We start from the raw sequence: 56,272 nt of genomic DNA, 5'->3' as shown, positions 1-56,272 counted from the left end.
CCAGCATAGGGCGTCGCCGCGCTGGGCCCGCTAGCTCGGCGCGGGCGCCAGGATGGTGTCGAGGCCCTGGTCGAACAGCTCGTCGTCACTCCATCGGGCATCGTCGAGATGGCCGGAGGCGGTCAGCGTCGGATAGGCGGCGGGATCCCCCGTGATGTGCCGCCGGGCCTCGGCCCGCGCGCGCGGATCGGCCGTCTGGCGCCAGGTGGCCTCGGTGAGCGCGGCACCGATGACGTAGTTGGCGAGCAGGCGGGTGGCCACCGCCAGTCGACGGTCCGAGAAACCGCCGCGCACCAGTGCCGACTGGAGGAACTCGGTGCGCGCGAGCACGTTGGGGCCGAGCATGGGACGCCCGATCAGGTTCGCCGCCCAGGGATGACGGAGGATGACCGCACGCCAGTCCCGGGCCAGCGCGCGCACGTCGTCGCGCCAGTCGCCCACGTCACGCGGGAGCCGTACGTCGCCGAAGATCTGGTCGACGGCCAGGTCGAGCACGTCGTCCTTGGTCTTCACGTGCCAGTACAGCGCGGTGGAGGTGACGTCGAGCTGCTGGGCGAGGCGACGCATCGTCAAGCCGTCGATGCCGTGCCCGTCGAGCAGGGTCACTGCGGCGTCGACGATACGTTGCCGGCTCAGCGGCGGCGTGCGGCGCGGGCGGACGGAGTCCGTCCGGAGCCACACCGAGCTGACGGCACCGGGCCGCCCGGCCGGCTCCTCGCGCGGCGCCCGACCAAATTGGTTGATGCTCACCCGACCACCCTAGTACGGTGCTCGGGTAACTTAACACCGATAAGTTACCCGACGTGCGTTAGGTCGCTCGGCCGCCCGCCACGGAGGAGGCCCGGACATGCCCCTGATGCGGATCCACCTCGACACCGACCCGACGACCGCCCGCCGGGTCCTGGCCCTACACCGAGCGGGGAAACACCACCACGAGTCCCGGAACGCCGCCCGGAACGAGGTATGGCGCCACGGCCGCACTCCGGCCGCCGAACCGGTCTTCGTCGGCGTCACCAACGGCAGGCCCCTCCGCCTGATCTACGACGTAGAGGTCCACTTCGACACGAGTCCCTGACACCAGGCAGCCGACCGCCGCTCATCCGGGTGGGCGTTGCCAAAGCGCTCAGCGCTGCCGCCAACCGGCCGGCTCGCGACCGCGCCAGGCGCGAAATGCATGATGAAACTTGGAGCCCCCGGCCGGGATCGAACCGGCGACATCTCGCTTACAAGGCGAGTGCTCTGGCCAGCTGAGCTACAGGGGCGTGTGGTGCCGAGGTCAGCATAGCGACTGACGTCCGGATTTCCCCCTCGGCAGGCGCCCCGACCACCGGAAACGTCGTTGTCCCCCTGCGTCGGACCAACATCGACGGTCGATTGATGTCTCCCCGTGCCCGACTGCCCGGAATGTCTATGCGGTCGGTCGCATCCGATGCGCCCCGCCTTGGCAGGTGGCGGAAACCCGTTTACCGTGCAGTGACACAGACGACACCTCGATCATCGAGAGGTTGCCTGTGGGTCGGCCGCTCCTCGGGCCGGCCGCTCCTTCCACTCGGATCGTCCGGCACGTTCCTGCCGGTGAAAGGAAGCACCCCACCATGGCTACGGTCACCTACTCCAAGGCGTCCCGGATCTACCCGGGCACGGAGCGTCCCGCCGTCAACCAGCTCGACCTGGAGATCGGCGACGGCGAGTTCCTCGTCCTGGTCGGTCCCTCCGGTTGCGGCAAGTCCACCAGCCTGCGCATGCTCGCCGGCCTGGAGGACGTCGACCAGGGCTCGATCCACATCGACGACCGGGACGTCACCCACCTGCCGCCGAAGGCCCGCGACATCGCGATGGTCTTCCAGAACTACGCCCTCTACCCGCACATGACGGTGTACGAGAACATGGCGTTCGCGCTCAAGCTGCGCAAGACCTCCAAGGCCGAGATCGACCGGCGGGTCAAGGAGGCGGCGGCGCTGCTCCAGCTGGAGGAGTTCCTGAGCCGCAAGCCGAAGGCCCTCTCCGGCGGTCAGCGCCAGCGGGTGGCCATGGGCCGGGCGATCGTCCGCGAGCCGCAGGTCTTCCTCATGGACGAGCCGCTGTCGAACCTCGACGCGAAGCTGCGTGTGCAGACCCGTACGCAGATCGCCTCGTTGCAGGCCAAGCTGGGCGTCACCACCGTCTACGTCACCCACGACCAGGTCGAGGCCATGACCATGGGTCACCGGGTGGCGGTCATGCTCGACGGCGTGCTCCAGCAGGTGGACACCCCGCGTGCGCTCTACGACACCCCGGCCAACGTCTTCGTCGCCGGCTTCATGGGCTCGCCCGCCATGAACATCAAGACCGTTCCGCTGAGCGAGCGGGGCGCCGCCTTCGCCGACCTGCACATCCCGCTCACCCGGGAGCAGGTCGAGGCGGCCCGCGCCGACGGCGGCGAGAACAAGGTGACCGTCGGCTTCCGTCCCGAGGACTGCGACCTGGTCAGCCCGACCGAGGGCGGCATGCCGGTCGTCGTCGAGCTGGTCGAGGACCTCGGCTCGGACGCCAACATCTACGGCCACGCCGCGCTCGAGGGCAACAACGAGCGCTTCGTGGTCCGTACCGACCGGCGCAGCATGCCGAACATGGGCGACACCGTGTTCGTCAAGCCGCGCGAGGGCCGCAGCCACGTCTTCAACGCGGGCACCGGCAACCGCATCTGACGTACGACGAGAAGGGGCGGCCCGCCATCGGCGGACCGCCCCTTCCGTGTCTGCGGAATCAGCCCTCGGCGGCCCGGCGGCGCGCCACCTCGGCCAGGGTGACGGCGGCGGCGACGCTGGCGTTGAGCGACTCGACGTCGGAGACCATCGGGATGCTGACCGTGAGGTCACAGGTCTCACCGACCAGGCGGGAGAGCCCCCGGCCCTCGGAGCCGACCACCACGACCAGCGGGCCGACGGCGGCCTCCAGGTCGTAGAGCTCGGTCTCGCCGTCGGCGTCCAGGCCCACCACCATGAAGCCGGCGTCCTGGCAGGCCTTCAGCGAGCGGGTCAGGTTCGTCACCTGGGCGACCGGCACCCGCGCCGCCGCGCCGGCGCTGGTCCGCCAGGCGGTCGCGGTGATCCCGGCGGCACGCCGCTCCGGTACGAAGACGCCCTGCGCGCCGAAGGCGGCGGCGGAGCGGATCACCGCGCCGAGGTTACGCGGGTCGGTCACCCCGTCCAGCGCCACCAACAGCGGGGCGGTCTGCTCCAGCGCCGCCGCGACGAGGTCCTCGAAGGGCTCGTACGCGAACGGCGGCACCTGGAGGCCGACGCCCTGGTGCAGCACGCCGCCGGTCATCCGGTCCAGTTCGGCCCGGCTGATCTCCAGGATCGCGATGCCCCGGTCGGCGGCCGTCCGGACGATCTCGTTGACCCGGTCGTCGGCGTCGATGCCCTGCGCGGTGTAGAGCGCGGTCGCCGGCACCTGGGCGCGCAGCGACTCCAGCACCGGGTTACGCCCGACCAGCAGCTCCGGCGTGTCCTTGGACGGGTTGGACTTGCGGCCCGGGGCGACCCGGGGGCCGCTGCGACCGGTGGGCTTGGCGCCCCGGCCGCCCGTGCCGCGCCCGCCGCCTGCCGGCACGCCCCGGCCGCCGCCCTTGCCCCAGGTGGTGTCCTTGCTGCCCGGCTGGCCGATCTTGGGGGCGCGCCCCTCCTCGGCCGCCGCCCGACGCTCCTTGTCCTGCTTCCAGGCGGTGCGCTGGGGCAGCTTCTCGGTGCCCGAGTAGGCCTTGTGCCAGGGCCGCTCGTCGGCGGGCAGGGTCTTGCCCCGCCCGGCGAGGGCGTCCCTGTTCTTGCCACCGGAGCCCTTCGGGGCTCCCGCCTTCGGCGTCAGTCGCCGGCCACGGCGCTGCGAGTTGCCGGCCATCAGTCCTGCTCTCCAATAGTCCAACGGGGGCCCTGGGGGGTGTCCTCGACCACCACGCCGGCCTGCTTGAGCTGGTCGCGTACGGCGTCGGCGGCAGCCCAGTCCTTGCGACCGCGGGCCTGTGCGCGCTGTTCCAGGGCCAGCGCGACCAGTGAGTCCACCACGCCGCGCAGGTCGTCCGCGCGACCGCCACCGGTCCACACCGGGTCGAGGGGGTCGACCCCGAGGATATCCAGCATGGCCCGGGCCGCGGCCAGCGCGGTGCGGACGGTCACATCGTCGCCGCCCGTCAGGGCGGTGTTGCCGTCGCGGACCACCTCGTGCAGGACGGCGAACGCGGCGGAGGTGTTCAGGTCGTCGTCCATCGCCGCCGCGAACGCGCCCGGCAACTCGCCGAGCTGGCCCGCGCCGACGCGCTCGACGGCCCGCTGCACGAACCCCTCGATCCGGCGGTACGCGACGGCGGCCTCGCGCAGCGCGTCCTCCGAGTAGTCGATCCGGGACCGGTAGTGGGCGGCGGCGTAGTAGTAGCGCAGCTCCACCGGGCGCACCCCGAGCGAGGCGACGTACGTCAGGTCGAGGGCGTTGCCGAGCGACTTGCCCATCTTGGCGCCGCCGATGCTGAGCAGCCCGTGGTGCACCCAGTAGCGGGCGAACGGCAGCCCGGCGGCCTGCGACTGGGCGATCTCGTTCTCGTGGTGCGGGAAGGTGAGGTCCAGCCCTCCGCCGTGGATGTCGAACTCGGCGCCGAGGTAGCGCCAGCACATCGCCGAGCACTCGATGTGCCAGCCCGGCCGGCCCCGCCCCCACGGCGACGGCCAGTAGGCGTCCGCCGGCTCGTCGGGCTTGGCGCCCTTCCACAGCGCGAAGTCGCGCGGGTCGCGCTTGCCCCGGTCGGGGGCGTCCCCGGCGGACTGCATCGCGTCCGGCGACTGCCCCGACAGGGAGCCGTACGCCGGCCAGGAGCAGACGTCGAAGTAGACGTCGCCGGAGCCGTCGGTGGCCGGGTAGGCGTGCCCGTCGGCGATCAGCTTGGCGATCAGCTCGTGCATCTCCGGGATGTGCCCGGTGGCCCGCGGCTCGTACGTCGGCGGCAGCACGTTGAGCGCCCGGTAGGACTCGGTCAGGATCAGCTCGTTGGCGTACGCGATCGACCAGAACGGCCGGCCCTGCTCCATCGCCTTGACCAGGATCTTGTCGTCGATGTCGGTCACGTTGCGGATGAAGGTGACCTCGTAGCCGGTGGCGAGCAGCCAGCGGCGCAGCACGTCGTAGTTGACGCCGGAGCGAAGGTGACCGATGTGCGGCGGGGCCTGGAGGGTGAGACCACACAGGTAGACCCCCACCTTGCCGGCTTCCCGCGGGACGAAGTCCCGCACCGATCGGGTGGCGGTGTCATACAGGCGTAGCGTCACCGTACAAGGGTAGCCGTCCCCGCATTTCTGGGTCGTCCGGAGCCGGGTCGTACGCTGCTCGTCGTGGAGACGACGGCGCGGGGCGGGGAGACGGCGCAGACGCTGGACCGGGGGTTGCGGCTGCTGCACCTGGTCGCCGACGCGCCGGGCGGGCTCACCGTCACCGAGGCGGCGAACCGGTTGGGCGTCGGCCGGGCGGCGGTGTACCGGCTGGTCGGCGCGCTCGCCGCGCACGGCATGCTGCGCCGCGACGGCGACAACCGGCTGCGCCTCGGCGCCGGGGTGCTGCACCTGGCCCGGCGCGCCCAACCGCTGCTCGCCGAGGGGGCGCTGCCCGCGCTGCGTCGCCTCGCGGAGCAGGCTGGCGCGACCGCCCATCTGACGGTGGTCGAGGGCGGCGAGGGGGTCGCGCTGGCCGTGGTCGAGCCGAGCTGGACGTCGTTCCACGTCGCGTACCGGACGGGGGCGCGGCACCCGCTGGAGCGCGGTGCGGCCGGGCGGGCCATCCTCGCCGGCAGGTCGGGCGCCGCCGGCCCGGTGAGCACCGCCGGCGAACTTCAGCACGGGGCGTACGGCGTGGCGGCCCCGGTGCTCGGCGTGCCCGGTCTGGAGGCGAGCGTCGGGGTGGTGGCGCTGGCCCCGCTCGACGCCGAGGTGGTCGGCGCGCAGGTCCTCGCCGCCGCCACCGCCATCGCCGCCGCCCTCTCCTGAGAGGACGCTCCTCTACCACATCCGAGGGCCGCCGTGCCGGTTGTCCACAGTCGGCACCGCTCGGGACGATCGCGGTTGTCCACAGGGGTGCCGCGCGGTACCGGACGGCGGGCACGCTGCCCACATGCCATCTCCACCGCACCGTCCCGGCGTCCTGGCCTGGCAGGTCTTCCGCGGCTCGGACGCGATCCGACAGGGGCTCGTCACCGAGCACCAACTGCGCAGTTCGGCCTGGCTACGCCTGCGCCACGACGTCTACGCCGACGCCCGGCTCGCCCGCGACCACGCCCTGGCCTGTCGGGCCGCCGCCCTGCGGCTGCCGCCCGAGGCGGTCGTCGCCGGCCCCTCGGCGGCCTACCTGCACGGCGTCGAGCACGCCGCGTCCTTCGCCGACGACGTGCACGTCCTCGTCCCGAGGACGATGCGCCTCGGCCCGCAGCGGGGCCTGCGCGTGCACTCCACCGGCCCGGCCACGTCACCGCCGTACGCGCCGCCGCCGTCGAGCGTCGCGGCCCGGCCACCCGGCCTCGTCGACACGAGCATCGCGGCCCGGGCACCCGGGCTCGTCGCCGTCGAGGGCCCGCCCGGCCGCGGCCCGGCCGACGACCGGAGCGTCGCGGTCCGGCCATCCGGGCTCGTCACCGCCGAGGGCCCGCCCGGTCGCGGCCCGGCCGACGACCGGAGCGTCGCGGCCCGGCCATCCGGGCTCGTCACCGCCGAGGGCCCGCCCGGCCGCGGCCCGGCCGACGACCGGAGCGTCGCGGCCCGCCCGTCCGGGGGCGGCCTGCGGGTGGCCGACCTGCGGACCGCCGGACCGCCGGTGGGCACGGATCCGGCGTCGGCGGCGTGGGAGACGGCGGTCTGGTTGGAGCCGCTGCGCGCGGTCGGCATCGTCGACGCGCTGCTCCGGCAGGGGCTGACGAGCCGCGAGGCCCTCGCCGAGGTCGCCGACCGCAACGCCGACCGGCCCGGCGGTCGGCGGGCCCGCTGGGTGTTCGAGCTGGCGGACCCCGGCGCCCGGTCGCCGGCCGAGTCCGAGTTGCGGGTACGGCTGACGCTGGCCGGGCTGCCGCGTCCCGCCGTCCGGCACCCGGTCCGGGTCGCCTCCGGGCTGGTCGTGCACGCCGACCTGACGTGGCCGGCGTACCGCGTCGCCGTCGTCCAGGAGGTACGGCACGCCGAGGCCGGTGGCGGGCACCTCGACCGGATCGCGCGGCTCGGCGGGGCCGGCTGGCTCGTGCTGCCGGTGACCGGCAGGCGGCTGCGCCACGACTTCCCGAACGTCCTGCGCGAGGTCCGTGCCGCGCTCGGCGCCCGGGGCTGGCGCCCGTGACCGGGGCTGGCGCAGCACCGTCCGGCGGTCGTCGCGCACCATCCGCTCGTACGGACGCGGGCGTCCTCCGCCGGACATGCCAGAGGCCCGGCCGAACGAGTCGACCGGGCCCCTGCCGTCCGCCGTTACGGGCGGGCGTTGGGCTTGAGCGGGGTCTTCACCGCCGCGTAGGCGTCCACGATGCCGTAGCCGTAGAAGCCGTTGAAGTTGAGCCCGCCGGCGCAGTAGGCGTCGAACTCGGCGTCGCGGCCCTCGTTGGCGTACGACACCAGGCGCGGCTGCGGGCAGGCGCGCTCGGCAGCCGTGCGGTAGAGGTGCTGCTCCACCAGCTTCGGCGCCATGCCGAAGCCGCCCTGGCGGTCCTTCTTGCCGTGCTTGCTGACGATCAGCGCGGCGACACCGGAGGCGTGCGGGGCCGCCATCGAGGTGCCCTGCAGGTAGGTGTAGTACCCGCACTCACCGTTGGCCTTGCACTCCTTGAAGACGCTCTCCTCGTAGCCGGCGACGATGTTGCCGTCCGCGTCGACGGAGCCCTCCTCCTGGAGCACCTTCTTGGGGTACGTCGAGAGGATCATGTTGGCGTCGGTGCGGTAGGTGTCCGTGCCGAAGCCGTCGCGGAACCAGCCGCCCGGCGCCGCCACGGCGGTCTGCTCGGTGCCGTAGTTCGAGAAGTCCGACTTCTTGCCCGACGGGCCGACCGACGACACGCTGATCACGTTCGGTCCCTCGGTGGGCATGTTCCAGCAGCCGTCGTTGTCGATCTCGCGCGGGTAGGGCGCGGTGTCACCGTAGTTCGGGCTCGACGAGTCGGTCCGCGGGTCGCCCAGGTCCTCGTGGTTGTTGCCCAGCGCGCCGACGAGGGTGACCCCCCGGCTGTGGGCGTAGGTCAGCGCCCGCTTCATGGCCTCGATGGTGGCCCGCTGCTCGGCCTGGGCCTCCGGGGAGTCGGCCGGGTTGGCGGTGCAGTTGAAGAGCCACGGGTCGACGTAGAAGGACATGTTGACCACGTCGAGACCGGTCCTCCCGGCATGCAGCAGGGAGTTGACCACCGGCTCCAGGAAGAAGTAGCCGGAGTCCTGGCCGCCCTTGAGCTCGACCAGGGAGATGTTCGGGGCGACGCCGGAGAGGCCGAAGCCGTTGGCGGCGGCGCCGATGGTGCCGGCCACGTGGGTGCCGTGCCCGCCGTCGTCGGTGCCGACCGGGTCGAGGCAGCTCGCCACCTCGCACTCGCCGTCGACGTCGACGATGTCGGGGGCGAAGTTGCGGGACAGCGCCCAGTTGAAGTTCGGCGCGATGTCCGGGTGACTGGCGTCCACACCGGTGTCCAGGACGCCGACGGTGACCCGGCGGTCGCCCGGCTCGATCTTGCGCGCCTGGTCGGCCCGGATCATCTCCAGGCCCCAGAGCTTGTCGTCCAGCGGGTCCATCTTCTTGCCACGCTTGGCACCACCGCCCTTGGCCGCCGCGGCGGCCAGCAGGTGCTCCTGCTCGACCCGGTCGAGCTTCGGCTTGCGGCCGATCGCCTTCTGTTCGGCGGCGCCGATCAGCGCCGACGCGGCGGTCGCCTTCGCGGCGAAGTCGGCCCGGTCACTGGTCACCCGGAACATGCCGACCTCGTCGGACCGGGAGACCACCGTGCCACCGGCCGACCGGATGGCGGCGATGGCCGCGTCTGCGGAGACACCGTCTTCGGCGACGACGGTGAAGGTACGGGCACTGGTCGGCTCGGCACTGGCCGGCACGCTCATGCCCGTCACCGCGAGTGCCAGCGCGGTCGCGGTCGCGACGGCACCGGCGGTGAAGCGCTTGCTCACCACATCGGATCCTCTCGTTGAGGGACGTGGGAGACATCAGACAACACCGCAGCGCATTCCGCCACCGCGGCATCGGCCGTCGACCGCCTCGGCGTCACGGCAGGGCGGGCTCGGCGGCGCGCGACTCCGGTCGGTCGTCGGCGCGGGGTGTGCGCAGCTCGTCGACACGCACGAGGGCGACGCCGGCGACGATCAGTGCGCCACCGACCAGTTGCACCACGGTGGGCAGTTCACCCAGCACCAGCCAGGCGATCAGGACGGCGAACATCACCTCGGTCAACCCGACGAACGACGACAGCCGGGCGCCGAGGATCCGGGTGCCGGCGATCCCGGCGAGGTACGCGACGACGGCGGCGACCAGTGACAGGCCGACCACCGGCACCAGCCAACTGGTGCGCTGCCCGGCGAAGGTGACCTCGCCGAGGGCGACCCGCAGGGGCAGCGCCCCGACCGCGCCGAGCAACAGCAGGACGGCGGCTCCGACGGCCATGCCGCCGCTGGCCAGCACCACGGAAGGCAACTTCTCGTCGACCCGCCCCGCGAGCACGAAGTAGCCGGCGAGGCCGACCGCCGCCCCGAGCCCCCAGAGCACGCCCACCGGGTCGAGCCGGCCGGCGCCGGTCAGGTCCAGGACGAGGAACAGTCCGGCGAGGGCCGCCACCGAGCCGGCGACGGTCAGCCGACGGGGGCGCTGCCCGTGGGCCAGCCACATCCAGCCCACCACCAGGACGATGCCGAGGTACTCCAGCAGCAGCGCGACGCCGACGGGCAGGTAGCGGACCGCGTTGAAGAAGCAGACCTGGGCCGTCGCGACCCCGAGCAGCCCGAACACGCCGATGGTGGCGAGGTTGCGGCGCAGCACGTCCCACTTGCCGCGCAGCGACAGCACCGCCGGAATCGCCACCACCAGCGCCGCGACGCCGACCCGGACGATCACGGCCGACTCGGCCGACCAGCCTGCGTCGATGAGGGACCGGGCGAACGTTCCCGACGTGGCGAAGGTGACGGCGGAGAGCAGGGCGAGGCCGAGACCGAGCCCGGCGGCGGGTTGACGCATCGATCCACTCCCACTGTCATGAGCAAACTGCCACTATGCTGATGACGCTAGGTCGGCACTCCGACAGGAGTCAAGTTGCTCTTCACCCATGACACGGAATGCTCTCTGACCGCCGTTGCCGCGCTGGTGAACACCGACCGCCGCGACGGTGACGGGCTGCCCGACGTCGCCGCCCTGGACGCGTTCTTCGCCGCCCACGCCTACAGCGGGCGGCACGAGCACACCGAGGACGAGCTACGGGCGGTACGCGACCTGCGACCCCGACTGCGGCACGTCTGGTACGCCGACACGGAGGGGATCGTCGCCATCGTCAACGGGCTGCTGCGCGAAAACCACGCGGTGCCGCAGCTCATCACGCACGACGACGAGCCGTACCACATCCACGCCGTGCCGCGCGACGCGCCGCTGGCGACGCGGATGGCCGTCGAGGCCGCGATGGCGCTGGCGGATCTCGTACGCACCGGCGAACTGCGCCGGCTGCGTATCTGCGACCACCCGGACTGCGAGAACGTGCTCGTGGACCTGTCCAAGAACCGGTCCCGACGATTCTGCGACGCGGGCTGCGGCAACCGCGCCGCCGTCACCGCCTACCGCGCCCGCAGGTCCGCCGCCCGCTGACGTCCCGCCGGTCTTTGACGTGGAGCCCGGGCGAGGCCGGCGCAGGACCGGGACGGGGCCGGTCAGGGGTGGGTCATCCGGAGCAGGTCGAGCGCCTCGTCGAGCTGGGTCTCGGTCAGCTTGCCCGAGTCGACGTGCCCCCGGGAGATCACCACCTCGCGGATCGAGACCTGCTTGGCCAGCGCCTCCTTGGCGATCGAGGCGGCCTCGTCGTACCCGAGGTGGCGGTTGAGCGGAGTGACGATCGACGGCGAGCCTTCCGCGTACGCCAGGCAGACCTCGGCGTCCGCGACCAGGCCGACCACCAGACGGTCGGCGAAGAGCCGGCTGGACGCGGCGAGCAGGCGGATCGACTCCAGCAGGTTGCGACCCATCACGGGGAGCATGACGTTCAGCTCGAAGTCGCCCTGGGAGCCGGCGAACCCGACGGCGGCATCGTTTCCGATGACCTGGGCGCAGACCTGCCGCATCGCCTCGGCGACCACCGGGTTGACCTTTCCCGGCATGATCGACGAGCCCGGCTGGAGGTCGGGGATGCGCAGCTCGCGCAGCCCGGCGCGGGGGCCGGAGCCCATCCAGCGGATGTCGTTGGCGATCTTGTAGAGGCCGACGGCGATCGTACGCAGTTGCCCGGAGGTCTCCACCAGCGCGTCCCGGGCGCCCTGCGCCTCGAAGTGGTTGCGCGCCTCGGTCAGCGGCAGCCCCGTCGAGCCGCGCAGCTTCTCGATGACCTTCGCGGCGAAGCCGAGCGGGGTGTTGATGCCGGTGCCCACCGCCGTGCCGCCCAGCGGCAGCTCGGCCAGCCGGGGCAGCGCCCCCTCCAGCCGCTCGATGCCGTAGCGGACCTGGGCGGCGTACCCGCCGAACTCCTGCCCGAGGGTCACCGGGGTGGCGTCCATCAGGTGGGTACGCCCGGCCTTGACGACGGTCTCGAACTCCTCCGCCTTGCCCTCCAGCGCCTCCGCCAGGTGGGCCAGCGCGGGCAGCAGGTCCCGTGCGACGGCCTCGGTGGCGGCCAGGTGGATCGAGGACGGGAAGACGTCGTTGCTGGACTGCGAGGCGTTCACGTCGTCGTTCGGGTGCACGTCGCTGCCCAGCTCCCGGCTGGCCAGCGTGGCGATGACCTCGTTGGTGTTCATGTTCGACGACGTGCCGGACCCGGTCTGGAACACGTCGATCGGGAACTGGTCGTCGTAGCCGCCGTCGGCCACGTGCGCCGCGGCGGCGGCGATCGCCGCGGCCACGTTCGCGTCGATCACGCCCAGTTCGCCGTTGACCTCGGCCGCCGCCCCCTTGATCTGGGCCAGCGCCCGGATCTGCGCCGGCTCGATGCCCCGGCCGGAGATCGGAAAGTTCTGCACCGCGCGCTGGGTCTGCGCCCGCCACAGCGCCTCGGTGGGCACCTCCACCTCGCCCATCGAGTCGCGTTCGATCCGGTAGCCCGTCGCCTCTGGAGTCGTCACGCGTACCATCCTGCCGCCTCGACGAGGGACTCGCAGATGATCGCCGAGTCCGGCTCGGCCGAAAGTCCGGCGCCCGGCGCCAACTAATTGATTTAAACTCGCAAAAATTCTGCCTCTTCAATGGAGGGCTCCAACGTGCACAGCAACGGGGGTTCCGCCGGCGTGCCCGTCACACGCCACCGGCGCGTTCCGCGCCGACTCCTGGCCACCGGCCTCGCCACCCTGCTCACCGCCACCGGCGCGCTGGCCGTCACCACACAGCCCGCCTCGGCCGGCCTCACCTTCCTCCGGCCCACCAGCGTCGCCGTCACGGACGCCGAGCGCCCCACCGGGACGTTCCCCTCCACCGACGGCACCGTGCCGGTCGGCACGTGGAAGGACCCGGACGGCGGCCGGCACACGTCCCGGGCGTACTTCACCTACGACCTGACCCGGTACCACGGTCAGCGCATCATCAGCGCCCGCGCCATCACCGGCGAGCAGTCGGTCAACAACTGCGACAAGCCGCGACAGCTGGAGCTGTGGCGGACCGACACCCCCGTCACCCCGCCGACCTGGAAGAACTCCCCCACCGCGCGGAAGAAGATCGCCGATCTGAGCCTGCCGGAGGCGCCCTGCCCCTGGAGCTACCTCTCCAAGCTGATCACCGAAACCGTCGCCACCGCGGTCGCCGGCCAGCAGGACAGCCTGACCCTCATGATCCGGATCGGCGACGCGGAGGAGTCCTTCAAACACGGACGGCGGATCACCAACCTCGGTCTCTCGCTGGAGCACAACGCCGCTCCGGACGTGCCCGGCAAGCTGAGCGTCGGCGGCGTCGCCTGCACGGACGCCACCTTCGTCGGCACCAGCACGCCCGAACTCCAGGCCGAGCTGACCGACCCGGACGTCAACGAGACCGGCGGCGGCGACCATGTCACGGCGACCTTCGCCTGGTGGCCGGTGGACCGGCCCGCCGAGCGGACCGAGTACACGTGGCCCAGCTCGATGCACGCGCCCGCCCGGTTCCGGTACGTCGTGCCGCAGGGGCAGCTGGTCGACGGCGGACACTACGCCTTCGCCGTCCGCTCGGCCGACCAGTACGGGGACACCTCGGCCTGGTCCCCGGAGTGCCGGTTCACGGTCGACACCCGCAAGCCGGCGGAGCCGACGGTCGTCTCGACGGACTTCCCGCCCTACCCGCAACAGTCCGTCATCGGGCCGAACGTCCCCGGTCGGTTCACCGTGGGCGCCAACGGCTCCGACGACGTCGTCCGCTACCAGTACTGGGGTTACGACGGGTCAGGGCAGGTGGCCGCCGACGGACCCGGCGGCGGTGCCACCTTCACCTACACCGCGAAGCGTCCCGGTCCGCACCGGATCGAGGTGTACAGCGTGGACCGGACCGGCAACCTGTCGGTCACGGTCAACTACGAGTTCTGGGTCCGGGACACGGCGCCCCGAATCACCGACGGCAACCCGGAGGGCCGGCTGGGTCAGCCGAGGGAGATCACCTTCTCGCCGGCCATGGCGGACGTGACCGAGTACGTGTGGTGGTTCAACGGCGAGGAACGCACCGTCGCGGCCAACGCCGACGGCGTCGCCACGGTGACGGTGACCCCCACCCAGATCCAGAACACGCTGCGGGTGCGCAGCCGCACCAGCGGCGGCGTGCCCTCCGGCGACGCGGAGTACAACTTGTACGTCCGGACGTCGCCCTTCGTCAGCTCCCCGAACTGGCCGGACAACGGGTGGCCCGGTACGCCGGCGGGCACCGAGGGCACCTTCGTGTTCCGGCCGGCGATGGACGACGTCGTCGAGTACGTCTACAGCTTCGACTACGGCGACCCGCAGACTGTGCCGGCCGGCCCGGACGGCGGCGCGACGATCACCTACACCCCGCGCGACGCGTCGAGCCACACCCTCGAGGTGTTCAGCCGGACCGGGGCCGGGACGCAGTCGGAGTCCACCTACTACTCGTTCCACGCGGCCTCCGTCGCCCCCGAGGTGGATTCGCAGGTGTACCCGCGGAACCTGACCGGTGGCGGGCCCGGCATCCCGGGCACGTTCACGTTCACGCCGCACGCCGGCACGAGCGGCGTCACCTCGTACGTCTACCAGTTCGCGGACGAGCCGGAGCGGACGGTCGAGGCCGGTGCCGACGGCACCGCCACCGTCGAGTGGACGCCGCGGAGCCTCGACAGCGGGTTCGGCGGCTGGGTCCAGCTCCAGGTGCGGGCCAGGACGGCCGGCGGGATCGTCACGGATGCCCAGTACTACTCGTTCCGGGTCGACCCGAAGAGCCCGCTGGTCACCTCGGACGTGTTCGGCCCCCATGGCGGGGCGGTGGTCGGCCAGACCGGCGAGTTCGTGTTCACCAGCCAACTGGCCGGCAGCACCGAGTTCGTCTACTCCATCGACGGCGGCCCGGAGCGCACCGTCGCGGTCGGCGCGGACGGCACGGCCAGGGTGACGTGGACGGCGGACTCGCCGTACAGCCACAACATCACCGTCCGGAGCCGGACGGCGGCCGGAGTGGTCTCCGGTCAGGCGTACTACGGCATCTGGATCGACTGGAGCTGACCACGGCAACGTCGAGGGGCGCCGGGCAGCAGGCCCGGCGCCCCTCGCGTACGCGGCGGGGTCCGGCCGGCGTACCGGGGACGGTCGAAAGTCGGAGGCCGACACCGGGACCAGGCACTTAAGATCGTAAAAGTATTCGCACTCCATCGGAGGGTCTTCCACCTTGCACTGTCAACGGGGTTCCATCGGCGTGCCCGCCGTACGACGACGGCGCGCTCCGCGCCGGCTCCTCACCACGGGGCTCACCGCACTGCTGACCGCCACCGGGGCGGTCGTCGTCACCGCCCAACCCGCCGTCGCCGCACCGACCCGCTGGGTCCCGCCGACGAGCGTGAGCTACACGGACGCGCGGCAGCAGGGCGCGACCTTCACCGCCACCGAGGCGGACGTCCCGGTCGGCACCCTGGAGAACGCCGGGGTCAAGCGCACGACCAGGGCCTACCTCACCTTCGACCTCACGCCCTACCGGGGCAAGGAGATCATCGACGCCACGCTGCGCACCGGGGAGTCGGCGGTCGCGGACTGCGACCGGCCGCGCGAGCTGGAACTGTGGCGCACGGACACCCCGGCGACCGCGCCGACCTGGGACGCCCCGCCGACCGTACGGGAGAAGGTCGGCGACCTCGACCCCGCCGCTCCCTGCCCGGCGGCCCACCTCGAACTGCCGCTCACGCGGACCGTGCAGCAGGCGGTCGACGCCGGGCGGGAGTCGCTCACGCTGATGGTCCGGGTCCCCGGGGACCACGAGGAGAACAAGCACCACGGCCGGCGGCTGCGGACGCCGGGCATCTCGCTGACCGCGAACGCCGCCCCCGACGTGCCGGGCGCCCTCACCGTCGCCGGGCTGGACTGCGCCGACGACCGGGTGACCGGCACCGCCACCCCGACCCTCACCGCCGAGGTGACCGACCCGGACGCGAACGGGACCGGCCTCGTCGAGCAGGTGACGGCGACCTTCGCGTGGTGGCCGGTCGACCGGCCCGACGAGCGGACGGAGTCGACCTCGGGGGCGTTCGCCGCGCCACGCCGCTTCCAGTACACGGTGCCCGCCGACGCGATGGCCGACGGCGGCAGCTACGCCTTCGCGGTCCGCGCGGCGGACCAGCACGCCAGCTCCGCCTGGTCGGCGGAGTGCCGGTTCTCCGTCGACACCACCAGCCCCGCCCAGCCGACGGTCAGCTCCACCGACTACCCGGCCGACGACGGCTGGTACGGCGGTCCCGGCATCCCGGGCCAGTTCACCTTCTCGGCCGGCGGCGACACCGACACGGTGCGATTCCGCTACAGCGTGTCCGGGCAGCCGGCGACCGACGTGGCGGCCGACGTCCCGGGCGGCTCGGCGACCGTCACCCTCACCCCCGACCGGGACGGGCCGAGCACGCTCACGGTCGAGGCGGTGGACCTCGCGGGCAACCGCTCCACGGCCACGAGCTACGTGTTCCGGGTGCGCAGCACCAGCCCGACGATCACCGACGCCAACCCGACGGCCGGGTACGGCCAGCCGCGCGCCCTGACGTTCGCACCCCGCATGGAGGACGTCGTCGAGTACACGTACCGGCTCGACGACGGGCCGGAGCAGACGGTGCCGGCGCTCGCCGACGGCACGGCCACGGTCACGATCACGCCGACGAAGCCGGGCTACAACACCGTGTACGTCCGCAGCCGGACGGCCGGTGACCTGCCGTCCGGCGAGGGCAGCTACCGGTTCCACCTGGCGACCAAGCCCACGGTCAGCTCGGTCGAGTACCCGATCAACAAGGTCCAGGGGGCGGTCGCCGGCACGCCGGGCACCTTCGCCTTCCAGGCGGGCATGCCGGGGGTGACGGAGTTCGTCTACTCCTTCGACGGTCGGCCGGCGGTGACGGTCGCGGCGGGCCCTGACGGGTCGGCGTCGGTGGGCTACACCCCGACGACCGCCGGGATCCACCGGATCACCGTCCACACGCGGACCGGCGACGGGATCGTGTCGGAGACCTTCAGCGGCACGTTCTACGCCAGCCGGGCGAGCTGACGCAGGAAGACGAGGGGCGCCGGGCCACTGCCCGGCGCCCCTTTCGCGTACGCGGGGATCAGCGGCGACCGACCGTCAGCACCGGCTTGGTGACCTCGGCGAAGAAGTCGTTGCCCTTGTCGTCGACCACGATGAAGGCCGGGAAGTCCTCCACCTGGATCTTCCAGACCGCCTCCATGCCCAGCTCCGGGTATTCCAGGACCTCGACGTGCTTGATGCAGTCCTGGGCGAGCCGGGCGGCCGGGCCGCCGATCGAGCCGAGGTAGAAGCCGCCGTGCTGCTGGCAGGAGCGGGTGACCTGGGCGGAGCGGTTGCCCTTGGCGAGCATCACCTGGGAGCCGCCCGCGGCCTGGAACTTCTCCACGTACGCGTCCATCCGCCCGGCGGTGGTCGGGCCGAACGAGCCGGACGCGTAGCCCTCGGGCGTCTTGGCCGGGCCGGCGTAGTAGACGGCGTGGTCGCGCAGGTACTGCGGCATCGGCTCCCCGGCGTCCAGCCGCTCCGCGATCTTGGCGTGCGCGATGTCGCGGGCCACGACGAGCGGGCCGGTCAGCGACAGCCGGGTCTTCACCGGGTACTTCGACAGCTCGGCGCGGATCTCGTCCATCGGCCGGTTGAGGTCGACACGGACCACCTCGGACGCGTCGAGGGTCTCGTCGGTGACGTCGGGCAGGTAGCGCGCCGGGTCGGTCTCGAGGCGCTCCAGCCACACGCCCGACGGGGTGATCTTGGCGACCGCCTGCCGGTCCGCCGAGCAGGAGACGGCGATCGCCACCGGGCAGGAGGCGCCGTGGCGGGGCAGCCGCACCACCCGTACGTCGTGGCAGAAGTAGCGCCCGCCGAACTGCGCGCCGATGCCGAAGTTGCGGGTCAGCTCCAGCACCTCCGCCTCCAGCTCCAGGTCCCGGAAGCCGTGCGCGGTCATCGAGCCGGAGGTGGGCAGCGCGTCGAGGTACTTGGCGCTGGCGTACTTGGCGGTCTTCAGGGCGTACTCGGCGGAGGTGCCGCCGATGACGATGGCGAGGTGGTACGGCGGGCAGGCGGCGGTGCCGATCAGCCGCAGCTTCTCCTCCAGGAACTGCATCATCCGCGTGGGATTCAGCAGCGCCTTGGTCTCCTGGTAGAGGTACGACTTGTTGGCCGAACCGCCGCCCTTGGCCATGAAGAGGAACTTGTACGCGTCGGGCTGCCCGTCCGGGTCCTCCGCGTAGAGCTCGACCTGGGCCGGCAGGTTGCTGCCGGTGTTGCGCTCCTCCCACATGGTCAGCGGGGCGAGCTGCGAGTAGCGCAGGTTGAGCCGGGTGTAGGCCTGGTAGACGCCGCGCGAGACGGCCTCGGCGTCGCTGCCGTCGGTGAGCACGTGCCGGCCACGCTTGCCCATCACGATCGCGGTGCCGGTGTCCTGGCACATCGGCAGCACGCCGCCGGCCGCGATGTTGGCGTTGCGCAGCAGGTCGAGCGCGACGAACCGGTCGTTCGGCGAGGCCGCCGGATCGTCGATGATCGCCCGCAGCTGGGCCAGGTGCGCGGGGCGCAGGAAGTGCGCGATGTCGTGCATGGCCTCGGCGGTCAGCGCGGTGAGCGCGGTCGGCTCCACGGTGAGGAACCGACGACCCCCCGGGCCGTTGACGACGTCGACGCCCTCGTCGGTGACCAGGCGGTATTCCGTCTGGTCCGGACCGGTCGGCAGCAAGGGAGCGTACGAGAACGCGGCGGCACTGCTCATGAGCCGAAAGCCTAGGGCAGAAGGGTCGATCAGTCCCACCCGCCGGGTGGGTCCTGGGACGACGCTCTCACCCGGGGCAGAGTTCCCGCTTCGGTCCGCAGCTGTCCGCCGGCCCGGGGACCCCCGCCGTGCCGCCGGGCCCGGGTACGCCGCCGTCCCGGGGCGGAACGGGAGCGCCCGGCGCGCCGCCGAAGCGGACGTAGCCGATCTCCCGCCCCTCACCGATGACCATGCCGCCCGGGCCGACCGCGAGGGCGTTGGCGGAGGTACGCAGGCTCGCCAGCTCCCGCCCGGTGCGCGGGTCCAGCGCCACCAGCCGGGACGGCTTCTCGTCGGCGATCACGGCCGCGTACGGGGTGAGCGCGGCACCGGCCTTCGCCCCGGCGGGACGGGTCCACCGGACGCGCCCGGCGCCCAGCTCCCGGCCGACGACCGCGCGCTTGTCGGCCGGCCGGACCAGGGCGTACCGGTCGTCGACCGCGAGCAGCCGCTCCCCGGCGTTGGTGACCAGCAGCAGCCGCCCGTCGTAGCCGTCGAGGACCGCCTCGCGGGCGTCCGGGGCCACCCCGATCAGCACGTTGCGCGCGCCGTGCGGGTCCTCCCGTTGCGCGCAGCCGGCGTTGTCGGCGGTCCGCAGGTTGATGCCGGTGCGCTGCCACGTCTCCTGGCCGGTCGCCGGGTCCCGGCCGGAGATGGCGAAGTAGCAGGTGCCGTCCTGCGAGCGGGCGGTGATCCGCAGCAGCCGGCCGCCGACCACCGACAGCCGCTCGTCGCGGCCGGGCTCGACGTCCTGGAGCACCCGCCCGGTGGCGGTGTCGAGGACGTGCACCCGGCCGTCGATGGGGAACCCGAGCAACGCCGGTACGGGCTCGGGACCGGCCACCTCGTCGTCGATCCGCACGGCGTCGAGGCGGCGGGTGTCGAGCAGCCCCGGGTTGTCGCCGAGCAGCCCGCTGCGTACGCCGGGCACGAAGGCCGTCCAGAGCGGGGCGGTGCCGCGCGGGTCCCAGGCGCTCACCGTGCAGTCGGTGGCGTCGACGCAGCGGGCGTCGAGCAGCATGTTGCGGTACGTCCAGACGGCCACCGCGTCGCCGTTGCGCCGCCGCGTGGCGCCGGTCGCCGGGTCCAGTACCTCGTACCCCTTCACCAGCAGCTTGCCCACGACGACGACCGGGTCACGGTCGCCGCCGGCCACCGCGGACCAGTCGGCCTTGCGCTCCCACAGCTGGGCGCCGGTGGCCAGGCTGCGCGCCTCCACGCGGGTGCGCTGCTCGACCACGACGGTGTCGCCGGCGATGGTCACGCTGCGCGGGGTGCCGCCGACGCGCTGCTGCCAGACCACGTCCGGCTCGGAGATGGGCTGGCTCCGGTTCACCCAGTCCCACATCCCGGGGAACGGGTTCCACACTCCGGTCGCGGCGAGCGCGACGACCACGACGAGCGCGAGCAGCAGCCCGCCACGCCACCCCCCGAGGCCGCCCGCCTTCGCCACACGCACACCGTAGCGACGACCGTCGCGCCGCCGCCCTCCCGTGCCGCCGTGTCGCCGCCCTTTCTCCACGCTCCGGGTGTATGGAAGGGCCCCGCCTGTCGCCTCTCGTCCAGGAATGGCCCTTCCGCACACCCTCCTCAGCGCTGGGCGGCGGAGCGGACCAGGGGAAGGGTGCGGTACGGGATCTGCTCGGCCAGGGCGATGATCGTCGAGGCGCGGCGGATCCCCTCGTACGAGACGATCTGGTCGATCACCCGCTGGAGGTCGGTGTTCGAGCGGGCCACGATCCGGCAGAGCAGGTCGCTGGATCCGGTGATGGTGTGCGCCTCCAGCACCTCCGGGATCGCGGCCAGGTGCGCGGCGACCCGGTGGTGCCCGTGCCGTTGGCTGATCTCCAGCGTCACGAAGCTGGTCACCCCGAACCCGATGGCCGCCGGGGTGATCTCCGGCCCGAAGCCTGAGATGACGCCCCGCTCGACGAGCTTGTCCAGCCGGGCCTGCACGGTGCCCCGGGCGACCCCGAGGCGCCGGGAGCACTCCAGCACCCCGATCCGCGGCTCCTCCGCGAGCAGTTCGATCAACCGCGCGTCAAGGACGTCCAGCTGCACAACCTGACCAGCACTCATGCCGTTGCACTCTACTTAATGCGCAACCTGACCAGGCATTGGCACGACAGTTGCCCAGTACGGCACTTCACGGCGATCCTCGCCACAGCAGCACAGCACCACGACACAGCACCACGGCGCTGCGACACCGCACCGCACCAGCAGCAGCACCGCACACGACCGACGGCGGCGGCCACGAGGCCGACCGGAACGTGAGGGAGACCGCGATGACCCAGGCGATCGACCGACCCCAGGCGATCGACGACATCGACGTCGACGTGCTCGTCGGCGCCGTCGACCACGACATCAGCCGCGACCCGTTCCCCGTCAAGGGCCTCGACCACGTGCACTTCCTGGTCGGCAACGCCAAGCAGGCCGCGCACTACTACTCGACCGCGTTCGGCATGACCTGCGTGGCGTACCGGGGCCCGGAGCAGGGCTACCGTGACCACGCCCAGTACGTGCTGACCAGCGGCTCGGCCCGGTTCGTGCTCACCGGCGCGGTCCGCCCGGACGCCGAGGGCGCCGAGCACGTCACGAAGCACAGCGACGGCGTCTCCGACATCGCGCTGGAGGTGCCGGACGTCGACGCCGCGTACGCGCACGCCACCGCGCGGGGCGCCACCGGCCTGCGCGAGCCGCACGACGTCAGCGACGAGCACGGCACCGTACGGATGGCCGCCATCGCGACGTACGGCGACACCCGGCACACCCTGGTCGACCGGTCCCGCTACACCGGCCCGTTCCTGCCCGGGTTCGTGGCCCGGGGCCCGATCGTGGACCGGCAGCCGATGATCGACGCCGGCCTCCAGCCGAAGCGCTTCTTCCAGGCCGTCGACCACGTGGTCGGCAACGTCGAGCTCGGCCGGATGGACGAGTGGGTCGAGTTCTACAAGCGCGTCATGGGCTTCTCGAACATGGCCGAGTTCATCGGCGACGACATCGCCACCGACTACTCGGCCCTGATGAGCAAGGTCGTCGCGAACGGCACCCGCAAGGTGAAGTTCCCGCTCAACGAGCCCGCGATCGCCCGCAAGAAGTCGCAGATCGACGAGTACCTGGAGTTCTACCAGGGCCCGGGCGCGCAGCACATCGCCGTGGCCACCAACGACATCCTGGCCAGCGTCGACGCCATGCGCGCCGCCGGCGTCGAGTTCCTGGACACCCCGGACTCGTACTACGACGACCCGGAGCTGCGCGCCCGGATCGGCCAGGTACGGGTGCCGATCGAGGAGCTGAAGGCCCGCAAGATCCTGGTGGACCGGGACGAGGACGGCTACCTGCTCCAGATCTTCACCAAGCCGGTCCAGGACCGGCCCACGGTGTTCTTCGAGCTGATCGAGCGGCACGGCTCGCTCGGCTTCGGCAAGGGCAACTTCAAGGCGCTCTTCGAGGCCATCGAGCGGGAGCAGGAAGCGCGCGGCAACCTGTAACACTGACGAGCGTGACGCAGCCTCCGACGTACCCGACGCCGCCGGCCGGTGGGCCCCCGCCCGCCGCCGGCGGCTTCGCGCCGCCGTCCGGTCCCGCCAACCAGGGGTACGCGGTGCCGCCGCAGCACGCCCCGCCCGGTCAGGTCCCGCCCCCGGGCTGGACCCCACCGCCCCCGGGCTGGGCCGGCCCGCCCCGTCCGGCTCCGGCGCTCGGACCGGGCGGGCAGCCGTTGGCCAGCTTCGGTGACCGGCTGCTCGCCGCGCTGATCGACGGCGCGTTGAGCGCGCTGGTGGGGATGGCCCTCTTCCTGCCGGCGGTCGTGCTCCTGCTCTGGAACGTGACGCCCGAGATGACCCGGACCAACCCGGACGGCACCCTCGCCGAGCCCGACCCCGCGTGGCTCCTGACGGACCTGCTGCTGCCGATCCTGCTGCTCGAACTGGGCCTGCTGGTGGTGTTGCTCGGGCTCTACTGGCTCTACCACGTCGAATACATGAAGCGGACCGGGCAGACCTTCGGCAAGAAGGTGATGAAGCTGCGGATCGTGCCGCTCGACCCGGCCGCCACGCTGGACCGGCGGATGGCCGGCAAGCGGTACGCCGTGCAGTACGTGGCGGCCGGCTTCCTGCCCGGCCTCAGCTACCTCGACGGGCTCTGGCAGTTGTGGGACAAGCCCTGGCAGCAGTGCCTCCACGACAAGTTCGCCGGTACCGTCGTCGTTAAGGTGTCTGCGTGAGCGAGCGCAGCGAGGCCAGGCCATGAGCGTCGAACCGGGCTGGTACGTCGACCCGGCCGATCCGGACACCCGACGCTACTGGGACGGCGAGGGCTGGATCGGCGCGCCGATCCCCGTCGACGACGTCCCGCCCGAGGGCCCGCCGCCGGCCGAGCCGCCGCCCGCGCCCGCCCCGACGTCACCCCCGGCTCCGGTCTCCGCACCGGGTGCCCCCGCAGCCGGGCAACCGCTGCCGGGCCAGCCGTACCCGGGCCAGCACTATCCCTGGCAGCCGCCGCAGGGACCCGGCCACCCGCAGGCACCCGGCCAGCCGCAGGGCCCACCGCCCGGCTGGCCGCCCGGTGGGGGTCCCCCGCCCGGCTGGCCGCCGGGTGGCTGGCCCGGACGACCGCCGGAGCCCCGTCCGCACGGGCTTCCCCTGGCCGGGTTCGGCGCCCGACTCGTCGCCCGGTTGATCGACTTCGTGATCGTCTTCGCGCTGAACGCCGTCGTGAACGGCTGGTTCGTCTGGCGGCTGGTGCAGGAGGTCACGCCGTACTGGCGGGAGGTGTTCCGGCGGGCGATGGCCGGTGACAGCTCCACCGAGGGCCTGCCGCAGCCCAGCGAACAGGCCGGCGGCCTACAGGTCGTCATCCTGCTGATCGCCACCGCGCTCTGGCTCGCGTACGAGGTGCCCACGATGGCCTCGGGCGGGCAGACCTTCGGCAAGCGGCTGGTGGGCGTCAAGGTGCTGCCGATGAGCGCGGACGAGCCGCTCGGCTTCGGCCGGGCACTGCGCCGGTGGAACACCCTCGGCCTGCCCACCCTGCTCTGGTACTGCTGCGGCCTGGGCCTGCTGCTCCAGCTCGTCGACGCGCTCTCCCCGCTCTTCGACCACCCGCTGCGGCAGGCGCTGCACGACAAGCGGGCGCAGACCGTGGTGGTCCAGCTCCCCCGCGCCGACCGCACCACCACGAACGGGCGCACCACCGACGGGCGCACCACCCCGGACGACCGCGCCCCGGACGACCGCACCCCCGACGACCGCACCGACCCCTCGGGAGACACCCCATGACCGACCCCGGACGTCACCAGCCGGAGCTGCGGCTGACCCGCGCCGACCTGGACTCGCTGCCCAACTACGTGCCCGGCCGCAGCCCGGCCGACCTCGCCCGCGAGCTGGGCCTGCCCGAGGCGATCAAGCTGGCCAGCAACGAGGTGCCGTACGGGCCGCTGCCCGGCGTGGTGGAGGCCGTCGCCGAGGCCGCGGCCGGCGTGCACCGCTACCCGGACATGGGCGTGCTCGCGCTGCGCCAGGCGATCTCCGCGCGGTACGGCGTGGACGTCGACCGGATCGCCACCGGCTGCGGGTCGGTGGCGCTGGCCGAGCACCTCGTGCGGGCCACCTGCCTGCCCGGTGACGAGTTCCTCTACGCGTGGCGCTCCTTCGAGGCGTACCCCATCATCGCGGCGACCAGCGGCGCGACCAGCGTGCGCGTGCCCAACGACGCCGGGCACGGGCACGACCTGGCGGCGATGGCGGCGGCCGTCACCGACCGGACCCGACTTATCGTGGTCTGCAACCCGAACAACCCGACCGGCACGTCCGTACGCCGGGCGGAGCTGGACCGGTTCCTCGACGCGGTCGGCGAGGACGTGCTGGTCGTGATCGACGAGGCGTACCGCGAGTTCGTCACCGACCCGGAGGTGCCGGACGGCCTCACCTACCTCGACCGGCCGAACGTGGTCGTGCTGCGGACGCTCTCCAAGGCCTGGGGCCTGGCCGGCCTGCGGATCGGCTTCCTCATCGCCCAGCCGGCGGTGGCGGCGGCCGTGCGCAAGGTCGTGACGCCGTTCTCCAGCAACATGGCCGCGCAGGCGGGCGCGCTCGCCGCGCTGGCCCAGGAGGACGAGGTACGACGGCGGTGCGCCCTCGTGGTCGCCGAGCGGGACCGGGTGACGGAGGCGCTGCGCAAGCTCGTTCCGGACGTGCCGGACAGCCAGGCCAACTTCGTCTGGCTGCCGCTGGGTGACCGGGCCGTGGACTTCGGCAAGGCGTGCGAGGCGCGGGGCGTGATCGTCCGGCCGTTCGCGGGCGACGGGGTGCGGGTCACCATCGGCACCCCGGCCGAGAACGACGCCTTCCTGGCGGCGGCCGAGGCCGCGCTGGCCTGAGGCGGGCGCCGGTCCGGTCCGCCATCCCCTCGCGGACCGGACCGGACTCTCAGGCGGCCTCCACCGAGTTGAGGTCGGTCGGGCCGCGTACGTCGCGCACCTCGACCGCGCCCAGCTGCCTGGTGAGCGCGCCACCGGTGAACCCGTTGCCGAAGTCGACCGAGGCCGGCACGGTGATGTCCACCCCTACCGTCCGCGCCAGCCGGACCGTCCGGTGGGACGGCGCCGCGTCGGCCGGCGAGGCGGTGACGAGGATGAGAATCGCGCCCAACAGGGCCGCCAGGAGACGCACAGTGGGACTATAAATAACTTATGTCCGTTTTGTCGAGCAGCCGGACCGGCCCGGCGTTTCACGTCGACGCGAGGATCAGCGGCTCCGAGGTCAAGTAGTAGCGCTGGTCGTCCCCCGTCGGATCGACCGGCTCGCGGAGCCGCTCCACAGCCACGAACCCGTCGGCCGCGTACGCCGCGCCGGGTGCCCAACCGACCCCGTCCGAGCCCGCGTTCAACGCGAAGAAGGACAACTGCGCCCCTGTCGCCGGATCCAGTGTCAGCAGGTCGTTCGTCGTCGTCAGCAGGTGCACCCGGTCGGGCTGGACGGCGAGCAGCCGCACCTGCGACGGCCCGGGACGCCGCCACAGTTCCGCGCCCGTACGCGCCGAACGGCCGACCACCACCCCGTCCACGACCGCCACGGCCGTGCCGCCGACGAGCGCGGCGTCCGGGCGGTCCAGGGCCGGCGCGGCGGTGGGCTCACCGGCGCCGAGCAGCCAACCCCGACCCGCGTCGTCGCCCGGTGCGGACGTCCGCAGACCGGTGCACCCGGCCCGGCCGGCGGCGCAGCCCAGCGGGGTCGCCACCAGCTCCTCGCCGGGTCCGGCCGGCCGCCAGCGGGCCCCCACCACGCCCGTGCCGGCGTCGCGGAACTCCAGCACCGCCGGCCCCGCGCAGGCGTCCACAGTGATCAGCTGTCCGGACGCGGTGCTGCCGACCACGTCACGGCACCCGGAGTCCACGTCGGCCCGCCACAGCTCACGGCCGTCGGCAAGGTCGACGGCCCGCACCCGCTGCGCCCCGGACGCCACCACCACCTGCCGGCCGTCGGGCGCGGGCGCCAGGACCACCCCCCGGGGGTCCCAGACCGTCGCCGCGCCGGTGCGGCGAACTACCCGCTCCCCGACCGGCGCCGGCCCGTCCGCGCGCCAAGCGACCCGGCCCGTCCGCGCGTCCAGCGCCACCAGTTCGCCGTCCGACCAGCGGGTCACCACCGTCGTCCCGCTCGCCACGACCCCGTCGAGGGTCGCCGGCCAGCGGCGGTACGACCAGTACGGGGTGGTCCGGTGCCGGCCGTCGACCGGCCGGTCGGCGTAGACCTGGCGGTGGGCCGCGTAGACCCGCAGCCGGCCGTCCACGATGAGCGGGGCGACCGGGAGCCGGCCGACCACGCCGGCGGCGGGGGACGCGGCCGACGGATATTCGGCGCGGGCGGGCGTGCTGACCTCGGCGGGGGCGAGCACCCGGTAGACCGTCGCCGCGACGGCGACGGTGGCGAGCAGCGCCGCGACCGCCACCGCGATCCGCCGCCGGCCGTTCGGGAACCCCATGGCGCACCTCCGCCCGGCACCCTACCCAGCGGGGCCGGTCCGGGCCCTGTCAGGTCACCGGCGGGCGGGGCGTCTCAGGCCGCCTCGGCCGCGCCGTCCGCCGCCGCGGCGGCGGCGGCCAGGTCGGCGAGATCCTGTCGCAGCGCGCGCTCGACCGCCCGGGCCGCCAGCCCGCCGAGCAGCAGGGCCACCACCCGGCCGTACGGGGCGGTCGGCACCGACTCCTGCTCCACGGTGACGGCCGTGCAGCCCCGGCGACGCCGCTCGACCGGGCGCAGCGCCCAGGTGATGCGGTAGTCAACGCCGGCGCCCCGGGAACCCAGCACCAGCCGTCGGGGCGGCTCGGCCTCGATGACGACGAACTCCTCGACCAGCGCGGTGCCGTCGGGCTGCACACGGGTCTCCCGCCACGCGGTGCCCGGGCCGAACGGGCCGGAGGTGAGCACCTCCACCGGCCCGGTGAAGCGCCGGGTGCGGGTGGTCAGATCGGTCAGCAGCCGCCAGAGGTCGACGTCGTGCGCCTCCACGAACTCCGTGACCGCCACCGTCGACATGCCACCTCCCGTGGCGTCGACGGTACGCCGGGTGAGCGCGCGGCGGGGCCCCCGGAGCGGAAATTCCACCGCCGGGAGCCCCGATCGGGCTCGGTCGAGCCGTCAGCGACCGAACTGGCCGGCCCGGATCGCGCCGACGAAGGCCGTCCACCCCGGGGGGCTGACCGCCAGCGTGGGGCCCGCCTGGTCCTTGGAGTCGCGTACGCCCACCACGCCGAGGGCCTCGACCAGGTTGTCCGCCACCTCCACGCAGAGGCCCTGGTCGTTGGAGCGGCTGCTGGTGCGCCAGACCGCGCCCGGGAGATCGTTCATCGTCGTCACCTTCCTGTCGTCGGTGCGCCAACCGGCGGCCGGGTCCGGAACCGGACGGGGGCATCCGGCCCGACCCCGGCGCGGCATGGCAACGGAATCCGCGACGATCAACGCGGCAGAAACGGTCCCCGGTCGCACCAACTGTGCGACCGGGGACCGTCGATGATCGGAAGGTGGGTCAGCGGGCGGCGAGGACCTTCCCCGTCACCTCGCCCAGGGCGATGGTGGTGCCGTCCGGACCGGGCGCGGTGGCGGTGATGGTCACCGTGTCGCCGTCCTCGAGGAAGGTGCGGGTCCCGCCGTCGGCGAACTTCACCGGTTCGTTGCCGCCCCAGGTGAGTTCCAGGAACGAGCCGACCTGTCCCCGCTCCGGGCCCGAGACGGTGCCCGAGGCGTAGAGGTCGCCGGTGCGCAGCGAGGCGCCGTTCACGGTCAGGTGGGCCAACTGCTGCGCCGGCGTCCAGTACATGGTGGCGAAGGGCGGCTCGCTGACCCGCTCGCCGTTCCACTGCACCGACAGGCGCAGGTCCAGCCCGAGGTGCGGCACGTCACGCAGGTAGTCGGCGACCGGTGGGTCCTGGTCGGGGGCGGGGACGAAGGCGTCGGCCAGCGCGTCCAGGGGGGTCACCCAGGCCGAGACCGAGGTGGCGAAGGACTTGCCCAGGAACGGGCCGAGGGGCTGGTACTCCCAGGCCTGGATGTCGCGGGCCGACCAGTCGTTGACCAGCACGACGCCGAAGACGTGGTCGGCGAAGTCGTCGGCCGGGACCCGGTCGCCCAGCGGGCTCGGCACGCCGACCACGAAGCCGACCTCGGCCTCGATGTCGAGGCGTACGGACGGCCCGGTGACCGGGCCCTGCGGGGTGGCCCGCTGCCCGCTCGGTCGCACCACCGGGGTGCCGGAGACGACGACCGTCCCGGCCCGGCCGTGGTAGCCGATCGGCAGGTGCTTCCAGTTGGGCAGCAGCGGCGGCTGCCCGGGGCGGAAGATCTGGCCCACGTTGGAGGCGTGGTGCTCGGAGGAGTAGAAGTCGACGTAGTCGGCCACCTCGAACGGCAGCTGCATCCGCACCTCGGCCAGCGGCACCAGCAGCGGCTCCACCGCCGGCCGGTGAACGGCGTCGGTGAGCAGCTCGGTCACCCGCTGGCGGACGGCCGTCCACTGTGGGCGTCCGAGGGCCATGAAGTCGTTGAGGGTGGGCCGGCCCAGCGCCCCGGCGGCCAGCACCAGGCCGGCCTCCTCCGCGCCGGCCAGGTCGAGCACGAAGTCCCCGATGCGTACGCCGACGCGCGGGGCGCCCTCCGCGCGGCGGAACACCCCGTACGGCAGGTTCGCCACCCCGTACGGCGAACCCTCCGCACCCGTCACCCAGCTCATGTCGATCCTCCGCTTCGCTCCGTGTCGCCCTGAGGCACCACCGACCTGCCTTGACGATTCGCTCGCTGCCGCCCGCTCATGCCGCAAAACCCCCGTTCACCAGCCCCAGCCGGATCAGATCGGTCAGCGGCTCCAGGATGCTGCACGAGCCGAAGCCGATCCACAGCGGGCGCGGCGCGTCCAGCCCGGCCTCGGCGTGCTGGAGAAGGGGGCGCGGGTCGGCCGCCGTCAGCAGCTCGGCGACCCGCGCCACGGTGGCGCCCCCGGCGGCGGCCAGCGTCGCCGCCAGCACGTTGACGAAGCCGTGGTGTGTGAACCCGGTCTCCGGGTCGAGGTGCCGGACCGCCTGGTGCAGCCCGGCGGTCAGCTTGAACGGCACGTTCCGGTCCCGGCAGGCGCAGATCACGGCGGCGAGTTCCGCCGGGGTGGGGAACAGTTCGGCGGCCAGCCCGCCGGTGCGGAACTTCGCGGCGATCGGCACGCCGTCGGCACGGGCGGCGGCGAGGGCGTCCAGCGCCCCCATCAGCCCGAACGTGAGCGGCAGCTCGGCGTGGACGGCGTCGAGGGCGGCCGGCCCGGCACCACCGGCGCGGCGGGCCAGCGCCACCAGCTCCGTCAGGCCGGGCAGCGGGTCCTCGCCGCGTTTGGCGACCGCCGCCTCCACCAGGCGCACGTGGATGCGCGGGTCGGCCGTGGCCCGCACCTCGTCGAGCCGGTCGAGCGGCACGTCGCCGATCACGCCGACCGCGATCCGCTCGTCGGCGCCGAGCAGGCCCGCCAGCTCGGGCAGCCGGGTGGCCGGGACCAGGAGCGGGCCGACCAGGTCCGCGTACCAGGCGGCGCGGTGCCGTCGGTGCGCGGCGACGGCGTCGGGCAGCGGCGCGTTGCCGGGCGGGAAGACGGCGGCGTCGTCGACGAGGCCGTCGAGAAGCGCGGGCACCTGCGTTGACACGAGACAAGAATGTACGGGACGCTACAAGGAACGGACAACAGCGTCCGATTATCGGACGCTTGGGATCGGTGGACGGGACGAACCGGGAGGCGAGATGCCCTACTACCGCAGCGTCGGCGAGGTGCCGCGCAAGCGCCACACCCAGTTCCGCCAGCCCGACGGCAGCCTCTACGCCGAGGAGCTGATGGGCCAGGAGGGCTTCTCCTCCGACTCGTCCCTGCTCTACCACCGGCACGCGCCGACCGCGATCGTGGCGGCCGAGGAGTTCACCCCGCCGGCGTTCACCCGGGTGCCGAACCTGCCGCTCAAGCCCCGGCACCTGCGCACCCACAAGCTCGACGGCACCGGCGCCGACCCGGTGCTCGGCCGGCAGTACCTGCTCGCCAACGACGACGTACGCATCGCGTACGTGCTGGCGGACCGGCCGTCCCCACTGTTCCGGGACGCCACCGGCGACCACTGCCTGTACGTGGAGTCGGGGACCCTGCGGGTCGAGTCCCCGTTCGGCGTGCTCGACGCGGTGCCCGGCGACTACGTCGTCATCCCCACCTCGACGATCCACCGGCTGGTGCCCACCGGCGACGCGCCGACCCGACTGCTCGCCGTCGAGGCGGCGGGCCACATCGGTCCGCCCAAGCGCTACCTCTCGGTACGCGGTCAGTTCCTGGAGCACGCGCCGTACTGCGAGCGCGACGTCCGGGGACCGGACACCCCCCTGCTCGTCGACGACGAGGACGTGGAGGTCCTCGTCCGGCACCGGCGCGGTTGGACGCGCTACGTCTACGCGAACCACCCGTTCGACGTGGTCGGCTGGGACGGCCACATGTACCCGTGGACGTTCTCCATCCACGACTTCGAGCCGATCACCGGCCGGATCCACCAGCCGCCGCCCGTGCACCAGACCTTCCAGGGCCCGAACTTCGTCATCTGCTCGTTCGTGCCCCGCAAGGTCGACTACCACCCGGACGCGATCCCGGTGCCGTACAACCACCACAACGTCGACTCCGACGAGATGCTCTTCTACACGGGCGGCAACTACGAGGCCCGGCGCGGCTCCGGCATCGAGCAGGGCTCGATCTCGCTGCACCCGTCCGGCTTCACCCACGGCCCGCAGCCGGGCGCCGCCGAGCGTTCCATCGGTGCGGACTTCTTCGACGAGTTGGCCGTCATGGTCGACACCTTCCGGCCGCTGGACCTCTGCGACGCCGCCGCCGCGTGCGAGGACGACGGCTACGCCTGGACGTGGGCCCGCCGCCCCTAGGCGCCCGGTTCCGGTCGACCGGTGCTGCGGTCCGCAGGGGCGGGCCGCAGCACTTTCCTTTGTGCGAGGGCGGGCGGGACGACGCGCCGCAGCCGGCAGGTCGCGTCTCCGGTGAGCACAGGCATCCGACCTCCCGCGTATCGGCCGCGTGAGCGCAGTTCCTTCTGATCGTCAGCCGCCGGGCGTCGTACGGCCATCGGCGACTGGACGCTCGGACGAATAGTTCATGGGCGGTGCTGACTAACATCTTGCGCACTGTCCATCTTGTCATCGACAAGTGCGCCTCTCCGTCGACGACATCCCCTGGAATCGGAGTACACCATGCGCGACATGACGGCCGGTCTGGCCGACCTCGAAGACCTCAACCTGGCCGACCTCGAGGTGTCCGACCTGCTGGAGGTGCACGCCGTACGCGAGTCGGTGGCCCTGCCGGAGACCGGCGCCTCGGCGAGCGTCTCGGTCGTCTGGGAGTGGCTGGGCTACTCCTCCTGCGCCGTCCAGCTGCCCCAGTAACGGGCCATGAACCGACCGGTGGGGCCGGGGACGCCGACAGCGGCGATCCGCCGGCCCCACCGGCTCGACCGTGGTCGGTGTCGACGACCGCGTACGGAGGAATGCGTGACAACCACCCGCCTGTCCCCTGCCCCGCCGTCGGCTCCGGCAGCGGTCGGCCGAGTCGCGTCGGCGGTGCGGGTCGCTCCGTACGTGCTGATCCGCAGGACGGCGGTGGACCAGCCGGCGGCCGGACCGGCCGGACGCCACCTGCGTCGCCTCCAGGACGAGCTCGTCGACCGGCTGGTCGAGTGCCGGACCCTCGGCCCCGAACTCACCGAGGAGCTGTACCGGCTCGGCGGTCAGGCGCCCGCGGCGTACCGCCAGTCGGTCCTGCTGCCGCTGCGGCGCGACGTCCACAACGGCCGTTCCCCGGCCGGCGACCTGCGTGCCCGGCTCGGCGACCTGCCCGGCCGGCTGCCGGCGCTGGGGCGCTGGTTGCGGGCCCGGGCCGAGGTCGACCGGCTCACCGAGGCCCTCGACGCCGGGTCGGATGCGGCACTGGTCGAGGAGCGCGTCGCGCTCGCCGCGCTGTGCGACAGCGAGCCGTTCGGTCGGGCGGCCGCCTTGACCAGCCCCGAACTGCTGGCGGCGGTACGGCGGACGGCGGCGCGCGGCGGCGCGCCGGACGCCCGTGGCCGCAAGTCCGAACCCACCGTGCTCCGGTACGCGTTGCGGGCCACCACCCGGACCAGCCCGCTGTCCTGGTTCACCATAGTCGGCTGGGCCCCCTGGCCGGACGCCGAAGCCGTCCTCACCCCGCCGGAGTCCACGCCCGACCGGGCAGACCTCGCGGCGGGCCTGGACCTGACGGCGGCGGGAGAACCGGTGGCGGTGACCCGTCCTCCCGCCAGCCTGGTCGCCAGCCTCTTCCTGGCCGGGAGCAGCCGCCCGGACCAGCTGCCGCGCATCCCGCACCGGCTGGCACCGGGCACCCGCGTGCTCGACGGGCACGTGGTGTTCTACCGGGAGCACCCGACGACCGGCGCCGACGGCATGCCGGTGATCCGGGAGGAGCGCGTCCGGATGCCGCTGCGGCCCGCACTGGCCGCGATCATCCGGGTGCTCCGCGCCGCACCTGGCGGACACCCGCCGGCGGAACTCGTGGCGGCCCTCGGCCGGGGCACCGGACGCCCCGCCGCTGACGCCGCCGAGGCCGAACGCCTCGCACGGCGTCTCGTCACCCAGCTCTGCGACGAGCGCCTGCTGGTCCCGGTGCCCCCGACCACCGAGCACGACCCGGCGGCGCTGGCGGCGGTCGCCGACTGGCTCGGCGACACCGGTGCGCCCGCCCTCGCCGACCAGGTACGGCAACTCGATCAGGACATCCGGTCGCTGGCCGGGGTCGACGCGGCGCGACGTGGCCCGCTCGTACGGCGGATCGGCGCCGGCTGGCAGCAGGCGCTGGAGCAGCTCGGCGCCACCGCCCCGCCCCACGCGCCCGTCACCGAGGACGTCGTGCTGCCAGGGCCGGCACGCCTGACCCGGCGGCCCGCGGACACCGCCGACCTCGCCGCGCTGACCAGCCTCGCCCTGTTGTTCGACAGCGACCAGGTGTCGCGTCGGCTCCTGCGACACCGGTTCGTCGAACGCTACGGTCGCGGGGGCCGCTGTGCCGACCTCGGTGAGTTCTTCGCGGAGGTCGGCGCCGGTTTCGGCGATCTACCGACGGTGACCCCGGACGGGCTCCTGGCCGGCGGTCCGGTCGCCCGGGTGCCCGAGCTGACCGAGCTGGCCGCGCTGCGCCAGGAGGTGATCCGCGCGGTACGCGCCGACGGCAGGAACGACGGCGTGGAGACCGTCATCGGCGCCGGACTCGTCGCCGAGGCGGCCGCGGCGCTGCCCCGCTGGCTACGGGCCCGGCCGGTGTCGTACGCCTTCTTCGGCCAGCACGGCCCGGACGGGTCGCTGCACCTCAACCACATCTACGGCGGCTGGGGCCGGTTCACCAGTCGCTTCCTGGACCTCTTCGGCGACACCGGCATGCGCGACGCGGTCGCCGCCCAGCTCCGCCGGGTGCTGCCCGGCCGGGTGGCCCAGTTCCGGCCGGTGCACGGGTTCAACGCGAACCTGCACCCGCTGCTGGTCGGCGAGGACATCGGCGACGACCAGCGGCTGGGCGGGCTCGACCTCTCCTCGATCGAGCTGGTGCACGACCTGGCCGGCGACCAGATCCGGCTGCTCGACCCGGCCACCGGTGAGCTGCTCGACGTGTTGTACCTCGGCTTCCTCGCGCCGCCGGCGCTGCCGGCCCGGGTGGCCGCGCTGCTGGGCGACCTGGGCACCAGCGAGGTCGGGCTCCGCCACCTGGCGGCGACCCGGACGGTGACCGGTCCGGGCGGACAGGCGGTGGTCTCCGACCGGCTCCGCTGTGGCCGCGTCGTCCTCGCCCGCCGGAGCTGGCGCTTCGACGACGGCGCCGAGCGGCACCTTCGCGGGCTCGGCTCGCCGTCGGTCGCCGCCGCAGCGGCGCTGCGGGCCGGATGGGACCTGCCCGACCAGGTCTTCCTCAACCAGGGCAGCCGGCCCGGCGGGCAGCCGGCACCAGGCCACGCCGCGCAGCACCCCGGCGCCCCGGCCCGGCAGCCGTCGGAGCAACCGCCCGCCCCGCCGCCTCCCCCGGCGATCGCCGGCCTCCGGGAGGCGGTCGCCCGGCCCAAGCCGCAGTTCGTCGACCTGGCCAGCCCGCTGCACCTGCGCTGTGTGCCCCGATGGCTCGGGCGGATCACCGGCCGGCTGGTCGTCGAGGAGGCCCTGCCCCGCCCCGCCGGCCACGACCGGCCGCACCGGGTCACCGAACTGGTCGTCGAGACCTACCTGCCGGCGGCCTCCCGTGACTGATCGCGTGACCCTCGGGGTCGGTGACGACTCGGACCTGTCCGAGCGCTGGCCGTCCGACCGCACCACCGAGCCGAGTGGAGTCGAGCCATGACCGAGCCGAGCACGACCGTGACCGGGCTGACGCCGACCACCGACGTCGTGTGTTACCACCACGAGGAGGTCAAGGCACCGCTGCTGCGCGACGCCGTCCTGCCCGTCGCCGAGCGGTTGCGCGACGCCGGGCTCTCCGTCCACCTGGAACGGCACTGGCTGCACGGCCCGCACGTACGCCTGCGGCTGCGCGGTCCCGAGGCGCACCGGGCCACGGCCGCCGCCGACGCCGCCGAGACGCTCCGTGCCCACCTGGCGGTGGCGCCGTCCCGCGCCGGGCTCGACGAGGAGCTGCTGCGGCGCCGCTCCGAGGCGGCCGGGCGGGCCGAACTCGTACCGCCCCCGTACGACCCGATCCAGCCGGACAACACGGTGCTGGTGACCGACGGCGACCAGGCTGCCCTGGCCGCGCTGCTCGGTACGCCGGGCGCGGTCGACTGCCGTGCCGACATCCTCGCCGCCGGGCTGGCTCCGGTACGGGTGTCGCTCGATCAGCTCGCCCTCGTCGGAGACGCCCAGGCCGCCCGGGTGGGCGTCGTGGTCACCGCCATGGCCGCGCACGCGGACACCTGGCCGGGACGGCTGCTTTCCGGCTACCACACCTTCCTGTCCCACCTGGAGGACTTCCTCTTCGGCGAGCGGGACGACCTCCTGCGCCCGCGCTTCGCCGCGTTCGCCGAGCGGGCCGGCGGGAGGTACCACGACCTGGTCCGACAGGGGGCCACCCCGGACACCACCGAGCCGGTGGCGGCGGCGTGGCGGGCCTGGAGCGCGGCCGCGTGGCGGATCGCCGAGCGGGCGTACGACGCGGGTGCGCTCAACGGGGCGTTCTCCGCCGAGTTCCGGCGCCGCACCACCTCGTTCGACGACGCCACGGCGATCCGGTGGGACCTGAGCCGTCGCGGGGCGAGCACCTACCACCAGGCGCTGGAGGCGTCGGGCTTCCAACAGATCGCCGCGAGCCGGGAGTTCCAGGTCTACCGGTTCTGCACGAACATGCTCTACCAACTGCTGACGCTCTGCGACGTCGCGCCGCTGGAGCGGTACCTCGGTGCCCACCTGCTCGCCGAGGCGACCCAGGAGATCCACGGCGTGTCGTGGCAGGACGCGCTCACCGCCCGCACCGGATGACCCGCGTGGAGGCGACGTGGGCGAGGTGATCCTGCGACCGGGCGCGCTGGTCCGGGCGGTCGAGGGCGGGCTCCTCGTGGGCGGCTGGTGGTCCGGTTCCGTGGTGACCTGCCCGCCGGTCGCCGGCGAGCTGTGGCAACGGCTGGAGCCGCTCCTGCGCCGGGGCCTCGACCCGGCGACCGCCACCCTGGGGCTGCCCGACCGGACCGCCAGGGCGGTGGGTTGGCTGCTCGCTCTCCTCGCCGAGCACGACGTCCTGGTCGACGCCCGGTTGGCGCGGGACACCCACCCGTTGGCGCCCTTCCTGGCCGGGCTCGCGCCGGACCCGGCCGGGGCGCTCGACGCGGTGTCGCGGCGCACGGTCGCGGTCATCGGCGACGGCGACCTGCCGCCGGCCGTACGGGCGGTGCTGGCCGCATCCGGGCTGTCCACCGGGGACGACGCGGACCTGGTCGTGTGGGTACGCACGGGGAACCCCGGCGAGCGCCGGCAGCCGCCCGGTCCCCCAGGAGGCGCGACCCGGCAGCCCGGCTCCTCCCGGCCGGCGGTGTTGCCGGTGACGATCCGGCCGGCCGGCGCACTGATCGGCCCGCTGGCCCCGGCCGGTCACCCCGCCGCCACAGGCCAGGCCACCGCAGACCAGGCCGCCACAGGCCAGGCCACCGCAGGCCAGAACACCGCAGCGACGGCCGCCGCAGGTCAGGCCGCTGGGCCGGCAACCGCCCACCGGCTGCTGCCGTACCTGGTGGCGCACGAGGTGGTACGCGCGCTGGCCGGGCTCGCCGACGGCACGGCGCTGTCGCTGCGCGGTGGGAGTGTCCAGCGCGTCGGCGAGCCGACGGCCCGGCAGCCTTGGCCGCTCACGGCGTGGACTGAAGCATCCGCCGGTACCCCTGCGTCGGCCACCGGGGCACCCGCCCATGCCCCGGTGCCGGTCACCGGGGCACTCGCCGATGACCCGGTGCCGGGCACGGGGGCGGCGGCGGGAGCGGTGCCCGCCAGGCCACGGGTCGACCCCGACACCGGACTCCCCGGTCCGGGCGCAGCGGACGACGGCCCGGTACGGGTGACCGGAGACGACGACCGCCTGGTCCGGGCGATCGCCGTCAGCACCTCGACCGTACGACGACGGACGGACCGGCCCGTGGTGGTGGGCGTCGGGACGGACTGGCCGGCGGTCCGGCACCTGGCCGAACAGCAGGCCGCCCACGCGGCCGGGAGGGCGTACCTGCCCGTGCGGGCGCGCGGGACGGCGATCGAGATCGGCCCGCTGAGCAGCCCCGGCGTCGGTGGCTGCCTGCGGTGCGCGGACACCCGGCATCAGGCCGTCCTCGGTGCCGGGAGCGCCGCCGCACTGCTCGCCGAGGGCCGGCCGCTGCCACTGCCGCCGTACTGGCTGGGGCTGATCGGGGAACTGGTCGCCGGCCAGCTCGCCGACGACGCCGACCCCCGCGTCGCCAGCGTGCTGGCCGTGCGCGACGGCCCGGTCGGCCGGCACCTGATCCGGGCGGTGCCGGACTGTCCGGCCTGCGGGGACCTGCCACCCGACTCGGCCGGTGCCGCCACCATCGTCCTGCGCCCCCGGCGGCAGCCCGCACCCGAGCGCCTACGGGTCCGTCCCGAGCCGCCGGACCTGGCCGTACTCCGCGCCGAGCTGGTCGACCCCCGGTACGGGCCGGTCACGCGCGTCCACTCCGACCGGCAGGGTCCACTCGCGCTCGCGGCGGCCGAGATGCCCGTCCCCGGCCGGTCCGGTCGGGTCGGTGGGTACGGTCGGGCGGCGGACCAACCGACCGCGCAGGTGCTGGCCCTGCTGGAGGCGGTCGAACGGGAGGCCGGGCGCTGCCCGCAGGGCCGCTGTACGACGACGCTGGGCAGCTACCGGGAACTCGCCGCCGACGCCGTCGACCCCGCCCGGCTGGGCCTGCCGGAGCCGGAGGCCGTCCGCCACCCCCGGTACCGGCTGGCCCCGTACACCCCGGACGCGGTCACGTCGTGGGTGTGGGCGTACGACCTGGTCGGTGGCCGGCCGGTCCTCGTGCCGGAGCACGCGGCCTACTACGGCGTGGAACGCGCCGGGACCGCCCGGTTCCTCTTCGAGTCCTCCAGCGGCTGCGCGGTGGGTGGCTGCCTGGAGGAGGCCATCCTGCACGCCTGCCTGGAGACGATCGAGCGGGACGCCTTCCTGCTCACCTGGTACGCGGGCCGTACGCCAGCGGCTCTGGCGCTGCCGCCCGACGTCGATCCGCTGACCCGGCACCTCGCCGACCGGATCGCGGCGGAGGGCTACCGGCTGCACCTGCTCGACGTCACCAGCGACGTCGGAATACCGGCTGTCTGGGCCCTCGCCGTCACCGACCGGGCCGACCGGGGCGCGACCTTCTCCGCCGCCGGGGCGCATCCCGATCCCCGCCGGGCCGCCGCGGCGGCGATCCTGGAGGTCGGGGTCAACGTGGCGGTCGCGGCGAAGGTGGCCCGCCCGCCCCGCGACCGGCTGCTCGCCATGCTCGCCGACGCCGACCTGGTGGACGACCTGGGCGACCACACCGCCCTGCACCTGCTGCCGGAGACCCTGCCCCGCTTCGACTTCGCGCTCTCCGAGGCCGCCGCCGGTCCGGCGCGACCGCTCGACGACCACTTCGCCGGCTGGCGCGAGCGGTGGTCGCACTCCGACCTGACCGAGGTGCTGCGCCGGGTCGTCGACGCGATGGCCGCCGCCGGGACGCCGCCGCTGGTGGTGGACCAGACCGGGCCGGACGAACGACGCCTCGGGCTGGCCGCCGTCAAGGTCCTCGCGCCCGGGGCGGTGCCGATGACCTTCGGACACCTCAACCGGCGGGTCGACCTGCCCCGCCTGCGGCAGGCCCGGCTCGCCGCACCCGACCACCTGATCCTGCCCCACCCGTTCCCCTGAAGGAGAGCCGAGCATGGGTCGCTGGTCCGCCCTGCACGTCCACCTGCACGCCGGTCCCGGAAGCACCGAGACGGTGCTGCGGGAGCACATCGTGCCGACCACGACGGACCTGCTCGCCCGGGGCGAGATCTCCTCGTGGTTCTTCGTCCGGTACTGGGAGGGCGGCCCGCACCTGCGCTGGCGGGTGGCCGACGCGACGCCGGAGACGGTACGGCGGATGCGTGCCGGACTGGTCGAGGCGGTGGCCACGCTGCCGCCACCGGACCGGGAACTGCGTCCGGCGGACTGGTACGGCCAGTTCGGGGTGCACGCCTCCGACCAGACCGACGCGGGGCACGGGGCCGGCGGTGGGCCGGAGCTGGGCTGGCACCCGCACGGCACGGTGCTCGAACAGCCGTACCGGCCGGAGGTCGACCGGTACGGTGGCCCGGACGCGATCGGTGCGGCCGAGGAACTCTTCGCCGCGTCCAGCCGGGTCGCCGCCGCGCTGCTCGACGCACCGCCCGCCCGGCGCCGGTCGACCACCGTGGACCTGCTGTTCGGGTTCCTCACCGCCAGCGGTCTCACCGGGCACGAGGCGGTCCGGTTCCTGCGCGGCTACGCCAACGGCTGGACGCTCGTGCCCGAGGCGCACGGCCAGGACCTCGGTCTGGCGCTGGTCGCGGCGGAACGCGACTTCCACGCCGACGCGTCCGTCTACCCGGCCCGGCAGCGGCTCATCGCCGACATCGTCACGCGGAACCGGGGTGCCGGCACGTCGGTGAACTACTGGGCGGACGAGGTCGCCGCCTACGTCGAGCGGCTACGAGCGCTCGACGGGCAGGGCCGACTGCGCGGGACGGTGCCCGGCATCCTCTCGTCGCAGCTGCACATGCTGCACAACCGCCTCGGGCTGAGCATCCCGGCCGAGTGCCATCTCGCCTGGTTGGCGTCGCTGGCGTACGCCGCACTGGCCGCCGCGCACGGCAGCGCGCCGACTGCGGGTGTCACCACCGCGCCGGATTTCCACGCCGACGGGGTCGACGCGCCGGACCGGGCGTACCACGAGCGGTCGAAGTTCGTCCGTTCGCGGTGGCCGAGCCAGCGTCCCCGTGCGGTCGAGTCCGCGCCGGGGCGGCCCCTCCCGCCCGGTGCCGTGACGCTGGCACTGCCCGAGCCGACGCCGGGCGCGCTCGCCGACACCGCGCTCGCCGAGGCGTTGCTGAACCGCCGCACCCGCTACGACTTCGGCGGCGGGGAGCCCGACGTGGCGGACCTGGGCCGGCTGCTGCGCTACGCGGCGGGTGACACCTCGCCACCGGGCAGCGACCAGCGACGGCTGGCGTACCCGACTCCGGGCGCCCTTGCGACCGCCCGACTGCTGGTGCTTCCCCGGCGGGTCGCCTCGGTGCGGGCGGCGCTCTACGAGTACCTGGCGCAGGGGCACGCCCTCCGGCGGCTGGCACCCGATCCGGGCACCGACCGACTGGCCCGGGTCGCGCCGCAGTTCGTACCCACCGGAACCGACGTTCCGCCCGGGTCGAACGGGCTCGACGTCGAGACGGTGCCGCTCTGGCTCTTCGTGGTCGCGGACCTGCGACGGGCCAGGGCCCGGTACGGGCTGCGCGGCTACCGGTTCTCCGCCATGGAAGCCGGCCACCTCGCCCAGAACCTGCTGCTCGCCGCCACGGCCCTCGGGCTGTCCGCCGCCCCGCTCGGCGGCTTCTTCGACGACGAGCTCAACCACCTGCTGCTGCTCGACGGGCTGGACGCCAGCGTCTTCTACGCCCTCGCCCTCGGCTGAGGACGGACCCCCGAGCCAGCCGACGGACCAGCCGACACCGACGGGACCAGGCAATACCGACGGCCCGGCGACACGACGGACCCAGCCGGTGCCGACGGACCAGGCGGTGCCGACGGATTCAGCCGGCGTCGACCCACCAGGCGATACCGAGGGGGCAGGCGGTGCCGGGTCAGACCGTCGTGCGGGAGAGGACGGCGAGTTCGGCGGCGGCCGCGGCGACGATGGCGAGGACCAGCGGCCACGGAGTGCCGACCAGGGCGTAGAGGAGGATCAGCGCCGGCGCGACGGCCGCCGCGTAGACGGCCAGCGCCAGGACGCGGTCGGAGCGGAGCAGGCTCGGCAGGATCGTCCGGGACAGGCCGGGCAGCCGGGCGGCGAAGCGCCAGAACACCAGGGCCCCGCCGAGCGCCGCGAACGCCGCCGCGAACCGGGACACCCCGCCGCTGCCCGGCGCCATGCAGGCGATCAGCACGGCGGTGATCATCGTCCAGCCCGCCGCGTAGATCACGAGCTGCCGCAGGCCGAGCGAGATGGTCCGTCCGGAGTCGACCCGGCCGGGGCTCATCGCGGCGGCCTCGGCCAGGTGTTCCAGCGCCTCGCTCCAGCGCCGCTGCTCCAGCCGCAGCACGCCGATGTCGTGCCGGGCCTCGGCGAGCTGCGGGTCCAGCCGCAGCGCCTCCCGGTAGGCCCGCTCGGCCAGGTCGAACATCTGCATGTTCGCCGCCACCAGCCCGAGCACCAGGTGGGCCTGCGGGTTCTCGGGGGCCAGCTCCACCCCGCGCCAGGCCGCGTTCAGCGCCGGCTGCCCGTTGCGGGAGCCGGCCAGGATCGCCGCCGCGCTGCTCTGCGCGTACGCGTCGTCGGGGCCCAGCGCCAGGATCCGGTCGGCGGTGCGGGCCGCCTCGGCGTACTCCTCCAGATCGCCGAGGGCGAGGGCCCGGGCGACCAGTGCCGGGACGCTCTCCGGGGCGGCGGCGACCGCGGCGTCGGCGGCGGTACGCGCCTCCGTCGGCCGGCCGGCCGCGAGGTGGACCCGGGACAGCATGGTCAGCGCCCCGGCGTCGGCCGGGTCCAGGGCGACAGCGTAGGAGACCTCGGCTGCGGCCTCGTCGTAGCGGCCGAGCTCGGCGAGGAGCTGGGCGCGCTGGAGGTAGCCGTCGGCGGCGGACCGGTCGGAGGCGGCGTCGCTGGACATCGCGGCGAGCCTAGGCGGCCGGGGCGTCGTACACCAGGGCGACCGCGATGCCGGTGAGGCCCTCGCCGCGCCCGGTGAAGCCGAGGCCGTCGGTGGTGGCGGCGGAGACCGTGACGGGTGCGCCGACCGCCTCGGAGAGCACCCGCTGGGCCTCCTCGCGGCGCGGGCCGATCTTGGGCCGGTTGCCGACCACCTGCACGGAGACGTTGCCGATCTCGAAGCCGGCGGCCCGCACCCGGCGGGCGCTCTCGGTGAGCAGGGCGACGCCCGACGCGCCGGCCCACTCGGGCTGGCCCACCCCGAAGTTGGCGCCCAGGTCCCCGAGGCCGGCCGCCGAGAGCAGCGCGTTGCAGGCGGCGTGCGCGGCCACGTCGGCGTCCGAGTGCCCGGCCAGGCCGTCCTGGTCGGGCCAGTGCAGACCGGCCACCCAGCACGGCCGGCCCGCCTCGAAGGCGTGCACGTCGGTGCCGATGGCCACCCGGGGAACGATCATGCGAAGAGGGTACGCGTCAGGCGCCCGTGGCGAGCAGGTGCTCGGCCAGCGCCAGGTCGAACGGGCGGGTGACCTTCAGCGCGTACTCCGAGCCGGGGACGCAGGCCACCGGGACGCCCTGCTTCTCAACCAGGCCGGCGTCGTCGGTGAGCGGGTCACCGGCGGCGGCGTGCGCGGCGGTCAGCACCGCCCGGCGGAAACCCTGCGGGGTCTGCACCGCGCGCAGGGCGGAACGGTCGACGGTGCCGAGGACGACCTCGTCGGCGCCGACCTCCTTGATCGTGTCGACGACGGGAAGCACCGGGATCACCGCGTCGTGCCCGGCGCGGACGGCCGCCGCGACGGACTCCACCAGTTCGGGTGGGGTCAGCGCCCGGGCGGCGTCGTGCACGAGGACGATCTCCGGGCCGGCGGGCACGGCCGCGAGGGCGGCGGCCACCGACGCCTGCCGCTCGGCGCCGCCGGGCACCACGGTCACCGGGGCGACCGGGGCGAGCAGGTCACGCACCGCCGTCACCTCGGCGGCCGGGGCGGCGACGACGATGGTGTGCACCGACGGCGCGGCGGCGAGCCGGCGGACCGCGTGCACCAGCAGGGGTTCCCCGCCGAGCAGCCGCAGCGCCTTGGGGCGGCCGGGGCCGAGCCGTACGCCGGCACCGGCCGCAGGCACGAGGACCGCGACGTCACCGCACGGATTGAGCTGCGCGGTCACGTCGCGGTCCTCGGTGTTTGTTCGCTACGAATCGGGTACGACGATGCTGTGGGGACTAGGCCTCGGTGAGGACCTTGTCGAGCAGCGTCTCCGCCTCGTCCTTGGTGCTCTTCTCGGCCAGCGCGACCTCGCCGACCAGAATGTCGCGGGCCTTCGCGAGCATGCGCTTCTCACCCGCGGAGAGACCCCGCTCCCGCTCCCGACGCCACAGGTCGCGCACGACCTCGGCGACCTTCAGCGGGTTACCGGAGGCCAGCTTCTCCAGATTCGCCTTGTAACGCCGCGACCAGTTGGTCGGCTCCTCGGTGTGCGGTGCACGGAGCACGTCGAAGACCTTGCCGAGGCCCTCTTCGCCGACCACCTCGCGCACACCCACGATCTCGGCGTTCTCGGCGGGCACCCGGACCGTCAGGTCACCCTGTGCGACCCTCAGGACGAGGTATTGCTTGGGCTCGCCCTTGATGACCCGAGTCTCGATTGCCTCGATGAGTGCGGCCCCGTGGTGGGGGTAAACAACGGTCTCGCCGACACTGAAAACCATAGGTTCGAAACCCCTTTCGCTGTGTCTAGGGTAACACGCTCAGGCACCGATGTCTCACCGCTGTCCTGACCGTTGGCGCAGCTCAGGGGCCCTGTGAGAGGTCTTTCTTCAGCTTGACAGGCCGCCAAACCAGTGGTTTGACCACGCTCCGTAACGCTCAGATGACGTCCCGGTACGAGTGACGCGAACGTCGAGATCAAGGGCTATGCGCTCCTCCCATGGTAGCCGGCCGGGCGGGTACGCGCCCAGGTGTAGCGGCAGCCGGCCCCGTGCGGGACGCTGGAGGTCGAGCCGCTGTCCGCTCGCCGAGACGTCCTGGGGGTCCCCGATGGGCAAGCCCGACGCAGACGGCCCCGGGCTGCCCGACCTGCCGCCGGAGTGGGGTCGGGTGGTCGTACCGGACGACGCCTCCGCCCTGGCGGCCGAGGCCGAACAACTCCGACGCGAGCTGCGCGGGACGCCCCGCCACTCCGTCCCACGTGCCGTGGCGCGGTCACCCCTCGCCCTGCCTCTGCTGGTGCTGCTGGTGGCGGTGCTGACCACTCTCGCCGGCCTCGCGGCGGTCACCTGGCCCCGGTCCGGCCGGTCCGCCCCGGAGCCCTCCCCCGGCCCGTACGCGCCGCCGGCCGGATCCGTCGGTCGACCGCTGCCCGCGCTGGACCTGGTCGACGCGGGGCAGTCGCCGGTGCCCCTGCGTGGACTGGTGCCAGCGATGATCATCCTGGTGGACGGCTGCCCCTGCCCGGACGACGTGACCACCGCCGCCGCCCTGGCACCGGCCGGCGTCACGATCGTCACCGTCGCCGACGACCGGCCCGTACGCGTCACGTCGCCGCCGGGCGGGGCGACCGTACGACCGCTCGCCGACCCGGCCGGCGGGCTGCGCGCTTTCCTGCACCTGCCGGCCCCCGCCGGCGCCACCACCGCGCTGCTGGTGGACCGGTCCGGCGTCCTCGTCGGGGTGGTGCCCGAGATCCGCTCCGCCGAGGACTACCGCGCCGACCTGGCCCGTCTCGCCGCCTGAGCCGCCCGTTTGGCGGAAAAAACCGCGCAGTCAGCCCAGGGCGACGAGTTGCGCCTCGACCCGGAGCGGCTCGGCGTTGGCGCTCGACAGCGAGACCTGGAACGGCCCGCCCCTGCCGGTGACCTCCGTCGCCGTGACCGAGCCGTCGCAGGCGCTGGTGATCGGGTCCGCCGCCCACGCCCCGTCGACCACGATCAGCAGCTCACCGGGGCCGACGCAGCGGTACTGGAGCAGATGACGGGCCCCGCGCTCGGCGGAGGCCTGCTTGACGATCCCTCCCGTCGGCCGAAGCAGCCCCTGGACGCTCCAGACCGTGTCGGGGAAGCTGTCCAGCGCTCGACGCCCGCCGCTGTCCTGACGTCGCCCGCTCCCGGCACGGCGCGTTTCCGGGTCACCGGCGCCCACCCGCGCCGCCGCGCCGCCGCGCGGATCCACCTGAACCACCGCGCCCGTGCCTGGATCCACCCGGACCGTCACGCCGCTGCGCGGATCGGTCCGGAACGCGACACCGCTGCCCGGATCGACCAGCCAGAAGTTGACGGACTGCCCGGACCTCTCAGCCGGCACGACGGCCCGGACCCTCGCCTCCGGCTGGACGGCCGGCGAGCCGCCCGACGAGTCCGCCACGAGACCGGTACGGGGCGCCTCGGCCTGCCACCACCAGCCGCCGCCGACCAGCGCGGCCAGCCCCACCGCGGCCAGCACGGCGGTGCGCAGCCGGTCGTCGGGCCCGACGGGAGTCGAGTGCTCACCGGCACCTGGCCGGTCTGCCGCATCGGCGTCCATTACCGAAGAGTAATCGCATCTCGCGACCGCCTCACCCCTGTCGTTCGAGCAGGGCGGCGTAGAGGGTCAGGCCGGGGCCGAACGCCAGCATCACCACCCGGCGGGGCGGCGACGCGGCCCGGCGCAGCCGGTCGAGGATCAGCAGCACCGTCGGCGACGAACAGTTGCCGTGCTCGTCCAGCGTCGCCCGGGACGCCGCCAGTCCCTCCGGCGGCAGGGCCAGCTCCCGCTCGACCACGTTCAGGATGCGCGGGCCTCCCGGGTGCGCCGCCCATCCGTCCACCTCGGACAGCGTCGTACCGTGCCGGGCCAGCAGCCCTCCGACCAGGCCCCGTACGTGCGTGGAGAGCACCTGCGGCACCTTCGGCGACAGCCCCATCCGGAACCCGGTGTCGGTGACGTCCCAGGTCATGTGGTCGGCCGTCGAGGTGTCCGTCACGGAGATGACCTCGCGCAGCGCGTACCCCCGGCCGTCAGGGACGACCACGGCGGCGACGGCGGCGTCCGAGAAGAGCGCGTGGGAGACGATCTGCTGGGTGTCCACGCGGGCGCTGGAGGGCTGGATGTGCAGGCTGGTCAGCTCCGCGCAGAGCAGCAGCGCGGGCCGGCCCCGGGCGGTGACGAAGTCGCCCGCCGCACCCAGCCCCGGCAGGGCGGCGTAGCAGCCCATGTGCCCGACGAACATGCGCTGCGTGTCCGGGGCCATGCCCAGGTCCCGGGCGAGCAGGATGTCCAGCCCCGGGGTGGCGTAGCCGGTGCACGAGCAGACGACGAAGAGCCCGATGTCGCCGGCGGAGAGGCCGGCGGCGGTCAACGCCCGGCCCACCGCCTCCTTGCCCAGCGGCAGCGCCTCCACCAGGTAGCGGCGCATCCGGCGCTCCGTCGGCCAGTCCGAGACGTCCTCCAGCAACGGGTTCACGGCCGCCTGGCGGCGGGTGACCCCCGAGTGCGCGAAGATCCGCTGTGCCAGCGCGCGCGTGCTGCCGGAGAAGTGCTTCGAGAAGAAGCCCTCCCACAGGTCGTCCTGCGCGGCGGACGGCGGATGCGCCGTCCCCAGCCCCGCGATCACCGGTACGGCCACCATGCCCACCTCTCGTCCGGCCTTGCGCACCGGGCGGCCGACCCCGCCCCTGGACGGGCCCCCGTTGCGTGCGCCCGCGCGTCCGCCGCCCCGGCGGACTCCCCACGCTCACCAACGAGGAACCGTTGCGTCGCGGTCCGGGTCCCCGCCCAGCGCGGCGATGCCGAGCCAGTCCGCGCAGACGTCCGACGTCGCCGGGTGCAGCGAGCCGCAGCGGGCATCCCGGTAGAGCCGCTCCAGCGGATGTCCCCGCCGGGTCGCGGACGTGCCGGCCGCCTCCAGCATGGACGCCGCCACCTCGGCGGCGGTGGTGCCGGCGAGCAGCTTCGCCCGCCAGACCCAGCGGTTCGTCTCCGCGTCGCCCGGGGCCTCGTCCACCCGACGGGCCGCCTCCGCGACCACCAGCTGGGCCGCCGCCACGGCCGCGTCGGCCCTGCCGAGGCGGGACCGGACCGCCGGCAGGCCGGCGAGGTTGCGGGCGTTCAGCTGCTCGGCCGCCGCGTCGACCGCCGCCCGGGCCACCCCGACGTAGACGGCGGCGTAGCTGGCGACCAGCCAGTGCGGCATGAGCTGGGCGACCACCAGGGCCAGCCCCTCCACGCCGCCGAGCAGCCGGTCGGCCGGCACGCGCACGTCCAGGTGCAGGTCGTGCGAGGAGGTCGCGCGCATGCCCAGCGAGTCCCAGGTGGGCTCGACCGTCAGGCCGTCGCCGGCCGGCACCAGGAACTGCGAGACGACCGACTGGTCGACGGCGCTGCGGGCGGCCACCAGGTAGCCGTCGGCGTGCCCGGCCCCGGAACAGAACGTCTTGCTGCCCTTGAGGTGCCAACCGCCGTCGACCGGCTCGTAGACGGTGCTGAGCTGGGACAGCCGGGCGCCGGCGCCGCGCTCGCTCATCGCCACGGCGTACCAGGAGCCCTGGGCGGCGGCGGAGAGCAGGCGGTCCCGGGCCGCCAGCGCCTCGTCCGGCACCCCGAGCGCCTCGGCCAGTTCCTCGGTGACAGCGCCCAGCGCACCGGTGACCGAGGCGTGCATGTTGAAGACCAGGGCGGTCGCGCCGTTGCCCCGGGCCAGCTCGGTGGCGACCGCCGCGTACTCGGCGAAGGTGGCGCCCATCCCGCCGAGCGCGGTGGGGACCATCAGGCCGAAGAGCCCCGCCTCGCGCAGGTCCCGGAAGTCCTCGACGGGGAACGAGCCGTCCCGGTCGTGTTCCGCCGCCCGGGCGGCCAGCCTCGGTGCCAGGCGGCGAGCCGCCTGGAGCGCGTGCTGCGTCATACAGCCCCCTTCTCGGCCCTCTCCCTACCCAGGGACGGGCACCGCTATCCGCTCCGCGTGCCACGCCCCTGGTAGAGCACGGCCGTCGACCAGGTCGGCACGATCCGTGGCGTGGGGCCGGCAGCCGCCGTGTGGGGAGAGTCGCCCGGCGTCGCGTACGGACGGGCGGCGGCGCGCATCCGGCGGAGCAGCCAGCCGAGCAGGCCGGGCACCCCCGGCCGGACGCCCCGCACACGCAGGTCGACGCCGTGCCGGGCGCACTCGGCCACCAGCGCCCGGGCGTCCACGAACAACCGTGGATCGTGGATGCCCCTCGGCACGGTGGGCAGTTGCTCGGCGACCCGTACGGCGAGCAGCCGGCTCAGCGCCGTGTCGTTCAACGTGTCCAGGACGAGCAGGCCGCCGGGCCGCAGCAGCCGGCACGCCTCGGCCACCGCCCGCCGCCAGTCCGGCACGTGTTCCAGCAACTCGCCCGCGGCGACCACGTCGGCACAACCGTCGGCCAGCGGCACGGCCGTCGCGTCGCCGTTGACGACGATCACCCCGTGCTCGGCGGCCTGTTCCAGGGCCGACCGGGTGAGGTCGACGCCGACGTGCCGGTAGCCCTTGCCGGCCAGGTGCGGGGCGAGCAGCCCGGCGCCGCACCCGAGGTCGACCAGGAGGGCACCGGGGCGCGACGCCGCCGGCACGAGCGCCGCGCGGGCCTCGGCCAGCCAGTGCAGCATCGCGAACACGCCGTCCGGCCGCCACCACTCGCCGGCCAGGTCGTCGTACTGGCGCGGATCGTTGCGTGGCAGGGTACGGCCAGCGTCCGGCATGGATCGAGCGTGGCACGACTGCCCGGTAACGACCAGACTTCCCCTATGTCGCCATCGGTGCTAGGGCTGGTCAGGGCGAGTCACCCCGAGCCGGCCGCCGCGGTCACCACCGTGGCCGGGCTGCTGGCCTGGGGCGTCGGGCACCGGCCCGCCGGGGTCGTCGCCGTGGTGCTCACCGTGGCGTCCAGCCAGTTGGCCGTCGGCTGGGCCAACGACGCGCTCGACGCCGACCGGGACGCCACGGTCGGGCGTACCGACAAACCGGTCGCCGCCGGCGAGGTCGGCCGGCGCGTGACGGCCGTGGCCGCGGCGGTGGCCGCGCTCGCCACCCCGGCGCTGGCCCTGGCGCTGGCCACCGGAGCGACCGCCGCGCTCTGCGCCACCCTCGGGCTGGTCTCGGCGCTGCTCTACGACTGGCCGCTGAAGTCGACCCCCGTCTCGGTGCTGCCCTACGCGGTCTCCTTCGGCTCGCTGCCCGCCTTCGTCGTGCTGGCGCTGCCCGGGGCGGTGCTCCCGCCGGTCTGGCTGGTCGCCGCCGCGGCCTGCCTGGGCGCCGGGGCGCACTTCGCCAACGTCCTGCCCGACCTGGCCGACGACGCCCGCACGGGGGTGCGCGGGCTGCCGCACCGGCTCGGTCCCGCCGGCAGCCGGGCCGCCGCCGCGCTGCTGCTGCTCGCGGCGACCGCCACGCTGGTCCTCGGGCCGCCCGGGCCGCCGTCGGGGGCCGGCCTCGCGGCGGTCGCGGCCGCCGTCGTGGTGCCGCCGCTGAGCTGGTACGGCGGGCGCGCCGCCGCCCGGTCCGGGGGTCGGCAGGTGGCCGCCTTCCGGGCCGTGATGCTCGTGGCCGTCATCGACGTCGTCCTGCTGGTCACGAGCGGTCGGCTGGTGTAGGGCCCGCCCCGCGGGTGGCATGTACGGGTCGGCGTGCGGGCCCGGATCAGGCCCAACTACCCTGGAGCGCGGTCCGCGCGGGCAGGGCCACCACGCCCGGCGTGAGCACCGGGTGGCATCGTGACGAGGAGGACCGACGTGACGCGCTCGATCAGGGGTTCCCGGCGGGCGGCCCTGCTGCTGACCGGGATGGCCGCGGCGACCGGGCTGCTGCTGTCCGGCTGCGGCGCCGGCCAGGTCTCCGAGACCGCCAACAAGGAGCCGTCGGTCCAGGGCGTCAACCTGTCGGCCGGCAACGGCGAGTACGCGGTCCGCGGCCTGCTGGTCGCCTTCCCCGGCACCGAGGGCTACCGGGCGGGTGCCGACGCCGTGCTGAGCGCCGTGCTCTACAACGACTCGCCGAACCCGGTGACCGTGACCGTGACCACCGACAGCGCCCGCGAGGTGGTGATCACCGGCGCCGGCGCCACCGCCAGCCCGTCGGCGTCCCCGAGCGAGTCGGCGTCCGAGTCGCCGTCGCCCGAGCCGTCCGGGTCGGAGTCGCCCAGCCCGGGCGCCTCGGAGAGCCCCTCGGAATCGGTCAGCCCGGGCGCCCCGGAGAGCCCGGCCCCGGCAAGCCCCGCCGCGCCGGCCGGCGAGCCGGCCCGGATCGAGATCCCGGCGCAGAGCTACGTGCGGCTCAACACCGAGGGCGGTCGGGTCCTCCGGCTCATCGGCCTGAACGAGTCGCTGCGCTCCGGGCAGAACGTCGTCGTGACCTTCGACTTCGGCAACGGCCAGACGGTCACCGGCCCGGCGCCCGTCGCCGTGCCGCTCACCCCGGCCGCGCCGCCGTCGCAAATCACCGAGCGGCTGGGCGGCTACGAGGGCCAGGAGGAGGGCGGCCACTGACCCGCCCCGTTTCGACCGGAGACACCGCCGGCGTGGCGACCACCACGCCGGCGGTGTCTTCGTCGTACGGGGGGACTAACGTCCCGGTGTGACCACCTCCCGATCGACCTCCTCCCGTGCCGGTGGGGCCGGCGGGCGCGGCCGCGCCGCCGCCCGCGAGCCCCGGCCGGCCTACGAGTGCGACGCCTGCGGGCACCAGCCGCCGAAGTGGGTCGGGCGGTGCCCGGAGTGCGGCGAGTGGGGCTCGGTGGTCGAGTGCACGGTCACCGGCCCGACGGTCTCCGGCAAGGTGGTCAGCTCCCGGATGCCGGCCGAGCCCGCCCGGCCGATCGCCACCATCAGCGCCGCGCCGGCACGGGCCCGCCCCACCGGGGTCAGCGAGCTCGACCGGGTCCTCGGCGGTGGCCTGGTCCCCGGCGCGGTGGTGCTGCTCGCCGGTGAGCCGGGCGTCGGCAAGTCCACCCTGCTGCTCGACGTGGCCCAGCAGTGGGCCGCCGGCGCCGGCAGCCCTTCGCTGGTGGTCAGCGGCGAGGAGTCGGTCAGCCAGGTCCGGCTGCGTGCGGAGCGGATGGGCACCCTGCACGACCAGCTCTACCTCGCGGCCGAGAGCGACCTCGCCGCGGTGCTCGGTCACCTCGACGCGGTCAAGCCGGGCCTGCTGGTGCTCGACTCGGTGCAGACCATCTCCACCACCAACGCCGAGGGCGTGTCGGGCGGGGTCACCCAGGTGCGGGCGGTCACCGCCGCCCTGGTCGCGGTGGCCAAGGAGCGGGGCATCGCCACCGTGCTGGTCGGCCACGTCACCAAGGACGGTCAGGTCGCCGGTCCCCGGGTGCTGGAGCACCTGGTCGACGTGGTGCTGCACTTCGAGGGCGACAAGCACTCGTCGCTGCGCATGGTGCGCGGCGTCAAGAACCGGTTCGGCGCCGCCGACGAGGTGGGCTGCTTCGAGATGCACGAGGGCGGCATCAGCAGCCTGGCCGACCCGTCCGGGCTCTTCCTGACGCGTTATTCGGAGCCGGTGCCCGGCACCTGCGTCACGGTGGCGATGGAGGGGCGCCGGGCCCTGGTCACCGAGGTGCAGGCGCTGATCGGCGCGACCGTGGCCGGCTCGCCCCGGCGGACGGTCTCGGGGCTCGACTCGGCCCGGCTCGCGATGGTCCTGGCCGTGCTCCAGCGGCGCACCGAGCGCCTGACCCTGCACGACCGGGAGGTCTTCGCGGCCACCGTCGGGGGCATCCGGGTGGTGGAGCCCGCGGCCGACCTCGCCGTCGCCCTCGCCGTCGCCTCGGGCGGGCTCAACCTGGCCATCGCGCCGCACCTGGTGGCGATCGGCGAGGTCGGCCTGACCGGCGAGGTACGCCGCGTCGGCGCGGTGCCGCGTCGGCTGGCCGAGGCGGCCCGGCTCGGGTTCCGACTCGCCCTGGTGCCGACGGGTTGCGGTCCCGACAGCACCGGCGTGACGCCGGAGCACATGCGGGTGATCGAGGTGACCGACGTCCGCGCGGCGCTCCAGGCCGTCGCCCGGGCGTCTGCGGAGTGACCGTGGGTGACCGACGGCGGCACGCATACTCCGATACCGGGCAGCTCGGACGCCGGCCCACGGTCCGGGCGTGGTGGGACATCGTGACACATCACAGTAACCACGACAGCACCCACCGCAGGGCAGTCCGTAGACTGTGCCCGTGCCGATCGACCGCGACACCGCCAAGCCTGCCGGCGCGACACCCCACGCCCGCACCGGCGCCGTGGGCTCCCCCGCCCGCCCGATCAGCGTGAGCGTGACCGGCGGCGCCGGAGGCGCCGGCGACCCGCTGCGGGCGAACCTGGCCCTGATGGCCCCGGGCACCGCTCTGCGCGACGGCCTCGAGCGCATCCTGCGCGGCCGGACGGGCGCGCTGATCGTCCTCGGCTACGACAAGGTGGTCGAGGGCCTCTGCACGGGCGGTTTCCCGCTCGACGTCGAGTTCTCCGCCACCCGGGTGCGGGAGCTGTGCAAGATGGACGGCGGCGTCGTGCTCTCCAGCGACGGCACCCGCATCGTGCGGGCCGCCGTGCACCTCATGCCCGACCCCACCATCCCGACCGAGGAGTCCGGCACCCGGCACCGCACAGCGGAACGGGTCGCCCGGCAGACGGGCTTTCCCGTGATCTCGGTCAGCCAGTCGATGCGGATCATCAGCCTCTACGTCAACGGCCAGCGGCACGTGCTGGACGACTCGGCGGCGATCCTGTCCCGCGCCAACCAGGCGCTCGCCACGCTGGAGCGCTACAAGCTCCGGCTGGACGAGGTCTCCGGCACCCTCTCCGCGCTGGAGATCGAGGACCTGGTCACCGTACGGGACGCGGTCGCGGTGGTGCAGCGGCTCGAGATGGTCCGCCGGATCGCCGACGAGATCGCCGGCTACGTGGTGGAACTGGGCACCGACGGTCGCCTGCTGGCCCTTCAACTCGACGAGCTGATGGCCGGCGTCGACGCCGACCGCACCCTCGTCATCCGGGACTACCTGCCGACCGGCCGCAAGTCCCGCACCCTCGACGAGGCGCTGGTGGAGCTGGATCTGCTCGGCGCGACCGAGTTGATCGACCTGGTCTCGGTGGCCAAGGCGATCGGCTACCCGGCCGCGTCCGACGCGCTCGACGCGGCGGTCAGCCCGCGCGGCTTCCGGCTGCTGGCCAAGGTGCCCCGGCTGCCGGTGACCGTGGTCGACCGTCTCGTCGTGCACTTCGGCAGTCTCCAGCGCCTGCTGGGGGCCACGGTCGAGGATCTCCAGGCCGTCGAGGGGGTCGGCGACGCCCGGGCCCGGGGTGTCCGCGAAGGGCTCTCCCGGCTCGCCGAGGCGTCGATCCTCGAACGCTACGTCTGACCAGGCCCTATGCCGCGCCCGACCGGCGGGGACGCGATCGCCCAGTCGGTGACGGGGTCGCTCAGTCGGTGACGGTGAGCTTGACCGGCTCGCTGAGCTTGGTGCCGACCCGGGCGAAGACCTGGTACGTCCCCGCCTGCGGGTGAGGGCCCGCCGCCAGCCCGTTGGCACACTTGGTGGTGTCACGGCCGTTCCAGCCCACCTGGTAGGAGCGTTCGAAGCCCGGCGTGAAGGACTGCACGTCGGAACCCTGGGCGGTGCCGCACGTGTCGGACGACCAGATCTTCTCGGCCCCCGACTTGATGAACAGCTCCTGCGCGGAGGCGCCGACGTCGCGGCTGCACGTCCGCTCGGAGCGATTCTTGATCTTGAGCTGGAGGTCCACCACGGCACCCCGGACCACCGAGGAGGGCTGGGCCACCGGGGTCACCGTGATCTCGGCGTCCGTGCAGGCACCGTCATCGGCGGCCGGTACGACCGGCGCCACCGGCGGCGAGTCCGTGGTGACCGGGCCGTCCGACGGGTCACCGGCGGCGGGGCCACCACCCGGCGCGCCCGACGCGGGGCCGCCGGTCTGGGGAGTGAGCACCGAGCCGGTGGGCTCCGGCGAGGCACCGGGTGACGTCGCGCCCGCAGTGGGCTGCGCGTCACCGCCCCTCTTCGCGTTCCGGTCCGAACCGGTGCACGAATAGAGCAGGACAATCAGGAAGAGAAGCCCCGCTCCGAGTACGACGGCGCGACGCCGCCAGTAAACGGCGGGGGGCAGGGGGCCGACCGTCAGACGCATGATGCCCCCACCGTAGCGGCGCGGGGCGCGCCAGCACCGCGCGACGCGCCGAGTCCTCCACGGCTCACCCCACTCGACCTCCACTTGCGACGGTTCCGCCTGCCGACCGTGTCCTACCGGCGACGCTGGGTCGCCGCGCCGCCGCCACTCAGAGGTACACCTTGCGCTGGTAGATGGCGTGGGCGCCGGCGACCCGGTCGAGGAAGAGCAGGCCGGCGCAGTGGTCGATCTCGTGCTGGAGGGCCCGCGCCTCGAACCCGTCCGTCACCAGCCGTACGGGTCGGCCCGAGCCGGGCAGCACGCCCTCCACCACCAGCCGGCTCGCCCGCTTGACGTCCCCGGTCAGGTCGGGCACCGACATGCACCCCTCGCGGGCCACCTTCCACCGGCTCGCCTCGACGACCCGCGCGTTGCACAGCGCGAAGGTGCCGTGCACGGTGACCGCCTTCGGGTGGCCGGTCACGTCCACCGCGAAGACCTGCGCCCCCACGCCGACCTGCGGGGCGGCCAGTCCCACGCAGCCCGGCGACACCCGCATGGTGGCGATCAGGTCGGCGGCCAGCCGTACCGTCTCCGCCGCCGTCGGGTCCACCTCGTCGCCGGGCCGGCTGAGCACCTGCTCCGGCGCGGAAACCACCGGCCGCACCTCCCCCGGCACGGCCAGGGACTCCGGGGTCCAGTCGCCGAGGCCGACGTACGCCCCGGCCTCCGGGTCGTGTCCGGCGCCGGTCACAGCAGGTCCGGATCGGCCGGCCGGAGGGTCACCCCGACACCCAGCTCCGCAGCCGTCGCCGTGAGCCGCCCGGCCAGTTCGTCGGCCGTGCCGGGCGGCAACTCCACCTCGGCGACCACCACGTAGAGCGAGCCGGTCAGCCGGGTACTCAGGTCGGTGACGTTGCCGCCGGCGTCGGCCAGCACCCGGGTCATGGCCGCCACGATGCCCATCCGGTCCGCGCCGTGCACCGACATCACGTACGGCTCGCCGGCGGAAGCCGTCTCACCGTCGGGGGTGACGGCGCGTACGGTGGCCAGCAGCTGGCCGTCGGCGGAGAGCGGCGCCAGCGCGGCCTCGACGTCGGCGGCGGCCGGGCCCACGCAGACCAGGGTCATCGCGAAATGACCCCGCAGCCGGGTCATCGTGCTGTCGGTGAGGTTCGCGCCGAGCCGGGCGAGCACCTCGGCGACGTCGGCCACGATGCCCGGCCGGTCCCGGCCGATGACGGTGATCGCGAGCTCGTTCATCCGGGCATTCTGCACGATCCACGCGCGCCCTCCCCGCAGCGCCCCGCCCGTACGCCCAGCCAGCGGGACGGTAAGCGGTCCCCGTCGCCTCTCGTCGCCCGCGCCACGGCGGTCGTGGGCCGCGTGACATCATCGGCGGCGCGATGACTGAGCCCACTTTCGCCACCCTGGTCAGCCGGTGGTACGAGGAGAACGCCCGCGACCTGCCGTGGCGCGGGCCCGACGTGAGCCCGTGGGCCATCCTGGTCAGCGAGGTCATGCTCCAGCAGACGCCGGTCGTCCGTGTGGTTCCGGCCTGGGAGGCCTGGCTGGCGCGCTGGCCGGAGCCGGCCGCACTGGCGGCGGACAGCCCCGCCGAGGCGATCCGGATGTGGGGGCGGCTCGGCTACCCCCGCCGGGCGGTACGGCTGCGGGAGTGCGCGCTGGCGATCGTCGAGCGCCACGGGGGCCGGGTCCCGGACCGGCTGGACCAACTGCTGGCCCTGCCGGGCGTCGGCACGTACACGGCGCGGGCGGTGGCCGCGTTCGCGTTCGGCCAGCGGCACCCGGTGGTCGACACCAACGTACGCCGGGTGGTGTGCCGGGCGATCGCCGGCGAACCGGACGCCGGGCCGGCGACCCGCCCGGCGGACCTGGTCGCCACCGAGGAACTGCTCCCCGCCGAACCGGCCGCCGCCGCCCTGGCCAGCGCCGCCTTCATGGAGCTGGGCGCGGTGGTCTGCGTCGCCCGCTCACCCCGCTGCGGCGCCTGCCCCGTCGAGTCGGTCTGCGCCTGGCGCGCGTCCGGCCGCGAGGCCCCCGCGGGTCCGACCCGCCGCCCCCAGCGGTACGCCGGCACCGACCGCCAGGTACGCGGACTGCTGCTCGGCCTCCTGCGGGAGGCGACCGCGCCGGTGCCGCACCAGCGGCTGGACCAGGTGTGGGCCGACGACGTCCCGCGGTCCCGGGCCCTCGCCGGGCTCGTACGCGACGGTCTCGTGGAACCGGTCGGCGAATCCTCGTTCCGCCTCGTCGGCGACGGGCCACCGGTCCCGCTGGCCTGACGGCCTTCGCCGGGCGCACGGATCCCCGACGGTACGGGCCCTGGCTGTCGCGCCCGCCGGAGGTGGCCCGGGTGCGGGACGAAGCCTCCTGTGCACGCCGAAAGGGCCGGTCCCCGTGATCGGGGGCCGGCCCTTTCGTGGTCTTGCGGGTGGGTCAGGAGGTGTAGCCGCGGGTGGCGATCCAGTCGGCGAGGTTGTCGATGTTCATGCGGTAGGAGGCCTGGTTGGGGTTGGCGGAGTCGGC

Annotated in this window: 50 protein-coding genes, 1 tRNA gene and 1 pseudogene (1 of these 52 cut by a window edge); 23 read left to right on the top strand and 29 right to left on the bottom strand. The window is 74.1% G+C overall.

The window, feature by feature from the left end; genetic code table 11:
• Positions 1–7, bottom strand: partial view of a helix-turn-helix domain-containing protein gene (locus ACGFIR_RS16910; RefSeq protein WP_392998033.1) — the beginning only. It extends 407 nt beyond the left edge of the window; 7 of the gene's 414 nt are visible here — the first part of the coding sequence; it begins with the start codon at positions 5–7; its stop codon lies beyond the left edge, outside the window.
• 23 nt (positions 8–30) lie between these two features.
• Positions 31–750, bottom strand: a complete 720-nt coding sequence (locus tag ACGFIR_RS16905) for a TetR/AcrR family transcriptional regulator (protein ID WP_392998032.1) — start codon at positions 748–750, stop codon at positions 31–33.
• A 97-nt stretch (positions 751–847) separates the two neighbouring features.
• On the opposite strand from ACGFIR_RS16905, the gene ACGFIR_RS16900 reads away from it, so the two are divergent.
• Positions 848–1,075: a hypothetical protein gene (locus ACGFIR_RS16900; RefSeq protein WP_392998031.1), complete on the top strand. Its 228-nt coding sequence runs from the start codon at positions 848–850 to the stop codon at positions 1,073–1,075.
• A 110-nt stretch (positions 1,076–1,185) separates the two neighbouring features.
• Here the strand turns inward: ACGFIR_RS16900 and ACGFIR_RS16895 are convergent.
• A tRNA-Thr gene (locus tag ACGFIR_RS16895) sits at positions 1,186–1,262 on the bottom strand.
• A 333-nt stretch (positions 1,263–1,595) separates the two neighbouring features.
• Between ACGFIR_RS16895 and ACGFIR_RS16890 the strand changes: the two genes are divergently transcribed.
• Entirely contained in the window at positions 1,596–2,687 is a 1,092-nt protein-coding gene (locus ACGFIR_RS16890; protein WP_392998030.1) for an ABC transporter ATP-binding protein, read from the top strand.
• A 58-nt stretch (positions 2,688–2,745) separates the two neighbouring features.
• Here ACGFIR_RS16890 and rlmB read toward each other — a convergent pair whose 3' ends face one another.
• Complete coding sequence (gene rlmB / locus ACGFIR_RS16885) at positions 2,746–3,879, bottom strand: 23S rRNA (guanosine(2251)-2'-O)-methyltransferase RlmB (protein WP_392998029.1); 1,134 nt, start codon at positions 3,877–3,879, stop codon at positions 2,746–2,748.
• Entirely contained in the window at positions 3,879–5,294 is a 1,416-nt protein-coding gene (gene cysS / locus ACGFIR_RS16880) for a cysteine--tRNA ligase (RefSeq protein ID WP_392998028.1), read from the bottom strand. Before cysS ends, rlmB begins: the two co-directional genes overlap by 1 nt.
• A 63-nt stretch (positions 5,295–5,357) precedes the next feature.
• Here cysS and ACGFIR_RS16875 point away from each other — a divergent pair, with 63 nt between their 5' ends.
• Complete coding sequence (locus tag ACGFIR_RS16875) at positions 5,358–6,005, top strand: IclR family transcriptional regulator (protein WP_392998027.1); 648 nt, start codon at positions 5,358–5,360, stop codon at positions 6,003–6,005.
• Between the two features lie 124 nt (positions 6,006–6,129).
• Entirely contained in the window at positions 6,130–7,338 is a 1,209-nt protein-coding gene (locus ACGFIR_RS16870) for a hypothetical protein (protein ID WP_393145892.1), read from the top strand.
• 125 nt (positions 7,339–7,463) lie between these two features.
• Here ACGFIR_RS16870 and ACGFIR_RS16865 read toward each other — a convergent pair whose 3' ends face one another.
• Together ACGFIR_RS16865 and ACGFIR_RS16860 are read right to left on the bottom strand one after the other, a co-directional pair.
• A complete protein-coding gene (locus ACGFIR_RS16865) occupies positions 7,464–9,152 on the bottom strand; it encodes a S8 family serine peptidase (protein WP_392998025.1) in 1,689 nt (562 codons plus the stop codon).
• A 94-nt stretch (positions 9,153–9,246) separates the two neighbouring features.
• Complete coding sequence (locus ACGFIR_RS16860; RefSeq protein WP_392998024.1) at positions 9,247–10,209, bottom strand: DMT family transporter; 963 nt, start codon at positions 10,207–10,209, stop codon at positions 9,247–9,249.
• Between the two features lie 75 nt (positions 10,210–10,284).
• Between ACGFIR_RS16860 and ACGFIR_RS16855 the strand changes: the two genes are divergently transcribed.
• On the top strand, positions 10,285–10,827 hold the full coding sequence (locus ACGFIR_RS16855) for a CGNR zinc finger domain-containing protein (protein WP_392998023.1): 543 nt from the start codon (positions 10,285–10,287) through the stop codon (positions 10,825–10,827).
• A gap of 62 nt (positions 10,828–10,889) precedes the next feature.
• Here ACGFIR_RS16855 and ACGFIR_RS16850 read toward each other — a convergent pair whose 3' ends face one another.
• Complete coding sequence (locus ACGFIR_RS16850; RefSeq protein ID WP_392998022.1) at positions 10,890–12,299, bottom strand: class II fumarate hydratase; 1,410 nt, start codon at positions 12,297–12,299, stop codon at positions 10,890–10,892.
• 153 nt (positions 12,300–12,452) lie between these two features.
• Here ACGFIR_RS16850 and ACGFIR_RS16845 point away from each other — a divergent pair, with 153 nt between their 5' ends.
• Positions 12,453–14,852, top strand: a complete 2,400-nt coding sequence (locus ACGFIR_RS16845) for a hypothetical protein (protein WP_393145890.1) — start codon at positions 12,453–12,455, stop codon at positions 14,850–14,852.
• A gap of 190 nt (positions 14,853–15,042) precedes the next feature.
• Positions 15,043–16,863, top strand: a complete 1,821-nt coding sequence (locus tag ACGFIR_RS16840) for a hypothetical protein (protein WP_393145888.1) — start codon at positions 15,043–15,045, stop codon at positions 16,861–16,863.
• 58 nt (positions 16,864–16,921) lie between these two features.
• On the opposite strand, the gene ACGFIR_RS16835 is transcribed toward ACGFIR_RS16840, so the two are convergent.
• The 3 genes from ACGFIR_RS16835 to ACGFIR_RS16825 form a co-directional block, all read right to left on the bottom strand.
• Positions 16,922–18,589, bottom strand: coding sequence for a fumarate hydratase (locus ACGFIR_RS16835; protein ID WP_392998019.1), 1,668 nt, complete (start codon positions 18,587–18,589; stop codon positions 16,922–16,924).
• Between the two features lie 67 nt (positions 18,590–18,656).
• Positions 18,657–20,081 (bottom strand): PQQ-binding-like beta-propeller repeat protein, encoded by a 1,425-nt coding sequence (locus tag ACGFIR_RS16830; RefSeq protein WP_393145886.1) that lies wholly within the window; start codon positions 20,079–20,081, stop codon positions 18,657–18,659.
• Positions 20,082–20,218: 137 nt separating this feature from the next.
• Positions 20,219–20,707: an Lrp/AsnC family transcriptional regulator gene (locus tag ACGFIR_RS16825; protein ID WP_392998017.1), complete on the bottom strand. Its 489-nt coding sequence runs from the start codon at positions 20,705–20,707 to the stop codon at positions 20,219–20,221.
• Positions 20,708–20,913: 206 nt separating this feature from the next.
• Here ACGFIR_RS16825 and hppD point away from each other — a divergent pair, with 206 nt between their 5' ends.
• The 4 genes from hppD to hisC are packed head-to-tail and all read left to right on the top strand — an operon-like array spanning position 20,914 to position 25,010.
• Positions 20,914–22,119, top strand: a complete 1,206-nt coding sequence (hppD, locus tag ACGFIR_RS16820) for a 4-hydroxyphenylpyruvate dioxygenase (RefSeq protein ID WP_393145884.1) — start codon at positions 20,914–20,916, stop codon at positions 22,117–22,119.
• A gap of 11 nt (positions 22,120–22,130) precedes the next feature.
• Positions 22,131–22,856 (top strand): RDD family protein, encoded by a 726-nt coding sequence (locus tag ACGFIR_RS16815; RefSeq protein ID WP_392998015.1) that lies wholly within the window; start codon positions 22,131–22,133, stop codon positions 22,854–22,856.
• A 22-nt stretch (positions 22,857–22,878) separates the two neighbouring features.
• Positions 22,879–23,910, top strand: coding sequence for an RDD family protein (locus ACGFIR_RS16810; RefSeq protein ID WP_393145882.1), 1,032 nt, complete (start codon positions 22,879–22,881; stop codon positions 23,908–23,910).
• Positions 23,907–25,010 (top strand): histidinol-phosphate transaminase, encoded by a 1,104-nt coding sequence (gene hisC, locus ACGFIR_RS16805; protein ID WP_392998013.1) that lies wholly within the window; start codon positions 23,907–23,909, stop codon positions 25,008–25,010. The genes ACGFIR_RS16810 and hisC overlap by 4 nt, the downstream gene beginning before the upstream one ends.
• 49 nt (positions 25,011–25,059) lie before the next feature.
• Here hisC and ACGFIR_RS16800 read toward each other — a convergent pair whose 3' ends face one another.
• The 6 genes from ACGFIR_RS16800 to ACGFIR_RS16775 form a co-directional block, all read right to left on the bottom strand.
• Complete coding sequence (locus tag ACGFIR_RS16800) at positions 25,060–25,302, bottom strand: hypothetical protein (protein ID WP_392998012.1); 243 nt, start codon at positions 25,300–25,302, stop codon at positions 25,060–25,062.
• A 58-nt stretch (positions 25,303–25,360) separates the two neighbouring features.
• Complete coding sequence (locus tag ACGFIR_RS16795; protein ID WP_393145880.1) at positions 25,361–26,614, bottom strand: PQQ-binding-like beta-propeller repeat protein; 1,254 nt, start codon at positions 26,612–26,614, stop codon at positions 25,361–25,363.
• A gap of 74 nt (positions 26,615–26,688) precedes the next feature.
• Complete coding sequence (locus ACGFIR_RS16790; protein ID WP_393145878.1) at positions 26,689–27,168, bottom strand: SRPBCC family protein; 480 nt, start codon at positions 27,166–27,168, stop codon at positions 26,689–26,691.
• Positions 27,169–27,270: 102 nt separating this feature from the next.
• Positions 27,271–27,480 carry a DUF397 domain-containing protein gene (locus tag ACGFIR_RS16785; RefSeq protein ID WP_392998009.1) on the bottom strand — a complete coding sequence of 70 codons (210 nt, stop codon included), beginning with the start codon at positions 27,478–27,480 and terminating at the stop codon, positions 27,271–27,273.
• A 178-nt stretch (positions 27,481–27,658) separates the two neighbouring features.
• Positions 27,659–28,858 (bottom strand): fumarylacetoacetase, encoded by a 1,200-nt coding sequence (gene fahA, locus ACGFIR_RS16780; protein WP_393145876.1) that lies wholly within the window; start codon positions 28,856–28,858, stop codon positions 27,659–27,661.
• A 76-nt stretch (positions 28,859–28,934) separates the two neighbouring features.
• Complete coding sequence (locus ACGFIR_RS16775; RefSeq protein ID WP_393145874.1) at positions 28,935–29,810, bottom strand: hypothetical protein; 876 nt, start codon at positions 29,808–29,810, stop codon at positions 28,935–28,937.
• 94 nt (positions 29,811–29,904) lie between these two features.
• Here ACGFIR_RS16775 and ACGFIR_RS16770 point away from each other — a divergent pair, with 94 nt between their 5' ends.
• From ACGFIR_RS16770 to ACGFIR_RS16745, 6 genes are all read left to right on the top strand, one after another.
• The gene (locus ACGFIR_RS16770) at positions 29,905–31,071 is read left to right on the top strand and encodes a homogentisate 1,2-dioxygenase (protein ID WP_393145872.1); all 1,167 of its coding nucleotides are present in this window, start codon (positions 29,905–29,907) and stop codon (positions 31,069–31,071) included.
• Positions 31,072–31,401: 330 nt separating this feature from the next.
• On the top strand, positions 31,402–31,584 hold the full coding sequence (locus ACGFIR_RS16765; RefSeq protein WP_393145870.1) for a thiopeptide-type bacteriocin: 183 nt from the start codon (positions 31,402–31,404) through the stop codon (positions 31,582–31,584).
• A gap of 105 nt (positions 31,585–31,689) precedes the next feature.
• Entirely contained in the window at positions 31,690–34,464 is a 2,775-nt protein-coding gene (locus ACGFIR_RS16760; protein ID WP_393145868.1) for a lantibiotic dehydratase, read from the top strand.
• Positions 34,465–34,551: 87 nt separating this feature from the next.
• Positions 34,552–35,685 carry a lantibiotic dehydratase C-terminal domain-containing protein gene (locus tag ACGFIR_RS16755; protein WP_393145866.1) on the top strand — a complete coding sequence of 378 codons (1,134 nt, stop codon included), beginning with the start codon at positions 34,552–34,554 and terminating at the stop codon, positions 35,683–35,685.
• Positions 35,686–35,701: 16 nt separating this feature from the next.
• Positions 35,702–38,599, top strand: a complete 2,898-nt coding sequence (locus ACGFIR_RS16750; protein ID WP_393145864.1) for a TOMM precursor leader peptide-binding protein — start codon at positions 35,702–35,704, stop codon at positions 38,597–38,599.
• Between the two features lie 13 nt (positions 38,600–38,612).
• Positions 38,613–40,382, top strand: a complete 1,770-nt coding sequence (locus ACGFIR_RS16745) for a thiopeptide-type bacteriocin biosynthesis protein (RefSeq protein WP_393145862.1) — start codon at positions 38,613–38,615, stop codon at positions 40,380–40,382.
• Positions 40,383–40,551: 169 nt separating this feature from the next.
• Here the strand turns inward: ACGFIR_RS16745 and ACGFIR_RS16740 are convergent, their stop codons facing one another.
• The 4 genes from ACGFIR_RS16740 to ACGFIR_RS16725 are packed head-to-tail and all read right to left on the bottom strand — an operon-like array spanning position 40,552 to position 43,323.
• Entirely contained in the window at positions 40,552–41,577 is a 1,026-nt protein-coding gene (locus tag ACGFIR_RS16740) for a tetratricopeptide repeat protein (protein ID WP_393145861.1), read from the bottom strand.
• Positions 41,578–41,587: 10 nt separating this feature from the next.
• Positions 41,588–42,070 (bottom strand): 2-C-methyl-D-erythritol 2,4-cyclodiphosphate synthase, encoded by a 483-nt coding sequence (gene ispF / locus ACGFIR_RS16735; RefSeq protein ID WP_392998004.1) that lies wholly within the window; start codon positions 42,068–42,070, stop codon positions 41,588–41,590.
• Between the two features lie 16 nt (positions 42,071–42,086).
• Positions 42,087–42,782 (bottom strand): 2-C-methyl-D-erythritol 4-phosphate cytidylyltransferase, encoded by a 696-nt coding sequence (gene ispD, locus ACGFIR_RS16730; protein WP_392998003.1) that lies wholly within the window; start codon positions 42,780–42,782, stop codon positions 42,087–42,089.
• 55 nt (positions 42,783–42,837) lie between these two features.
• The gene (locus ACGFIR_RS16725) at positions 42,838–43,323 is read right to left on the bottom strand and encodes a CarD family transcriptional regulator (protein ID WP_007073334.1); all 486 of its coding nucleotides are present in this window, start codon (positions 43,321–43,323) and stop codon (positions 42,838–42,840) included.
• A gap of 328 nt (positions 43,324–43,651) precedes the next feature.
• On the opposite strand from ACGFIR_RS16725, the gene ACGFIR_RS16720 reads away from it, so the two are divergent.
• Positions 43,652–44,347, top strand: a complete 696-nt coding sequence (locus ACGFIR_RS16720; protein ID WP_393145860.1) for a hypothetical protein — start codon at positions 43,652–43,654, stop codon at positions 44,345–44,347.
• A gap of 30 nt (positions 44,348–44,377) precedes the next feature.
• On the opposite strand, the gene ACGFIR_RS16715 is transcribed toward ACGFIR_RS16720, so the two are convergent.
• The 4 genes from ACGFIR_RS16715 to ACGFIR_RS16700 form a co-directional block, all read right to left on the bottom strand.
• Positions 44,378–45,133, bottom strand: a complete 756-nt coding sequence (locus ACGFIR_RS16715) for a hypothetical protein (RefSeq protein ID WP_393145858.1) — start codon at positions 45,131–45,133, stop codon at positions 44,378–44,380.
• Positions 45,134–45,164: 31 nt separating this feature from the next.
• Positions 45,165–46,223 carry a type III polyketide synthase gene (locus ACGFIR_RS16710; RefSeq protein WP_392999368.1) on the bottom strand — a complete coding sequence of 353 codons (1,059 nt, stop codon included), beginning with the start codon at positions 46,221–46,223 and terminating at the stop codon, positions 45,165–45,167.
• A gap of 99 nt (positions 46,224–46,322) precedes the next feature.
• Entirely contained in the window at positions 46,323–47,489 is a 1,167-nt protein-coding gene (locus tag ACGFIR_RS16705) for an acyl-CoA dehydrogenase family protein (protein ID WP_392998000.1), read from the bottom strand.
• Positions 47,490–47,533: 44 nt separating this feature from the next.
• Positions 47,534–48,307 carry a methyltransferase domain-containing protein gene (locus tag ACGFIR_RS16700; RefSeq protein WP_392997999.1) on the bottom strand — a complete coding sequence of 258 codons (774 nt, stop codon included), beginning with the start codon at positions 48,305–48,307 and terminating at the stop codon, positions 47,534–47,536.
• A 45-nt stretch (positions 48,308–48,352) separates the two neighbouring features.
• Here ACGFIR_RS16700 and ACGFIR_RS16695 point away from each other — a divergent pair, with 45 nt between their 5' ends.
• The 4 genes from ACGFIR_RS16695 to disA all read left to right on the top strand — a co-directional run bounded on the left by ACGFIR_RS16695 (position 48,353) and on the right by disA (position 52,956).
• Entirely contained in the window at positions 48,353–49,198 is an 846-nt protein-coding gene (locus ACGFIR_RS16695; protein WP_393145856.1) for a UbiA family prenyltransferase, read from the top strand.
• A 138-nt stretch (positions 49,199–49,336) separates the two neighbouring features.
• The gene (locus ACGFIR_RS16690) at positions 49,337–50,089 is read left to right on the top strand and encodes a hypothetical protein (RefSeq protein ID WP_392997997.1); all 753 of its coding nucleotides are present in this window, start codon (positions 49,337–49,339) and stop codon (positions 50,087–50,089) included.
• An 88-nt stretch (positions 50,090–50,177) separates the two neighbouring features.
• Complete coding sequence (gene radA, locus ACGFIR_RS16685; RefSeq protein WP_392997996.1) at positions 50,178–51,632, top strand: DNA repair protein RadA; 1,455 nt, start codon at positions 50,178–50,180, stop codon at positions 51,630–51,632.
• A 142-nt stretch (positions 51,633–51,774) separates the two neighbouring features.
• The gene (gene disA / locus ACGFIR_RS16680; RefSeq protein WP_392997995.1) at positions 51,775–52,956 is read left to right on the top strand and encodes a DNA integrity scanning diadenylate cyclase DisA; all 1,182 of its coding nucleotides are present in this window, start codon (positions 51,775–51,777) and stop codon (positions 52,954–52,956) included.
• 61 nt (positions 52,957–53,017) lie between these two features.
• Here disA and ACGFIR_RS16675 read toward each other — a convergent pair whose 3' ends face one another.
• From ACGFIR_RS16675 to ACGFIR_RS16665, 3 genes are all read right to left on the bottom strand, one after another.
• Positions 53,018–53,743, bottom strand: coding sequence for a hypothetical protein (locus ACGFIR_RS16675; RefSeq protein WP_392997994.1), 726 nt, complete (start codon positions 53,741–53,743; stop codon positions 53,018–53,020).
• Between the two features lie 148 nt (positions 53,744–53,891).
• Positions 53,892–54,476 (bottom strand): peptide deformylase, encoded by a 585-nt coding sequence (locus ACGFIR_RS16670; protein WP_392997993.1) that lies wholly within the window; start codon positions 54,474–54,476, stop codon positions 53,892–53,894.
• Complete coding sequence (locus ACGFIR_RS16665; RefSeq protein ID WP_392997992.1) at positions 54,473–54,985, bottom strand: glycine cleavage system protein R; 513 nt, start codon at positions 54,983–54,985, stop codon at positions 54,473–54,475. Before ACGFIR_RS16665 ends, ACGFIR_RS16670 begins: the two co-directional genes overlap by 4 nt.
• Positions 54,986–55,128: 143 nt before the next feature.
• On the opposite strand from ACGFIR_RS16665, the gene ACGFIR_RS16660 reads away from it, so the two are divergent.
• Positions 55,129–56,028, top strand: a complete 900-nt coding sequence (locus ACGFIR_RS16660; RefSeq protein WP_393145854.1) for an A/G-specific adenine glycosylase — start codon at positions 55,129–55,131, stop codon at positions 56,026–56,028.
• Positions 56,029–56,182: 154 nt separating this feature from the next.
• On the opposite strand, the pseudogene ACGFIR_RS16655 reads toward ACGFIR_RS16660, so the two are convergent.
• Positions 56,183–56,272: pseudogene (locus tag ACGFIR_RS16655) on the bottom strand (phytochelatin synthase); the annotation flags it as partial.

Source organism: Micromonospora sp. NPDC049051 (genome assembly GCF_043197575.1).
In the GTDB taxonomy this organism is placed as follows: Bacteria; Actinomycetota; Actinomycetes; order Mycobacteriales; family Micromonosporaceae; genus Micromonospora.
This window is presented reverse-complemented; position numbering and strand designations above follow the sequence as displayed.

Excerpts from the sequence above, each read along its gene's own strand:
- ACGFIR_RS16900 (WP_392998031.1), top strand. The coding sequence starts at position 848 with ATGCCCCTGATGCGGATCCACCTCGACACCGACCCGACGACCGCCCGC.
- ACGFIR_RS16890 (WP_392998030.1), top strand. The coding sequence starts at position 1,596 with ATGGCTACGGTCACCTACTCCAAGGCGTCCCGGATCTACCCGGGCACG.
- rlmB (WP_392998029.1), bottom strand. The coding sequence starts at position 3,879 with ATGGCCGGCAACTCGCAGCGCCGTGGCCGGCGACTGACGCCGAAGGCG.
- ACGFIR_RS16870 (WP_393145892.1), top strand. The coding sequence starts at position 6,130 with ATGCCATCTCCACCGCACCGTCCCGGCGTCCTGGCCTGGCAGGTCTTC.
- ACGFIR_RS16860 (WP_392998024.1), bottom strand. The coding sequence starts at position 10,209 with ATGCGTCAACCCGCCGCCGGGCTCGGTCTCGGCCTCGCCCTGCTCTCC.
- ACGFIR_RS16850 (WP_392998022.1), bottom strand. The coding sequence starts at position 12,299 with ATGGTACGCGTGACGACTCCAGAGGCGACGGGCTACCGGATCGAACGC.
- ACGFIR_RS16835 (WP_392998019.1), bottom strand. The coding sequence starts at position 18,589 with ATGAGCAGTGCCGCCGCGTTCTCGTACGCTCCCTTGCTGCCGACCGGT.
- ACGFIR_RS16825 (WP_392998017.1), bottom strand. The coding sequence starts at position 20,707 with ATGAGTGCTGGTCAGGTTGTGCAGCTGGACGTCCTTGACGCGCGGTTG.
- hppD (WP_393145884.1), top strand. The coding sequence starts at position 20,914 with ATGACCCAGGCGATCGACCGACCCCAGGCGATCGACGACATCGACGTC.
- ACGFIR_RS16810 (WP_393145882.1), top strand. The coding sequence starts at position 22,879 with ATGAGCGTCGAACCGGGCTGGTACGTCGACCCGGCCGATCCGGACACC.
- hisC (WP_392998013.1), top strand. The coding sequence starts at position 23,907 with ATGACCGACCCCGGACGTCACCAGCCGGAGCTGCGGCTGACCCGCGCC.
- ACGFIR_RS16795 (WP_393145880.1), bottom strand. The coding sequence starts at position 26,614 with ATGGGGTTCCCGAACGGCCGGCGGCGGATCGCGGTGGCGGTCGCGGCG.
- ACGFIR_RS16790 (WP_393145878.1), bottom strand. The coding sequence starts at position 27,168 with ATGTCGACGGTGGCGGTCACGGAGTTCGTGGAGGCGCACGACGTCGAC.
- ACGFIR_RS16785 (WP_392998009.1), bottom strand. The coding sequence starts at position 27,480 with ATGAACGATCTCCCGGGCGCGGTCTGGCGCACCAGCAGCCGCTCCAAC.
- fahA (WP_393145876.1), bottom strand. The coding sequence starts at position 28,858 with ATGAGCTGGGTGACGGGTGCGGAGGGTTCGCCGTACGGGGTGGCGAAC.
- ACGFIR_RS16770 (WP_393145872.1), top strand. The coding sequence starts at position 29,905 with ATGCCCTACTACCGCAGCGTCGGCGAGGTGCCGCGCAAGCGCCACACC.
- ACGFIR_RS16765 (WP_393145870.1), top strand. The coding sequence starts at position 31,402 with ATGACGGCCGGTCTGGCCGACCTCGAAGACCTCAACCTGGCCGACCTC.
- ACGFIR_RS16755 (WP_393145866.1), top strand. The coding sequence starts at position 34,552 with ATGACCGAGCCGAGCACGACCGTGACCGGGCTGACGCCGACCACCGAC.
- ACGFIR_RS16745 (WP_393145862.1), top strand. The coding sequence starts at position 38,613 with ATGGGTCGCTGGTCCGCCCTGCACGTCCACCTGCACGCCGGTCCCGGA.
- ACGFIR_RS16740 (WP_393145861.1), bottom strand. The coding sequence starts at position 41,577 with ATGTCCAGCGACGCCGCCTCCGACCGGTCCGCCGCCGACGGCTACCTC.
- ispF (WP_392998004.1), bottom strand. The coding sequence starts at position 42,070 with ATGATCGTTCCCCGGGTGGCCATCGGCACCGACGTGCACGCCTTCGAG.
- ACGFIR_RS16725 (WP_007073334.1), bottom strand. The coding sequence starts at position 43,323 with ATGGTTTTCAGTGTCGGCGAGACCGTTGTTTACCCCCACCACGGGGCC.
- ACGFIR_RS16720 (WP_393145860.1), top strand. The coding sequence starts at position 43,652 with ATGGGCAAGCCCGACGCAGACGGCCCCGGGCTGCCCGACCTGCCGCCG.
- ACGFIR_RS16715 (WP_393145858.1), bottom strand. The coding sequence starts at position 45,133 with ATGGACGCCGATGCGGCAGACCGGCCAGGTGCCGGTGAGCACTCGACT.
- ACGFIR_RS16705 (WP_392998000.1), bottom strand. The coding sequence starts at position 47,489 with ATGACGCAGCACGCGCTCCAGGCGGCTCGCCGCCTGGCACCGAGGCTG.
- ACGFIR_RS16700 (WP_392997999.1), bottom strand. The coding sequence starts at position 48,307 with ATGCCGGACGCTGGCCGTACCCTGCCACGCAACGATCCGCGCCAGTAC.
- ACGFIR_RS16695 (WP_393145856.1), top strand. The coding sequence starts at position 48,353 with ATGTCGCCATCGGTGCTAGGGCTGGTCAGGGCGAGTCACCCCGAGCCG.
- ACGFIR_RS16675 (WP_392997994.1), bottom strand. The coding sequence starts at position 53,743 with ATGCGTCTGACGGTCGGCCCCCTGCCCCCCGCCGTTTACTGGCGGCGT.
- ACGFIR_RS16665 (WP_392997992.1), bottom strand. The coding sequence starts at position 54,985 with ATGAACGAGCTCGCGATCACCGTCATCGGCCGGGACCGGCCGGGCATC.
- ACGFIR_RS16660 (WP_393145854.1), top strand. The coding sequence starts at position 55,129 with ATGACTGAGCCCACTTTCGCCACCCTGGTCAGCCGGTGGTACGAGGAG.